The following is a 57,671-nucleotide window of genomic DNA, read 5'->3' on the forward strand; positions in this document are numbered from 1 at the left end:
CTAAAAAGTAATAAAAATTGAGTAGAAAATTGAGCAAAATTTAAGAAAAATGATGAAAATTGAAAAACATAGAAATTGTGCAATAGCCTTAATTTATATGCTAATTTAGCCAAACCACCAGCTGTATGTACTTTGAGTTCAGTTTTTTCTTCTTTTGTTAAATCATCTATATTTTGAATTTTATACAATGCTTTATCAGGATCTGCCCGTAAAATGTTTCTTACAGTTGCTTTAGAAATCCCAATTTTTTCAGCTATTTCTTCTTCTGTTTTAAGATATTCTTCCCTTAATACAACTGCAAAAGATGCCCTGGCTAGAGAAGCAAGCCATGTTAATGCTCTATAATCAGCTAATTTAGATAAACCACCTAATAGATCAATCCCTTTAAAAAATACTCTAGCTACAAGAGGTTCTAACTCAACTTGATGTTTTGGTATTTCCTGCAATGTCATAACCATAACCCACCTCCCATCTTATTTTTAATTTAAAATAGGTGATAAAACTTTTACCAAACCCGTATCCGTAATTTCCATAAAGTGAGTTTTTGTATCATGCCCACATATCCTACATCCATCAATCCTAAATAGTCTTACTATTTCACCAATCTCTTTTTTATAAAGCTTTGCTTTGTATGAACTATCTATAATATCTTTAGCCAAAACAATAGTACCATCAACGATATGCCCAACAGCATAACCACCAGCCGCCTCAGCTGTAAGGTCTTCATGTCCACTTCTTTTTTGTGAAATCAGCAAAGCAGTTTGATAAGATTTTTTTAAAAAATTATAAACCCTTCGAACTACACCACGTGCCAACATCTCCTTATTCTCAAACAAACCGGTAACCGAATCAATTACAGTAAATTTTACCTTATAATTTTTTATAACATACCCTAATGTTGCAAGAAAATCAGGTAAATTATCCCTTAATCTTGGATTTGATGCCGCATCAATTATTATAATATTATCTTCAAATTTAGAAAAGTCATAACCCATTGCTGATGCTCTAAATTTTAATGAATTTACGAGAAAATTAGCTGGAGTTTCCACTGTAACAAATACTACCTTTTCGCCACTAACAGCTTGCTTAATAGTAAATTGCTCTGCGATTAAAGACTTCCCTGTATCTGAAACTCCAGTAATATTAAACACAGAATATGCTGGAATACCATTTAAACATTCTTTTACAATTTTACCATCTTCAATTTTTACTGTAAAAAATAAACTATCTAAATTTTCAACACCAGTAGGAACACCAAATATCTTAGGAGCTTCTTTTAAAGCAGTGCTCCCTAAAAAAATCGCTTCCTTAACTATCTCTGAACCATGATAACTTTCATTTGTATGATTAACTTCAACATCTTTTACATCCCCTCTCATCCGTTCCCCCCAACTTTTTAAATATTTATTATTAATTATTTCTAAATATTAAAATATGTTGAAATTTAGCGCAAACAAGAGTAATTTTTTATTGATTTTGGCATAAAAAAAAGATTTAATATCATGTTATATTTTAGGAGGGTTTAGTATGAATATACTTACCATAATCCTTGCTGCTGGAAAAGGTACCAGAATGAAATCAAAAAAAGAGAAAGTCTTACATAAAGTAGCTGGAAAACCTATGATTGATTATGTGATAGATACTGCCAAAAATGTATCCAATAAAATAATTGTTGTTGTAAACAACGAACAACAAGAACTAATAAGCCATTTACAAAACAAAAATATAGATTTTGCCTTTCAAGAAAATCAGCTTGGCACAGGGGATGCTGTCAAAGCAGCAGTTAAAGCTATATCTGAGTATAATGGAAAAGTATTGATACTTTGCGGAGACATGCCACTAGTAGAAGATGAATCATTAAAGGAATTTATAGAAAAGAGTAAAGATAATAAAGTATCCTTAATCTCCACATTCATGGATGATCCTACAGGATATGGAAGAATAATTAGAGATGGTAAAAAAGATTTTTTAAAAATTGTAGAAGAAAAGGATGCCAATGAGTTAGAAAAAAAGATCAACGAAATAAACACAGGGATTTACTTAGTTGATTTTCAATATTTAAAAGATGCTTTAGAAAAATTAAATAATAACAATGCGCAAGGGGAATATTATCTTACAGATATCGTCAAGCCAGGTAGTTTTGTTTTCTCTGTTGAAGATAGTGAACAATTTATAGGGATAAATGATAGAATAGCCCTATCTCATGCATCAAAGATAATTTATCGTAAAAGGGCTCTAAACTTTATGAAAAATGGTGTAACAATAATTGATCCAGAAACCTGCTATATTGATGAAAGTGTAAAAATTGAAAAAGATGTTACAATTTATCCAAATGTGTACCTTGAAGGTAACACTACAATAGAAGAAGGGTGCACAATCTATCCAGGTGTTAGAATAATAGATAGCATAATTAAGCAAAACTGCACAATAAAGGATAATACCCTGATTGAAGAATCAAATGTTGGGGAAAACTCCACAATAGGCCCAATGGCTCATCTTAGACCTGGCTCTATTTTAGAGGGGGATAACAAAATAGGCAATTTCGTAGAAACCAAAAAAATTACCTTTGGCAAAGGGTCAAAAGCAAGCCATCTAACCTATCTTGGAGATGCAGAAATAGGTAAAAATGTAAATGTGGGCTGTGGAACAATCACATGCAACTATGATGGATTTTCTAAACATAAAACAGTAATAGGTGATGATGTATTTGTAGGTAGTGATGTACAGTTTGTAGCTCCAGTGAAGATAGGTAAAGGCGCTCTCATTGCAGCTGGTTCAACCATTACTAAAGATGTACCCGAAGATGCATTAGCTATTACAAGAGCTGAGCAAAAAAATATTGAAGGGTGGGTTCCTAAGTGGAAAGCCAAAAAATCTAAAAAGCAGGAGAAGTAAATATGTGTGGTATTGTAGGTTTTATTGGAGATAGACAGGCAAAAGACGTATTAATCGAGGGGTTAGCAAGATTAGAATATAGAGGTTATGATTCTGCAGGTATTGCTGTTTTAAACAAAGGTGAAATTGAAATTTATAGGTCAAAAGGGAAATTATCTGTTTTAAAAGAGCTAATCAGCGATAAAAAAATAGATAGCAAAATTGGTATAGGGCACACAAGATGGGCAACACACGGTAAGCCATCAGATGAAAACGCTCACCCACACAAATCAAAACGAATCTCCCTTGTCCATAATGGTATTATCGAAAATTACTTACAGTTAAAGAATGAGCTTATCGTACAAGGTTATGAATTTTCTTCCGAAACTGACACTGAGGTAATTGCTCATCTAATTGATAGCCTATATAAAGACAACCTTTTTGAAGCTGTCAAAAATGCTATAAAAAAGCTAAAAGGCTCCTATGCAATAGCCGTAATTTCTGAAAATGAGCCAGATAAAATAGTCGTGGCAAGATATGATAGCCCACTTGTCATAGGGGTTGGCGAAAATGAGATGTTTGCAGCAAGCGATATCTCAGCAGTTTTGAGTTATACAAGAAAGTTTATCTTTTTGGAAGAAGGGGATGTGGCAATACTGACAAAAGACTCTGTCTATATTGAGAATAACGGTAAAGAGGTAAAAAGGGAAATAAAGGTTATAGACTGGAATCCTGTAATGGCAGAAAAGGCTGGATACAAGCACTTTATGCTAAAGGAGATTTATGAGCAGCCAAGAGCAATCATAGATACAATAAGAGGGAAATACTCATTAGAAGAAGGTGAAATCTATTTTGGTGAAGTGGATTATGAAACTATAAAAGATATACAGAAGATAACTATTGTGGCCTGTGGTACTAGCTGGCATGCAGGTCTTGTGGGTAAATTTTACATCGAAAATTTTGCAAAGATTCCAGTAGAAGTGGATATAGCATCAGAATTTAGATATAGAAACCCCATCATTACAAATAAAACCCTTTTAATCCCCATATCTCAATCAGGGGAGACTGCAGATACAATAGCAGCTTTAAGAATGAGTAAAAAGATGGGGGCAAAGGTTGTATCCATTTGCAATGTGGTGGGTTCCACAATTGCAAGGGAATCTGATGGAGTAATTTATACCCATGCTGGCCCAGAGATAGGTGTAGCCTCAACGAAAGCTTTTACCACTCAGCTTGCTTCACTATTTCTTTTTGCACTATTCCTTGGCCAAAAGAAAGGGGTATTAGGAAATAGTGAAATAAAAACAATTTTAAATGAATTGATACAGCTACCAGAAAAGATTGAAGAAGTATTAAAGCATGACAAACAGATAGAGGATATAGCAAAAGAGTTTGTAAGATATAAAAACTTTTTATATCTTGGAAGACATTACAATTATCCGATAGCCCTTGAAGGGGCTTTGAAATTAAAAGAGATATCGTATATTCATGCTGAGGGTTACCCTGCAGGAGAGATGAAGCATGGCCCAATAGCTTTGATAGACAAAGAGATGCCAGTATTTGTATTGGGGACAAAATCTAGGGTATATGATAAGATACTTGCAAATGTTGAAGAGGTAAAGGCAAGGGATGGGATTGTAATATCTACCGTTACTAAAGGGGATAAAGATATCATATCCAAATCTGATTATAGTTTCGTATTGCCAGATACATTAGAAGAGCTTACCCCATTTTTAAACTCAATAATAATTCAGCTTTTTGCATACCATGCGGCTAATCTGCTTGGGCTTGATGTGGATCAGCCTAGAAATCTTGCTAAAAGTGTGACGGTGGAATGAACATAAAGAAATCTTTAAACAATTTTTTAAGTGATCATGAAGACTTATATCTTATACTGATATCCACCCTTGTAGGATTATTGGCTGGATATGGTAACTTAATATTCAGGTATATGATCGGTTTTATACAAAAATTTTTCTACGGTTCTGACTCTGAATATTTCTTGCAGGTGTTAGAAAACACTCCTTTATACAAAATTATTTTAATACCAGCTGTTGGTGGGTTATTAGTGGGTATTATTGCTATGATCTTTAAATCAGCAAAAGGGCACGGTGTCCCTGATGTGATAAAGGTTATAGCATTAAATAGATCCATTTCACCATTTGTAGCTGTAATCAAAACAGTTTCTTCTGCAATAACTCTTGGAACGGGTGGCTCAGCAGGTAGGGAAGGCCCTATTGTTCAAATAGGTGCAGCTTTAGGTTCAGGAGTAGGTAAACTCTTTAAATTTTCATCATCAAGGATGAAAAGCGTAATAGCTGCAGGTGCTGCAGGTGGTCTTGCTGCCACATTTAACGCTCCCATTGGTGGAGCAATGTTTGCAGCTGAAGTTTTACTTGGTGAGTTTGGCATAAAAACTTTCTCTCCCATTATAATATCTACTGTTGTAGCAACTACTATCTCAAGGGCGTATTTAGGAAACCATATTACTTTCTTAGCACCACCTTATCAGGTTGTAAGCCCAATAGAGTTTATTTTCTATATCATTTTAGGATTATGGTGTGCTGTTATTGGTGTAATTTTTATTAAGACCTTTTATTTTTTTGAAGAAAAATTTGAAAACTTAAAATTACCTTCTTTTGTCAAACCTGCCTTGGGTGGCTTACTTCTTGGAATTATGGGAATTTTTATAAAAGAGGTTATGGGTGTAGGTTATGATACAATAGATGATATTTTATATAGCAAAGCTCCTTTTATTCTCATATTTATACTCATATTTCTAAAAATGGTAGCTACATCTTTAACATTAGGATCTGGTGGCTCTGGAGGGCTCTTTGTCCCTTCACTGTTTATTGGAGCTGCAGCAGGTGGAGTTGCTGGGACTGTTTTTCATACACTTTTTCCAACTATTACTGCAAACAGTGGAGCTTATGGGCTTGTAGCTATGAGTGCTATGCTCGCAGCCACAATGAGAGCTCCATTAACTGCAATACTGATAATCTTTGAAATAACAGGGAATTACCAAATTATTTTGCCTTTAATGTTATCTACAATTATTGCTCATATTGCTGCTTCAGCTATCGAAAAAGAATCCATTTTTACTTGGATACTTACAAAGCAAGGAGTAAGAATCAGAAAAGGTGCAGAAGAGCAAATTCTAGACTCCATAAAAGTAAAAGAAGTTATGCTAACTGACATTGTTACATTTAGAGAAAATACACCATTTAAAGAAATCTTAGAAGGGGTTAAGACAGCAAAGCATATTTACTATCCAGTATTAAATTCTGAAGGTTACCTAACAGGGATGTTATCTCTTGATGATATAAAAAGTGTGCTTTTTGAAGAAGGTCTGGAAGATATAGTTGTTGCAGGTGAAATCTGCACGAAAAAAAATCTCATTTATGTATATCCTGAAGACACATTATCCACTGCGCTAAAAAAATTAGGTATTAAAGATTTGGGTGCAATCCCTGTTGTTGAAGATGAAAATGGAAAATTAAAATTGATTGGACTTCTAAGAAGAAGTGATATAATCCTTGCTTATAACAAAGCACTCACACAATTTATGGAGAACAAATGACATCACTTTTAGAAAACCTAAACGAAAGTCAAAAAGAAGCTGTAGAATACATTGATTCACCCCTTTTAGTGCTCTCAGGTGCAGGTACAGGTAAAACAAGGGTAATCACCTATAAAATAGCATATCTCATTCAGAAAAAAATTGCACAACCTGAGAGGATTTTTGCTGTAACCTTTACCAATAAAGCTGCTGATGAAATGAAAAAAAGAATTTACGAGTTAATCGGTGATAAATCCTTTGATTTATGGTTAGGGACATTTCATTCTAACGCGTTGAGAATTTTAAGAAGGGATGGTCATATTATTGGACTTCCTTCAAATTTTACAATTATTGACCAAGATGACAGGTTATCAGTTATCAGAAATATCATTAAAAAACTTAATATTGATGATAAAAAATATCCTCCAAAAATGTATCTTAATCTAATAAGCAATTTTAAAAACAGTATAAATTTTGTAAAAATGATAGATCCTGATGAATTTACTCATAGATTTACAGATGTTTTCAATCTTTATCAGGAGGAGCTAAAGAGAAGTAACTCAATAGATTTTGATGATATGCTTTCCCTTACCCTTAGGATTTTCCTTCAGGAAAAAGATATTTTAGCCTTTTATTCACACTTATTCGAGTATGTATTAGTGGATGAATTTCAGGATACAAACAATATTCAGTTTGAGTTTTTAAAAGCTTTAAGAGTAATGAATGATAAGATTTGCGTTGTAGGTGATGATGACCAATCAATATATGGCTGGCGTGGTGCAGAAATTGGTAATATTGTTTATTTTGACAAACACTTTGATAATACAAAAATTATTAGATTAGAAAATAATTATAGAAGTGCACCAGAAATCCTTTATATTGCAAATAATCTTATATCTAATAATCGATTTAGAAAAGGTAAAACATTAAAAGCTGAACTCAAAACAGAGGGTAAAATACATTTAAAAAGTTGCTACGATGAGAAAGATGAAGCTGTATTTGTAGCTCAAAAAATTGAAGAACTGACAAAATTATACAACATCCCTTATGACGAAATAGCTGTTTTATACAGAACAAATGCTCAATCAAGAAATTTTGAAGTTGAACTTAACCATAGAAATATACCTTATCAAGTAATTGGTAGTATTTCCTTTTATCAAAGGAAAGAAATTAAAGATATTTTAAGCTACCTAAAGTTTTTCAATAACCCTTTTGATACCAGTTCTATGATAAGAGCCTTAAAAAATCCACCAAAAGGGGTTGGAGATAAAACAATTGCCAAAATTATAGAAGTTATGAACAATGAAAATTTATCAGGGTATGATGCTATAAAGACATTAGTAGATACATCTACTTCTACTATAGCTTCAAAATTAAAACCTTTTATAGAACTAATAGATTCACTTAATAACTTTGACAAAATTTCAGAAATGATAAAACATATCTTAGAACAAACTGATTACATTAATTTTATAAAGAAAAGTGAAGATATTTACACCGCTGAAAATAGAATTTTCAATTTGGAGGAATTAATCAACTCTGCTGTTAGTTTCGAAGAATCAAACGAGAAGGTTATTTTATCTGATTTTTTAGCAACTACATCATTACAAACTACTACTGATGAAATGACAAATGGTTGTATTAAGCTTATGACAATTCATTCTGCAAAAGGGTTGGAGTTTGAAGCAGTTTTTTTAGTGGGTTTAGAGGATGGACTTTTCCCACTTTTTAGTAGTATGGATGAAGATGAAAAGTTAGAAGAGGAAAGAAGGCTCTGCTATGTGGGTATCACAAGAGCAAAGCGGATACTTTATTTAACTTACGCAAAGAATAGACTAATATATGGAAAGCGGCAAGATTGTTACCCATCTATTTTTATAGATGAAATGAGGGTTAAACAACTTTTTGAAAAAAGTGAAAAAAAAGACGGAAAAAAAGTTTTTCATCCCAAATATGGCAAAGGTGTAATTATTTCTATAAAAGGTAACGGTGATGATGCAAAAGCTGATGTAATTTTTGAAAAATCTGGTATAAAGAAAATGGGATTAAAATTTTTAAAATTTATATAAAGGGAAGAGGTGTAAAATGTCAGGAATCATTTCCAAAAAAGATGTACAACATATCGCTAAATTGGCAAGGTTAACTTTTAACGATGAAGAGATAGAAAAATTTACCGGCGAACTAAACAAAATTTTAGATTATATCCACAAATTAAACGAGTTAAACACAGATGATGTTGAGCCCACATCACATGTACTGGATATTACAAATGTATTTAGAGATGACGAAGTAAAAAAATCTTTAACAAATGAAGAAGCGCTAAAAAATGCTCCAGAAAAAGAGTATGGCCATTTCAAAGTTCCAAGAGTAATTGAAGGTTAGGAGGATAAAATTATGGACTTGCTTAATAAAACAATCAATGAGCTAAAAAACCTACTTGAGACAAAGCAAATATCTGCCTATGAGCTTAACAAATTTTATTTAGATAGGATAAAAAACATAGATCCTAAAATAGACTCATATCTTTATATAAACGAATCAGTTTTATATGACGCAAAAGTTATCGATGAAAAAAGAGCAAACGGTGAAAAACTGCCTGAGTTTGCTGGTATCCCTATCGCAATAAAAGATAATATGGTAACAAAAGGGATGCCTACAACCTGTGCTTCCAAAATACTCGAAAATTTTGATTCCCCATATAATGCCACTGTTGTGGAATTATTAAAAGAAAAAGGGTTTTTAATAATTGGAAAACTAAACATGGATGAATTTGCTATGGGTTCATCCTGTGAAAACTCCTATTACAAAAAAACCAAAAACCCATGGGATTTGGAAAGAGTTCCTGGTGGCTCATCTGGTGGATCAGCTGCTGCTGTAGCAGCAAGATTAGCTCCAGCCACTTTGGGTAGTGATACTGGTGGCTCAATAAGACAACCAGCTTCACTTTGTAATGTATGCGGTTTAAAACCAACTTACGGCAGAGTTTCAAGATATGGATTAGTGGCTTTTGCATCAAGTCTTGATCAGATTGGGCCTTTAACACACAATGTTGAAGATGCCGCTTTATTATTAAGTATTATAGGAAAACATGATGAAAAAGATTCAACCTCTGCTAACTTTGAGTCAAAAGATTATACTGTAAATTTAGATAAAGATATAAAAGGTTTAAAAATAGGTGTTCCAAAAGAATTTTTTGGCGAAGGGATACAACCTGAGGTAAAAGAAAAGGTTTTATCAGCCATCGAACAGCTAAAGGGATTAGGTTGTGAAATAAAGGAGATCTCTCTTCCTCATACCGAATATGCTGTGGCTGTTTACTATATTTTAGCTACAGCTGAAGCATCCAGTAACCTTGCAAGATACGATGGTGTTAGATACGGATTTAGAGCTGAATCTAACGGGTTAATAGATATGTATGAAAAAACAAGATCAATTGGGTTTGGCGACGAAGTAAAAAGAAGGATAATGCTTGGGACTTATGTTCTCAGTGCTGGATATTATGATGCTTACTATTTAAAAGCACAAAAAGTAAGAACATTAATCAAAAACGACTATTTAAACGCTTTTAAAGAAGTAGATGTAATCATAACCCCTACTTCTCCTACAACAGCTTTTAAAATAGGAGAAAAATCATCAGACCCTCTGCAAATGTATTTAAGTGATATTTACACCATCTCTTTAAACTTATTTGGTGGCTGTGGTATTTCAATCCCATGCGGTTTTGACAACAACAACTTACCAATAGGATTACAAATTATGGGCAATTATTTTGCAGAAGAGAAAATTTTAAATGTTGCATACAAATTTCAACAAATTACTGACTATCATAAAAAGTTGCCAAAAATAGCACTTTAGTAAACATAAAATGGGTTGCCAAAATCTGGCACCCTTTTTTTAAAAAAATTTCTAAAGTTTTAAAAATTATTGTCGATTAATTTAAAGTAACCTAAAATGAACTGCGGGTGATTATATGTCGATAGAGTTTAGCAACTTATCAAATATTATTAGAACATACAACAGACAGTTAAAAATAGGAAAAGTAAGTGATTCTTTAGGTAGTAAATCACCTGCAAAATCTTTAGACAAAGTCACACTATCACCTGAAGCTATGAAGTTGTTATTTATTACAGATTTACTTGCTGAAATTAACTCAGATCAAATTACTAAAGCAGATATTGAAAAACTTTTAGAAGGAATAGATTTTTCTCAACTGTCTGAAGAAGAACTAAAAAATTTAAAGCAGAAAATTTTAGAAAACATATAACAAAAAGTTATTGATTATTGCTCACAAATATCATATTTTCCACCTACAATGGAAGTAATAAAAGATTTATCTAACTGGAAAACTTTATCACCTACTGTTATAACCATTGGCAATTTTGATGGGGTACATATAGGCCATCAAACTATAATAAAAAAAGTTTTGACCTTAGCAAAGGAATTTAATCTAAAATCAGGGGTTGTAACCTTTTCTCCCCACCCTATAAAATTTTTTAACAAAAACATAAAACTTATTATGACAGAAAGAAAAAAGATAGAAATTTTTGAAAAAATGGGTGTTGATTATTATTTTAATCTTGCTTTTAATGAAAGTATTGCAAATATGGATCCAGAGATTTTCATTAGAGAATTTTTAGTAAAATCATTAAAAGCAAATTTTATTGTAGTAGGTTATGATTATCGGTTTGGTAGAAAAAGAAAAGGTGATTACGAATTATTGAAAATGCTTGAAACGAAATACGGATTTACAGCTTTTAAAATCCCACCAGTAAAAGTTGATGATATTATCGTTTCTTCTTCAAATATCCGAAAATTACTGCAAAAAGGGGATATTGAGCTTGCTAATAAAATGCTTGGCAGAGCTTTTTCCATTGAAGGGAAAGTAGTAAAAGGGGATGGATACGGCAGGCTTCTTGGATATCCCACTGCTAATCTAGCAGTGGAAAATGAACTAATCCCTGCAAATGGGATCTATGCTACAAAATGTATTTTAAATGGCAAAATATATAACAGCGTGACAAACATCGGTATTAGACCTACTTTAGTAAATAAAAATGAAATAAGAGTGGAAACTCATATCTTTGATTTCAAAAAAGACATATATAACGAATTTATAGAACTGGAATTTTATAACTACTTAAGAGAAGAAAAAAAATTTGATAATATCAATGACCTCATAGAACAAATAAAAAAAGATTGTGAAAAAGCAAAGGAAGTATTATGCCATTAAAAATAGCTTCTATTAGTCTGGGATGCCCAAAAAATCAGGTAGATCTTGAAGTTTTGCTTGGCAAAATGATTGAAGACAATTTTGAATTAACCAATGATCCTGATAATGCAGATATAATCATTATAAATACCTGCGGTTTTATTGAACCTGCTGTAATGGAGGCGGTGGAAACAATTTTAGAGTTTGAGCCTTACAAAGAAAAAGGGAAAAAGATTATAGTAACAGGGTGCATGGTTGAGCGATATAAAAATGAGTTTGAAAATGAGTTCCCCTTTGTTGATTATTATGCTGGTGTTGGGGAACTAAAATCTGTTTTAGATTATTTAAACAGTGAAATCAAACCGCAAAAAAAAGAAAAAGATTTATACTTTTCAAAAAATAGAGTTATACTAAACCCCAAAAGCTTTGCTTACCTAAAGATTGCTGATGGCTGCAGAAATAGATGTTCTTACTGCACAATACCATCTATAAGAGGGCCACAAAAATCAAGAAAAATTGAAGACATTATTGATGAAGCAAAGAGATTAATTGATCAAGGCTTCAAAGAGCTGATTCTTATTTCTCAAGATACTACTAAATACGGAGTAGATATTTATGGCTCATTCATGATCAAATCACTTTTGGAAAAACTTTCATCATTGGAAGGTGATTTTTATATCAGAACACTTTATTTAAATCCGGATGGTGTAGATGAAGAACTTATAGATCTAATTTTAAACAATCCTAAAATTATCAATTATTTTGAAATCCCGATACAACATATCAATGATAGAATTTTAAAACTTATGAACAGAAAATCTAATTCATCCCATATAAAACAAATTTTTTCTCTAATTAGAGAAAAAAGTGATGATGCTTTTATTAGAACAACATTCATAGTGGGTTTTCCCACTGAAACAGAAGAAGAGTTCAATGAAATTATCGAGTTTTTAAATGAATTCAAGCCAGATTTTGCTGGATTTTTCCCATTTTACCAAGAAGATGGTGTAAAAGCTTCAAAAATGGACGGTCAAATCCCTAAAAGAGAAAAAAATAAAAGAGTAAAAACTCTTGAAAAAATACAAAAAAAGATTACTTCTGAACGGCTTAAATCCCTTAAAAAAGAAAAAATCCTTTGCTTTGCAGAAAAATTCAACGATGATTTTGATTTTATTGTCGAGGGTAGAGCTTTATTCCAAGCCCCTGAAATTGACGGCAAAGTTTACATAATAGATGGTGTGGCAGATTCAGGTGTAGGGCCTTACATTTGTAAAATAAAAAGGGTTGTATATCCAGATTTATACTGTAAAATAGAATCTCCATATAAAGCTGAGGTAATATATGAAAAAATTTATAATTAGCCTGATTACTCTTTTCGTTATCTTTGCTTGCGCAAGTAAAAACGATATTGAAAGAGATGCTGCCACCTATTTCAAAGAAGGGCTCACTTACTTTCAAAATAAAAAATATGAAAAAGCTGCAATACTGTTTGAAGAAGCTTTGAAAAAAGCTGACACACCAGAATTGGCAGCTAAAGCTCAACTTTTTTTAGCAGATTCATACTATTTTGATAAACAATATGAAGAAGCGATATCTGCTTACAAATCATACTTAGAGCTTTATGAAGATAAACCAGATGCAAAAAGAGCCCTTTTAAGATTAGGATTATCATATTATGCTATGCTCAAACCGATCGATAGAGATCAGTCTTATACCAGAGAAGCTTATAAAATATTTTTAGAGCTAAACACAAAATACCCTGATTTTGCAAAAGAATATAATATACAAGATAAAATATCACACTTAAAAAATATGCTGGCAGAAAAAGATTTATATGTTGCAAAATTTTATATTAGAATAGGAGAAAAAAAAGCTGCGTTAATAAGATTAAAAAAAATAATAAATGAATACAAAGACACAAAAGTTTACCCCGATGCCGCTCTTTTGTATGCAAAGGTTTTGATAGACAATAACAAGCTTGAGATGGCTGTTTCTATATTAAACCAGTTATTAAATGAAACAAAAGACCCAAAATTACTACCACAAATTAACAAGATTTTAAAAGATTTAAAAAAGCAATTGGGGTAAAAATGGAAAATAATAACTATTTTTACTTGTACGAAAAAGGGAAAGAAGAGTTTTTTGCTGGCGATTATGAAAAAGCCAGACAATATTTAGAAGAGTTTATTAAATACAAAGATAATTTTGCTGATGTTTATAATTTTTTAGGTTTTATTTACTACATATCAAATGACTTAAATCGTGCAATTTCATATTATGAAAAAGCTGTCTCCTTAAACCCTCACTATACTGAAGCATTAATGAATATTACTGTAATCTATCACAGTATAGGAGAATACGAAAAAGCTGAAAAATACTTTGAAATGCTCAGAGAAAAGAAGCAAATCAAAGGGATTGCTGATAAACACTGTATAGGAAAACTTGCTAATTTACACGCAGATTTAGCAAAAAAATATTTAACACTATTTATGTATGAAGAAGCCTTAGAAGAATACGAAAAAGCTTTAAAATTAGCTCCCGATTTTCCCGATATCAGACTTGCTTATGCAAATGCCTTAAGAGATGCAAACAAGTTAGAAGAAGCAATTTTTCAATATGATCAAGTTCTTTTAAAAAAACCTGATTATATAGATGCATTAATAAATCAGGCGATCACATTTTATAAATTAGGTTATTTTGGTTTTGCACTTGATGCACTAAAAAAAGCAAAAGATATAAATCCAGAAAATAAAAACCTGAAGGCTTTCTTATATCTATTAGAAAACTCAAAGGAGGTTGAATAAGTGCTTGATCTTAAATTTGTAATTTCTAACCTCGAACTTGTAAAAGATAAAACTATAAAAAGGGGTTATACGGACATCGATTTTGAAGAGCTAAAAAACCTCGATAAAGAAAGAAGGGAAACTATTCAAAAAGTAGAAGAGTTAAAAAAAGAGAGAAATGAAAAATCAAGGGAAATAGGTAAATTAAAAAAAGAAAAAAAAGACACTTCTCATATAGAAAATCGTGTTAAAGAGATTAAAGAAGAAATAGAGGTTTTAGACAACAAAGTTAAAGAAATTCAAGAAAAGATAAATTTCATCCTTTTAAGGATACCAAATCTTATAGACGATTCTGTTCCCATTGGTGAAGATGAATCGGGAAATGTTTTATATAAAGAGTGGGGAAACAAGAGGGAGTTTGATTTTACTCCAAAACCTCATTGGGATATCGCTGAACAGCTTGATATTGTAGATTTTGAAAGAGGTGTGAAGTTAGCTAAATCAAGATTTTCACTTTATAAAGGGGTTGGAGCAAAGCTTGAGAGAGCTTTAATAAACTTTATGTTAGATGTTCAAGGTAAAAATGGTTATGTGGAAGTGCTCCCACCATTTTTGGTGAATGAAAAAACAATGACAGGCACAGGCCAGCTTCCAAAATTTGAAGAAGAACTTTTTAAATGCGAAAGGGATAACCTATACCTTATACCTACAGCAGAAGTTCCCGTAACAAATATTTATGCTGACGAAATTTTAAATGAAGATGATCTACCAATTTACATGACAGCTTACACACCTTGTTTTAGAAGGGAAGCTGGAAGTCACGGGAAAGATGTAAGGGGTTTAATTAGACAGCATCAGTTTAACAAGGTTGAACTTGTAAAAATTGTAAAACCAGAAGATTCCGACAACGAATTAGAAAAATTACTTTTAGATGCTGAAAAAATCTTACAGCTGTTAGAAATCCCTTATAGGGTTATGACACTTTGTAGTGGTGATATAGGCTTTTCTGCAGCCAAAACTTATGATATAGAAGTATGGCTTCCAGGTCTTGGCACATACAAAGAGATTTCTTCATGTAGCAATTTCAAGGATTTTCAATCAAGAAGGGCAAATATAAAATTTCGTAGGAAAGACACCAAAAAGACCGAATACCCACACACTCTAAACGGCTCTGGGCTTGCAGTAGGCAGGACATTCCTTGCTATATTAGAAAACTACCAGCAAGAAGATGGATCTGTCGTTGTGCCTGAAGTTTTAAGAGAGTATATGGGTGGAATTGAAATAATAAAGCCTGAAAAATAGTGTGAATACATTATATGTTTTAGCAACACCCTTATCACAACAGTTTGATCAACTCCCCCAATACCAAATTGAGATTTTGAAAAATACCGATTTATTCATTGGGGAAGAAAAAAGATTTATCCATAGGCTACTTGCCTTTTTAGATAAAAGAGATGCAAAATATATACAAATCAATGAGCATTCAAAAGTAGATGACTTACTTTTTGCTATCGATTTAATATTAGAGCATAAAAATGCAGTGCTATTTTCAGATGTAGGAACACCAGCAGTAGCAGATCCCGGATTTAATCTAATAGATCTTGCTTATAAAAAAGGGATTAAAGTTTTATCTCTTCCTGGGCCTTCATCTATAACTACAGCACTTTCTGTATCAGGTTTTTATGCAGAAAGATTTTATTTTGCTGGTTTCCCACCAAAAAAAGAACCTTATAGAAGAAGATTTTTAAAAAAGATTGCTGATAAAAAAGAAACAGTCGTATTAATGGAAAGACCATACACTCTTGAAAAAATTTTGAAGGAATTGCAATTTATTAACAGAAGGGTTTCCATATCATTTAATCTTGGTTTAAAAGATGAAATAACAATAAGAGGAAAAGTAAACGAACTATTAGAAAAAACAAAAGATTTTAATAAAATACCCTTCGTAATAGTTATTGAAGGTGGATTTAATGAGAGAAAATTTAAATGACTTTTTGAAAAAATTTATCCAACACATATTGCCAGACAATCTGATAAAAGAAAAAGTGGAAATTGATAATGGTTTTTTAATAATTCAAGATAAAAAGTATGATATCAAAAATAAAAATATTCATATCGTTGGCTCTGGCAAAGCTTCGGTTTTTATGGGTAAAGGGTTGATCGAAAAATTAGGTGACAAAATTGCTGGTGGTATAATTATCTCAAATTTCCCTTACCAGCTTGATAAAATTGAAGTTGTTGTGGGTTCACACCCATATCCAGATGAGAAATCGGTTAATTGTACTTTAAGGTTAATCAACTATATAAAAAATTTAGACAAAGATGATTTTATTATCTACCTATTAAGTGGCGGCACATCTGCTTTACTAGAATTACCCGATGAAGAACTATCTATAACAGAATTAAACGATATAACCAAGAAATTGATGAATTTAGGCTTATCTATATATGAGCTAAACAGTATCCGAAAGAGGCTTTCCAAAGTAAAAGGTGGAAAGCTCTTAAAATTTGTAAAATCAGATATTGTCGCGCTTGTGCTATCTGATGTGGTAAACGACAAATTAGAGTTTATAGGCTCTGCTCCACTTTATCCATCAATTGATGATATCTCTAAAATTTTGGAAAAATACAATTTAAAAGATTTATTTAATGAAAAGATTTATAATCTTCTTCTCCATGATGAAAAGTTAGATCTTCTTCCACCAGCTCATCATATAATAGGCAATAATAAAGAAGCTTTAATTTTTGCAAAGAACTTTTTTGAATCAAAAGGTTTAAATACAATAATTTTAACCTCTTACTATCAAAAAGATGCTGAAACCTTAGGAGCCCTATTTGCTGGAATCTACAAAAATATATTAGCTGATGGTTTCCCTGCAAAAAGGCCTGTTGCAATATTAGCTGGTGGAGAATCCACTGTAAATGTTAAAGGTCAGGGGAAAGGTGGAAGAAACCAACATTTAGTATTATCCTTTTTAAACTCTGTTGAATATTTTGATAAAAACAGCTTGTTTTTTAGTTTTGGTACTGATGGTATAGATGGCCCCACAGATGCCGCAGGTGCTTTTATTGATTACGAAGTTTACAAAGAAGCAGTAAAACAAGATTTAGATACAGAACAATTTTTAATTAACTCTAACTCATATAACTTTTTTAACAAAATAGATGGCTTAATAAAAACAGGTGCTACAGGAACAAATGTCTGTGATATTACCTGCCTTATTGTTTTATAAGAGGTTTTTATGGATAAATATTTTGTAATGCTTCTTTTAGCCATTGCTGGAACCTTTGTTTCGCTACAGGCTTCAATAAATGCAAAACTTGCAAAATATGTAGGGTTTTTAGAAAGTGCTTTTATCTCTTTTTTAGTAGGAACCTTTACTTTGTTAATCTTCTTATTTTTTAAAGGGTTTTCGGGCTTAAAACAGATAGGGGAAGTCCCACTACAATTTTTAACAGGTGGTATTCTTGGAGCATTTTTTGTTTTCGTAATAACTTATGCTGTTCCCAAAATAGGGGTAAGTGCTGCGCTAAGTATCACAATTGCTGTACAACTCATTCTTGGTTTATTACTTGATAAATTTAACCCTTTTGCTATAAATAGTTTTGAAGTTTCTATATACAATATTTTAGGTGTTATTTTAACAATTATTGGTGTAATAATGCTTACATACAACAGGTAAAGCCTATGACAAACATTGGGTATATTATATTATCTATTTTAATTTTAGTAGAATGTGCAGAAATTTTTTTAGAAAAGATTAATATTAATTATGCAAAGAAGGTTTTAAAATCTAAAGAATTGCCTTCTTTTTTAAATCAAGATGTTTTACAAAAAACAATTCAATATCAATCTTCAAATGTTAATCTTGATATTTATAAGTCTATAGTAGATATTCTTTTTTTAATCTTTATATTTACATATGGGATTATTCAAAAATATGCACTTTATATCTTTTCGATAACCTCAAATGAATTCATAAGAGCAATATTTTTTCTAATTGGAATACAATTGGTAATGGGAATTATAAACTTACCTTTTTCTTTGTATAAACAGTTTGTAATTGAAGAAAAATTCGGTTTTAACAGAATGAATTTATCACTATTCTTTAGGGACTTAATTATTTCTTCGATTATAAGTTTTATTATTTTTACTATCTTATTATTTGCCATTATTACATTCATTGATTATTTCAAAACCATTTGGTGGATAATCGGAGCTTTCTTCGTTTTACTTTTTGTAATTCTAATCAATTATTTATATCCTACACTTATTGCTCCTCTTTTCAACAAATTCGAACCAATTAATGACCCTGATCTACTTGAAAAAATAAACGAGCTATCCACAAAAAGCGGATTTGATTTGAACAAAATTTATAAAATGGATGCATCTAAAAGAAGCTCACACGGAAATGCCTACTTTACAGGTTTTGGAAAGAAAAAAAGGGTTGTGCTGTTTGATACTATACTTGAAAAATTGAGTTATGATGAGATTGCATCTGTACTTGCTCATGAGCTTGGTCATTTTAAGTATAAACATATTTTGAAAAATATTATTATCTCGTTTTTAATTATTTTTATTTCATTCTACTTAACATTTATATTGCTTCAAAAAGATTTTATATATCAAATATTTGGTTTTCCAAAATTTTTAGCATCTGGATTTTTTGTAATCTCCTTGCTAATGTCCCCTGCAAAATTTATTATTTCTCCGATATTTTCAGCAATCTCAAGAAAGTTTGAGTTTGAAGCTGACGAATACGCAATTAAAACCTTTGAAAATCGATCTTCATTTAAAAATGCTTTAATAAAACTATACAAAGACAATTTATCTAATCCATTCCCCCATCCACTCTATGTAAAATTATACTACTCACATCCACCATTAATTGACAGACTACAAAGGATAGATAGTTATGGGAGTTAAAAAACATCAAGGAACCATTGTAAAAATAGAAAATAACAAAATGTATATACAGTTTATAAAAGATGCTGGATGCAGTAGTTGTGAACATAGAGAAACATGCGGAATGACTGAAGAACATAACCTTTTTGATTTCGAATTAAAAAAAGGATTTAATGTTGGAGATAATGTTATTGTAACAATCGAAGATAAAACACTTTATAAATCAGCTTTTTTAATCTACATTATCCCAATAATTCTCATACTTTTAACAGCGATTATTTCTAATACAATTTTTACAAAACTTAAAATGAATGAAATTTTAACACCTATTATTACACTGCTTGTTACTGCAATATATTTTATTGTTTTGCGAATTAAATATAAAAATAAAAAAATAGATATGAAAGTAGAAAAACTATGAACGAGATTTTAATATTATATTTTAAGTCTATAACTACACTCTTTTTAGTAATTGACCCTGTTGGCATTATCCCTGTTTACATGGCTTTAACAAAAGGGATGACAGTCAAAGATAGAAAAAATCTATTAAATAAATCGATTATTGTTGCCTTTATACTTTTAGGTGTTTTTACAATAGCTGGTAGCGGTATTCTCTGGCTTTTTGGGATAGATGTTCACGATTTTAGAGTTGCTGGTGGCTTACTATTTCTGTTAATTTCAATTCAAATAATTTTTGGTAATAATGATGCCGAATATAGTGAAAAAATATCTGGGATAGTCCCCTTTGCTACACCTATCATGGTTGGCCCTGGTGTGGTAACTGCTACTATAGTCTTAACAGGTACAGTGGGTGTAATCCCTACTCTTGTTTCAGGAATAATAGCCTTTCTTTTAACTTACATTATCCTTTATTTTGGAAGACAAATATTAGAACTATTAGGTCAAAATGTGACAGATGTTATTACAAAAGTTATCGGTCTAATTTTAGCGGCAATCTCCATACACTATATTAGAGAAGGGATTTTAGGGATTATAAAGCATTCTGCAGGCTAATTGCATTTACATTTATCAATAGTATATATTATTGGCAACATCAACCTAAAAGTAGTTCCTTCATCTACCTTGGATTCAACTTCTATCGTTCCACCATACTGTTCTACAATATTTTTTACGATAAATAGCCCAACACCTGTTCCATCATCTTTCGTAGTAAAGCTTAAAGAAAATATTTTATCCATTAATTCCTCAGGTATACCACATCCATTGTCAGACAATTCAATAATAATATTATCATTTAAGCAATATATACTTATATTAATTATACCGCCATTACCTTCATTAAATTTTTCAAAAATTGCATCCCTTGCATTAACAAGTAGATTTAGAAAAATCTGATCAATGTGGGTCTTACTTATCAAACCAACGCATGCACACTTGCAATCAACATTTATTTTAATATTCTTACCTATTATCCTTCTATAAAAATCTTTATTTTCATATATGTAATCACAAAAATTTATTTTTATTATATTCTCTTTTTTTCCAATATCTTTTAAACTTAACACAAATTCATTCATTACATTTGCATACTTGTAAATCTGCTCTATCATAACCTTTACATCATCACTAAAATCTTTACTTTTCAAATAATCACAAAGTGAAAACATTCCTGTTAATATATTTTTCATATCATGTGCAATATTACCTACAAACCTTCCTAATGTAATATTTTTCTCATTCTGAATAAGATTCTTTTCCAGTATTTTCATCTCTGTGATATCCTGCTTAATTGCACATATTTCTATAATTTCACCCATAGAATCAAAAATAGGGAAAATCACACTTCTATCAATATATAAAGAACCATCTTTTTTTCTATTTACAAACTCTCCAACCCACTTTTCCCCTGCCAAGACTGTATCCCATAAGTTTTTATAATACTCTTTATCATGTTCTCCACTTTTCCATATTCTTGGGTTTTTACCACTTACATCATTAAAAGAGAAACCTGTCATCTTTTCGAAGCCTCTATTAACAAAATTAATATTACCATTTTTATCAGTAATTATTATACCTACAGGTGCTTGATTTATTATGGCATTTAATGTGAAAAATTTCTCTACAAATTGATTAATACCAGTTCTATCATCAAGCTCAAATATAAGCTTATCTTGATAAATATTTACCTTAACTCTATAAAAATGCCTATCAATACTAACATTTAATAACTTATTTTTTCTTTCATTATACTTCTTAAGGATTTCATCAAAAATTTTTTCTTTATTTTTTAAACTGCTAAATGCTTTATTCTCATATATTTTTTCAAATTTTGAATCGATAATAAAAATATGTTCATTAAAATCATCAAATAAATCAAAATTCACTATCCTTCTCCAACCTAACTTTTACAGAGTTAGCATGAGCATCTAACCCCTCGCTTTTAGCCATCTTAATAATCATATCACCAAATTTTTTTACATACTCTTTTGAACAATTAATAATACTACTTTTTTTCATAAAATCATACACACCAAGTGGTGAAAAAAATCTAGCAGTTCCACCAGTGGGTAAAGTATGATTTGGTCCAGCAAAATAATCACCAATTGCCTCAGGTGTAAAGTGCCCCATAAATATGGCACCGGCATGTTTAATTTTGTAAAGTAGTTCAAAAGGGTTTTGAACAGACAATTCTAAATGTTCTGGAGCCACCATATTTGCAAATTTGACAGCTTCCTCAACATCTTTTACTAACAAAATACCACCAAACTTTTCCAAAGATTTTTGAGCGATTTCAGACCTTTTTAAATTATTTAATTGTACGGTTAACTCCTCTTTTATTTTATTTGCCAAATCTTTATCCCATGTAATTGTAATAGCACTTGCTAATTCATCATGTTCAGCCTGAGAGAGCATATCTGCAGCAACAAATTTTGGATTTGCGCTCTCATCGGCAATAATCAAAATCTCACTTGGCCCTGCAATCATATCTATATCAACAAAACCAAATACAAGTTTTTTTGCCAAAGCCACATAAATATTTCCTGGACCTACAATTTTATCCACCTTTTCCACAGTATCAGTTCCAAAAGCGACAGCTGCAATTGCCTGTGCACCACCTAAAAGATATACCCGATCTACACCTGCAAGATATGCCACCCCTAAAACAAGCTTATTAATTTCACCATTTGAAGCAGGCGTTGTCATGACTACTCTATTTACACCCGCAACCTTTGCTGGGATCACATTCATCAAAACAGTAGAGGGGTAGCTAGCTTTACCGCCAGGTACATAAACCGAAACACTATCAATAGGGCTTATTTTTTGCCCCAAAACAGCTCCATCGCTTTCTATCAAATAGGTTTTCTCTAATTGAGTTTTGTGGAAATTTTCTATATTTTCTTTAGCTTTATTAAATGCTAATTTTAGATCTTCAGGGATTTCATCATAAAACTTTTTCAACTCTTCTTTTTCAAAATAAAATTTATTATCTAAGTCATATTTATCAAATCTAAGTGTTAGATCTTTTAATGTTTTGTCCCCAAATTTTCTCACATCTGAGATAATCTTATTTACAGTATCAAGATAATCAGCTTCTAATATTTCCCCTCTTTTTAAAATCTGATTTATCTTTTCTGAGTTAGGATAAAATATCATTATTAACCCCTATAATTTTCATTTTCCCTTTATTTTTAGCCATATAAAGTCTATCATCGGCTAATTTTAAGATCGCCTCAGCACTCAAATCATCCATTTCATCATCAGGTACTAATACAAAACCTCCAGAAATCCCAATTTCAATATCTAAATTTAATTTCTGAACTACACTTTTTAAAATATTACAAAGCTTACTGCTAACACCTTTAATCATATCAAAGGTAGCCTCAGGTAGTATAATATAAAACTCATCACCACCAAACCTTCCCATTATATCTGCTTTTCTAGATGAACTATACAACTCATTTGCAAATCTTTTCAAAAATTCATCACCAAACAAATGCCCTTTTACATCATTGATTTTTTTAAAATTATCTATATCTATAAGTCCCAATGCAAAACTTTTATTATATCTTTTGTGCATATTTATGAATTTTTCTAAAAAATCATATAACGCAAGCTTATTGTAGGTACCGGTTAAAAAATCAACTAACATCTGTTTTGATAGTCTCTCAGCATCATACAATTTTCTCAATGCCACAGATATCTTAAAGCATAAATCTTTTATGAAATCTGTACTTTTAGTTTCAATAAACTTTTCGGGATCTTTAGAATAAAAATTTAATGAACCAACTATTCTGCCATCCTCAATTATAGGTGATATTAGATAAGAATTCATCTCCTTAAATACATCAAACTCAGAAATAAAATTCGTTTTACCCACTCCAGAATAAGCCCTCTTTTCAAGAAAAAAATATTTAAAGGCTTTATTATCTATAAAATATACTCTATCATCAATTTCATCACTAATTCTATCAAAATTAAATGTTTCCCTGTCAACAAAAAGCGCCACTCTATCAATTTCAAAAATATCTTCTAAATATTTTAAAGGCTTCTCTGCAAAATCTTTTAAGCTTTCTGCTAATAAAAAAGCATATTCAACGACTTTAAATCCCTGATTCTTTATCTCATTCTCTTTAATTAGCTCCAAAATCCCTTCTAACTCTTTTTTTAATTCATGGTTTTCTTTTAGTATATTGTTTAATTTACTCACTCTTTTAAACCTCCCCAGTTTTTACCAATAGAGTAATTAACCTTTAGAGGAACTTTTAAATCTACAATTGTCTCCATAATATCCTTAATTTTGATAGCTAACGATTCTGAATACTCCTCTTTTATTTCAAAGAGCAATTCATCATGTATCTGTAATAGCATTTTAGCATTATTATCCAATTTATGCAAATATTCATATATTTTTATCATTGCAAGTTTTATTATATCTGCAGCAGACCCTTGTATCGGAGCATTGATTGCTACTCTTTCAGCTCTTTGTCTTAGCATCTTATTTGCACTATTTATATCACTAATAAATCGTTTTCTACCCAATATCGTCTCTGTAAACCCCTTTTCTCTTGCATCTAAAATAACTTTATCAATATATTTTTTTACGCCTGGATATAATTCAAAATATTTTTCAATAAATATTTTTGCTTCACTTTGTGAAATACCTGTATCCCTAGCCAATCCATATGGACTAAGCCCATAAATAATCCCAAAATTTACTGCTTTTGCTAATCTTCTATGTTTTGAATCTACTTCTTTAATGGAAAATATCTCCATTGCTGTTTTTGTATGTATATCTTCATCATTTTTAAATGCATCTATTAAATTTTTATCTTCTGATAAACTTGCTAATATTCTCAATTCAATCTGCGAATAATCAAAACTTACTAAATTATACCCTTCTTCTGCCTCAAAACACTCCCTTATCCTTTTTCCATAAAGAGAACCAACTGGAATATTTTGTAGATTTGGATTTGTTGAGCTAATTCTACCAGTAGCAGTTCCCGTTTGTTTGAAGTGGGTATGAATTCTGCTATTCTCATCTACATAATTCAATAAATTTATCGTATATGTATTATTTAATTTATTAAGTTCCCTATATTTTAAAATCATATCTATAAGATCTGCATGACCTGGATTGTAAAATTTAATTTCTATTAAAGCCTCCTCTGAGGTAGAGAATCCTGTTTTAGTTTTTTTAGACGGTTTTAACCCCATTTTTTCAAAAAGGATCTCTGATAATTGCTTGGGAGAATTTAAATTAAAATCATACCCACAATAATCTTTAATATTTTTTTCATATTCATTTAGCTTGTTTATCAACTCACTATTTATTTGATAGACTTTTTCTTTATTTATTTTTATCCCATTCTTTTCCATTTCATATAATACTTCTGTAACAGGCAACTCTACATTTTCGTACAAATCAATTAATCCATACTCTTTTAATTTTTCCAACTCTTGTTTTGCTACGGAAGAAACTCTAATTACAAAATCTTCGAAACTTTCTTCTTTATGCTTTTTGATACCGCCTGAGTCTGGTTCATTCATCCATGATATTATTTTTACATCGTAAATCTCTTTTGAAAATTTGATATCTTTTACTTTTTTTATCTCCTTTATGTCATAAAAAAACTTATAATCATTCAATTCAATGTCATCATAAAATATTTCTCGGTTTTTTAATGCAATCAATTTATCTTCAATAAAACAAACAACATCTACTAAATCATCTTCTTTAACTTTTTCCACTTTTTTATTATCGGTATCTTTAAATAGCCTGTTAATAATTGTTTTTAGCTCAAAATATTCTAAATATTCTCTTAATTTATTATCATCTTTGATTGCTTCATAAACCTTTAAATCTTTTATATAATTCAATTTTACTAATTCTTTGCTAAAATAAGCATTTTTCTTCCCTTCAATGAGCTTTTCCTTTAATTTTCCACTTATCTTATCAATATTTGCAAAGATATTATCAAAGCTTCCAAAATCATTGATTAACTTTGCAGCTGTCTTCTGCCCAATACCTTTAATCCCTGGAATATTATCTGATTGATCTCCGCTTAAAGCAAGCAAATCACATATCTGCTCAGGGTATACACCAAAAACTTTTTTTACTTTATCTCTATCAATCAATTCATCATCCTGATAATCGTAAATAAATACTTTATCATTTACTAATTGATGTAAATCCTTGTCTTTTGTTATTAAATAAATAGTGTCTTTATCATGATTACATATTAATGTATAAATCAAGTCATCAGCTTCTGTAGCTTCTTGATATACTACATACACACCTATATAAGGAAGTATCCTTTTCAGATTTTCTACTTGGGGTATAAGTGCTTCAGGCGTTTTTTCTCTATGTGCCTTGTAATCCTTATGAACTCTATGTCTTTCAGTTTCACCTTTACTATCAAATACAACATATATTTTTTCAGGTTTATGTTTTTCCTTCAGTGTTAGTATTAAATTTATAAACGAATGTAAAATAGAAGTCGGCTCCCCTTTTGAGTTTGTCAAAAGGGGAGTTTTGTAAAATATTCTATAACAGACAGAATGCCCATCAATAACAAAAATCATTTTACCAATGTAAGCCAGTCTTTGTAACTTTCAACATTACCTTTTACAATTTCAAAGAATCTATTTTGTATCTTTTCTGTAATAGCACCTCTTTTTCCAACTCCGATGGTTCTTCCATCAAGCTCTCTAATAGGTGTAACTTCAGCTGCTGTCCCTGTAAAAAACGCCTCATCTGCTATATACATTTCATCCCTAGTAAATCTTCTTTCTATAACTTCATATCCTAAATCTTTTGCTATTTTTATTACTGAATCCCTAGTGATCCCTCTGAGGATTGATGTAACTGGTGGAGTTGAAATTATATTATCTTTAACAATAAATATATTTTCACCACTACCTTCAGCAACATAACCATCAGGATCTAAAAACAGCGCTTCATCATAACCGTTCATCAAAGCTTCTCTTTTAGCTAAAACAGATGTGATATAATTCCCGCATGCTTTTGCCCTTGTAGCGATAGTATTAACATGAAACCTATTAAAACTTGATGTCTTTACTCTAATACCATTTCTAAGCCCTTCTTCCCCCAAATACGCTCCCCAGCTCCATGCAGCTATTACCACATCTATAGGAAACTCATCATCAACAGCAAGTCCCAAACTTTTATACCCATAGTAAATAATAGGCCTAATGTAGCAGCTTTTTAGCCCATTTGCTTTTATTGTCTCTATTATGGCATTACTTATTTCTTCTTCGTTATATTTCACATTCATCATAAAAATTTTTGCAGATTCCAATAATCTCTTAACATGCTCTTTTAATCTAAATACAGCTGGCCCCTCTTTTGTTTCATAGCACCTTATCCCTTCAAATACTCCTACACCATAATGAAGGGTATGTGTTAGTACATGTGTTGTTGCATCCTCCCACTTGATCAGCTCTCCATTTTTCCAAATGTACTTACCACCTTCAAACATAACTCCTCCTAATATTATATATTTTCTTGTTTTAAAGGTCTCTCCATTATATCTTTAAACGATTGTAATGGATTCTTATCGTTATAAATTATATTATAAACTTCTTCACTAATAGGCATTTCCACATCTAAATCCTTTGCTAACTCAAAAGCTGCTTTCACAGTATAAACCCCTTCTGCTACCATTTTCATACCCTTTAAAATTTCATTTATCTTTTTCCCTTTTCCTATCTCAATACCTACACTTCTGTTTCTACTAAGCTCCCCTGTACAAGTAAGTACCAAATCCCCCACACCTGCTAACCCCATAAAGGTTTCAAGTTTACCACCCAATTTAAGCCCAAGTCTTGTTATTTCTCTTAAACCTCTAGTAATTATTCCAGCTCTTGCATTATTTCCAAAACCTAAACCATCAGATATACCCGTGGCTATAGCAATTACATTTTTTAAAGCTCCACCAACCTCAAGTCCTATCACATCATCTGTAGTATAACATCTAAAATAATTATTTGAAAATATCTTTTGCCAATAACCTGCTATTTTTAAATTATTTGATCCTATACTTACTGCCGTAGGCATCCTATTAGCGACTTCTTTTGCAAATGAAGGGCCAGAGATTACTGACACTTCAATATTTAAATATTCACGAAAAATATTATTAACAAACTTCTTGCTCTTTATTTCAATCCCCTTTGTAGCAACAATTATATCTTTACCAATTAATTTATCTTTAAAATATTCTATACACTCTCTAGTAAATTGTGTAGGAACTACCCAAACTATTTTCTCATGGTCATCGCTTAAATCTTCAAATGATTTACATTTGATATTCTTATTAAGCTTAATACCTTTCAAATAAATAATATTTTCATTATTTTCATTTATACTATCTACAATTTCTTTTTCCTTTGCATATAAAACTATATTATGTCCATTATCTGCAAGCAAATTTGCAAGTGCTGTACCCCAACTACCTGCACCAATTACTGCAATATACTCTTGCAAAATCTTACCTCCTATTTTAATATAACTTAAATTATTTTAGGAGGATTTATGTCTAAAATCAACATTTATGATATCGATAAAATAAAAAATATTAATGAAAAAAGGGTGTGGGATTTATTAGTTACTTTTTATGAGCAAAACGAAGAATATTGTACTTGTAGAGATTGTATTTTAGATGTTGCAGCAATAACTTTAAACAGTATCCCACCACATTATCAAGTTTCTGATGACTTAACACATGCTATTGATAAAATTAGCGACGATGAAATATTAAAGGTTATAGAAGAAGCTGCCAAAAGGGTATCTAAATTTCCTCATCATTTATAAAATAAAAAAAAAGGCCCGAAGGCCTTTTTTTAATTTTCATTATACACTATATCATCATACAGATTCTGGATTTTATTTCTGTGAGTAGCTTCCTCAACAGCCATCCTTCTAAAAAACTCTTCTACCTCTTTACCTGCAAATTTATCAGCCAATTTTTCATAGAATATTCTGGAATTATCTTCATGTTTCATAGCTATCCTAAGTACATCTTGAACATTCATATCTTCTGTAATCACTTGAGGTAAAACCATTTTAGCAATACCTAAGTCTGATGAATAATATTTTGTTTCCATCCCAATATGATCAATTTTCCCTGTTTTTATTGCCTCTTCAATCATTTTTTTATGATTAACTTCTTCCTCTGCTAACTCTTTAATAATAGCTTTAGCTCCTAAGTCCTTTAACATGTCATGAAGCTGCATATAAAAATCGTATGCCATTTGCTCTTTATGCAAAGCATCTTCTAATGCTTCTTTTAAAGTGATTTCGCTCATAACCCCACCTTAAACTATCATATTTTTTACAATATTAATAAATGTACTTGGAAATACAGTCAACAGTAATACTACCACTGTTGCTATAAATGTTGCTATAAAACCTGCAGGTCTTAAATTAGCCTCAACTTCATACTCAGCTTCTCTAAAGTACATATATACTGTAACTCTCATATAATAATAACATGCTATTGCACTGTTTATTACACCAATAATTGCTAACCAATATATTTTAGCTTTAATAGCTGCCATAAAAATATAAAACTTACCTATAAATCCTGCTAGAGGAGGGATACCAGCTAATGAGAACATAAATATTAACATAGCAAGTGAATATAATGGATGCTTTTTAGCTAATCCTGCAAAACTTTCTAATCTTTCATCATCAATAATCCCTTTATTCTTTAAAACACTAAGTAAAGTAAAAGCACCAATATTCATAAATGCATATATCATTACATACATAGCTATTGCCTTATATCCTAAATCGTTTGCTGCCACTAAACCAATAAGCATATAACCAGCATGGGAAATAGCTGAATATGCAAGCATCCTTTTAACATTGTTTTGAGCAATTGCAACTAAATTAGCATAAGTCATAGTTAGAACTGCTAATATTGAAAAGAACAATTGCCATTGAGCTGTTGCCGGAATACCTGCAACCATTAAAAATCTGACCATTCCACCAAATGCTGCTGCTTTTGGAGCAACTGTCATAAAACCAACAACAGGGGTAGGTGCACCATTATATACATCAGGCGCCCACATATGAAACGGTACAGCTGATATTTTGAATGCAAAACCTGCAAACATTAAAACTAATCCAAAAATGATACTGTAGTGAGACAATCCATTGGTTTTTATATATTCAGCAATGATGTGATATTTTGTACTTCCTGTGTAACCAAATACATAACTTAGACCATACAAAAATATGGCTGACGAAAATGCCCCCATTATAAAATATTTAATACCTGCTTCATTTGATAAAAGATCCTTCTTATTATATCCAGCTAAAATATACATTGCAATTGCCATAGTTTCCAAACCTAAATAAAACACTGATAGATCTGTTGCACTTACCATAAACATCATACCAATAATACTAAAAAACATCACAATATAGTATTCACCTTTATTTATCCCTCTCTCTTTCAAATAATCGACTGACCCAAGAGTGCTCAGTATATATGCAAAACCAAATGTAAGAAAAAACGCGTAAGAATAAACATCCCATACAACCATTCTATTGAATCCAAAGATTTTAAATCCATTAAAGGGTGGAATGGATGCTATTAATGCTAAAATTATAAAAGCAATCCCAAAATAACCCACACCTGCTTTTTTATCTTCCGCTGCAAGCACATCTATTACAATAAGTAATAATCCAAAGATCGTCATCAATATCTCAGGTAAAATAGAAACAATACTTTGAGCCATCCCATTCCTCCTATTTAAGCGCTATATTCATTGCATTAACATGTTCTAACAAGCTTTTTACACTTTCATGCATATATGAAGTAAATGTTTCTGGATATATTCCTGTCCAAAAAACTAAAATTATCAGTGGGAATAGATAAATAAACTCTCTGACATTCACATCTTCTATACTAGCCCATTTAGTATTAGGTGATTGGAAAAATACCCTCTGATACATCCAAAGCATGTATACAGCTGCAAAAATTACACCTGACGCAGCAACAATTGCATAATTTGACAATGTTTCAAATGCACCCACAAGCACTAAAAACTCGCCTATAAATCCACCCATACTTGGTAGTCCAATTGAACCAAATGTAAATATAGCAAAAATTGTCGCATAAACTGGAACATATTTTGCAATACCACCATAATCTGCTATTAACCTTGTATGTGTTCTCTCATAAATAAGACCGATTAACAAGAATAATGCACCAGTTATAATACCATGATTAAACATCTGTAAGATTCCGCCTTCTATCCCTGCTTGATTAAGAGCATAAATACCCAAAGTGACAAATCCCATGTGGCTAACAGATGAATAGGCTACTAACTTTTTTACATCTTCTTGCACCATAGCAACTAAAGCACCATAAATGATTGCCACCACAGATAACACAGCAATTAGTGGTACAAATTTAACTGAAGCTACAGGTGTTATTGGTAAGCAAAATCTTAAGAAACCGTAAGTACCCATTTTCAAAAGCACACCAGCAAGTATAACTGAACCAGCTGTTGGTGCTTCAACGTGCGCATCAGGTAACCATGTATGAAATGGAAACATAGGAACTTTTATAGCAAATCCCAAGAAGAAAGCTAAAAATACAATTGTCTGAAAGGATGGTGAAAACTGACCACTTGCAGCTGTAATTTTTAAAATATCAAAAGTATATTCACCAGTTAACTGACCATGTTTGAAATAAAGGGCAATAATCGCTAACATCATTAAGACAGAACCAGCCAATGTGTAAAGAAAGAATTTTATTGCAGCATAAACCCTTCTTTGACCGCCCCAGACACCAATAATTAGATACATTGGAATTAACATAGCTTCCCAGAAAATGTAAAAAAGGAAGAAATCTAAAGCAACAAATACGCCAACTATTGCTGCTTCTAATATGAGCATTGCAAGATAAAATTCTCTTTGCCTTTTATTTATGTATTTAAATGAAGCTAATATTGAGATCATAGTTAGCAATGTAGTGAGAAATACCATTAAAATAGAAATTCCATCTACACCTACATAATAGCTAATTCCCCATGCTTTTACCCAATCATATTTTTCAACAAACTGCATAGCTGCAGTTGATTTATCGAAATTCCACATCAATGGCATTGTTAATAAGAACTCTATAACACTAGCCACAAATGCTGCCCACATTGTAGCTTTGCCACTTCTCCATAGAGCAAATATAACCAATGCAGCTACAACTGGGAAGAATATCAAGATTGTTAATATATTACCCATCATCTTCAGCCCCCTACACCATATAGAAAATTGTTAATAGTATTACTACGCCAAGCACAAATGTGAATATGTATGTCTGTATTCTACCCGTTTGGATTATTCTAAAGAATCGTCCTAAAAATTGTGCCACCCAACCAAAGGCATTCACAATGAAATCTATGAAATTAACATCAAACCCTTTCCATAAGAATTTTGATATCATCACTATAGGCTGCACAAATAATGCATCATAGAGTTCATCAAAGTACCATTTATTGTAAAAGAACTTATGTATTGGCTTAAATGCTTTAATAGTTTTAGCAGGTAGCTCTGGATTTTTAACATAATATAGATATGATACATATATACCTGCAGCAGCAACTAGCACTGACAAAATCATTAACCCGTAGCTAGTACCTTTAGCTAAATGTGGTATATGTAAATGCTCTGATACTAATACTGGCTCTAAAAACTTGTGGATAAATCCATGCTCTGGTGGAAATCCGAAAAATCCTGCCAAAACAGACATGATAGCAAGCAAAACCAATGGAAAAGTCATTTGCCATGGTGATTCATGAGCATGGTCATATAAATGTTTGTCTCTTGGTTTACCTACAAATACATACCACCATAATCTAAACATATAAAATGCAGTCATAAATGCGACGACTGTTCCTACAAGCCATGCAAATTTATGTCCACTTGCAAAAGTCATTGCTAATATTTCATCTTTACTAAAAAATCCAGCAAATGGTGGAATACCTGCAATAGCTATACACCCAATTAAGAATGTGTACCCCGTAATCTTCATTTTATTAAGTAAACCACCCATTTTCCTAATATCTAATTCATCCTGCATAGCATGCATTACACTACCAGAACATAAGAATAATAGAGCTTTAAAGAATGCATGTGTGAATAAATGGAATATACCAGCAATGTATGCACCAACACCTGTTGCCATAATCATATATCCAAGCTGACTAACAGTTGAGTATGCCAAAACTCGTTTAAAGTCAAACTGAGTTAAACCTATAGTAGCACCTAAGAGAGCTGTGGCCGCCCCAACAAAAACAACTATTTCACTTGTTGTGTGAGCCTGAGAAAATAATGGATTACATCTAGCTACCATATATACACCAGCAGTAACCATTGTAGCAGCGTGAATAAGAGCTGAAACTGGTGTAGGACCTTCCATAGCATCAGGCAACCAAACATGCAGTGGAAATTGAGCTGATTTACCTATAGCACCACAAAAAAGCCCAAATGTCATTAAATCCAATAAACTCAAGTTCAAGCCAAAGATATTAAAAGTACTATCTTTAATACTCTTAATAATTTCATAATTAAAAGCATCATTATAGTTTAGGCTTTTAAAAGTCATAATTACTAAAAGGATACCTATATAAAATCCAAAGTCTCCAATTCTATTTACTACAAATGCTTTTTTAGAAGCATCAGCTGCACTTTTCTTATGAAACCAAAAACCAATTAATGCATAAGATGAAAGACCAACAAGCTCCCAACCAACAAACAGCATTAAAAAGTTATTCCCAAGCACAAGAATAAGCATTGAAAGAGTAAACATTGAAAGATATGTAAAAAATCTCCAATAACCGGAATCATGCTCCATATATCCAATCGAATAAATATGAACCATTGTACTAACAAAGGTTACTACTATTAACATAATAGCTGAAAGTGGATCAATTAAAATCCCAAATGGTATCGTAATTTTACCAGCTATAACCCACTCATAAACTGTAGCATCTAATTTATACCCATTAGCTACTCTAAAAAAAGTCACTATAGACAAAAGCAATGATATCAAAACTCCAGCTATTGCTACATAATGAGCTTTCTTTTTTATGTATAACCTTCCAAAAATACCATTAATCAAAAATGCTGCTAAAGGTCCTAAAAGTATCCCTAACTCAATCATGTCCCTACTCCTATCCTCTTAGTGAATTAATTTCATCAGCATTAATTGTTGATTTATTCCTAAATAGAGTGATGATTAATGCAAGCCCCACTGCAGCTTCAGCAGCAGCCACGCACATAACAAAAACTATAAATATCTGTCCAGTCATAGTATGCAAATATTTTGAATAAGCAGCAAGATTTATATTAACAGCATTAAGCATCAATTCCAATGACATAAACATTACAATCAGATTTCTTCTAATTAAAACACCTGTCATACCAATACCAAATAGAATAGCACTTAGTACCAAATAATGTTGTAATGTAAGACCCATCATCCACCTCCCCTACTCTTTCTTCGCCAATACTATTGCACCAATCATAGCTACAAGCAGCAGGATAGATGCAATTTCAAATGGAACAAGATATTCTGTAAAAAGAACTTTCCCAAACAACTTTACATTTCCATGCTGAGCCATTAGTTGATCAGTTATGTCACCTTTCTGTCCTAATATGTTTGATGTTTTAACAGCAAACAATACCTGTATTACTATAATAATTGAAACTACTGTTCCTAAAGCATATCTAAATGGTATTTTTATAAATCCATGTGATTTTGGATTTAATAATATCACAACGAATAGGTAAAGAACTAAAATAGCTCCAGCATAAACCAACACCTGAATTGCAGCTATAAATTCTGCATCAAGCTGAACAAAAATTCCAGCAACACTAAAAAAAGTAAGTAGCATCCACAATGCAGAATGTACAGGGTTAATCCTGGTTATCATGAAAAGAGCTGATACAATAGCCAAAAATGCCAAAATGTAAAATGCTACCTGTTCCATTTTATTCTCCTTTATCCTTTAAATATTCTTTATATTTATCAACAAGAAATCTCATATTAACCCTGTACCCATCTCTTGTAGGTCTAACAACATCATAGCTTCTACCCATGTGAATCGCATCAACTGGACATGCTTCTTCACAAAATCCACAGTAAATACATCTATCTAACTCTATTTCATATTTTCTTATCAATCTTTCACCGTTTGGCCCTGCATCTGTTTCTATGTAGATACATTCGGATGGGCAAACCCTTTCACACAAGTAGCATCCAACACATTTAGGATTTCCGTTTTCATCAGTTTTCATGTAATGAACACCACGAAATCTTTCAAAAATAGGGGTGGCCTCAAATGGGTATTTATATGTAACAGGTTTTTTAAACATATGTTTTAAGGTAACACCCATCCCTTGTAATATCTCTGTAAAAAATATGTAGTCAAAAATATTTTTATTCTTAGCCATCTTTCACCCCTATCTCACTATGTATACAATTATTGATGTTACTAGTATATTTGCTAAAGCAATCGGTATAAGAACTTTCCAACCAAGAGACATTAGTTGATCGAATCTAAGCCTTGGCAATGTTGCTCTAAGCCACAGATATAAAAACATAAAGAATAATACTTTTATAACAAACCATACAAAGCCTGGTAAAATTGGGCCATTCCATCCACCTAAAAATACAATTGTGGCTATTGAAGATACCACATACATATTTGCATATTCTGCCAAAAAGAATAATGCAAATTTCATACTTGAATATTCAACATGAAAACCTGCAACAAGCTCTGTTTCTGCTTCGGGTAAGTCAAAAGGTGCTCTATTCGTCTCAGCAATAGCTGAAATTAAATAAACAACAAATGCTACAAACTGTGGTACTATAAACCAAAGCCCTTTTTGAGCAATGGTAATATCTCTAAGTGATAAAGACCCAGCAAGCAAAATTGGTCCGATTAGTGATAACCCCATTGCGGTCTCGTAGCTGATTACTTGTGCAGAAGATCTCAAGCTACCTAATAGGGCATATTTTGAGTTTGAAGCCCAACCTGACATAATTATACCGTATGTACCAACTGAGGATAATGCCAGTATATATAATAAACCGATATTGATATCTGTTATATATGGCTGCACTTCTTTTCCAAAAATAACAAACTTATCTGCAAAAGGGATTACTGCAAAAGCACTAAGCGCTGGTATTAAACTTAGTAGTGGAGCTATTATAAAAACTGGTTTATCAACCATATCAGGAACTAAATCTTCTTTCATTAAAAGCTTCAATCCATCAGCAATTGGCTGAAGTAAACCTTTCCAACCAACATGTGTAGGTCCTAGCCTTACCTGCATATGACCAATTACTTTTCTTTCAGCCCATGTTATGTAAGCAACACTTATAAGCACAACAGTTATAACAATCAGAATCTTAATTACTGTTAAAATTATCCCCACTAACATACCCTACCTCATCTATATTTTTATAAATGTTTTATTAATTCTACTTTTAAATAATCCCCTTCAAAAAACAGTGGAGCCGTTTCTTTAAAATCTTTTGGTATTGCAACTGTTCCTGCAGGTATTTTCTTATCAATTGTCACTCTATATTTAAAAGACTCTTTCCCTATTTTTACGGTAACAAAATCATTTTCATTAACATTAAGTTTCTTAGCATCTTCAGGGTTAATTTCAAGAAGAGGCTCTCCATATACCTTACTTAAATCATAAGATCTTCTTGTAAAGGAACCATTATGCAATCTCAAATACGCTGGATATAACTCATACTCACCTTCACCTTTTATCTCAAAACTTCCCTGTACCCTTTCTTTAATTCTATATGGGTATTTAACTATCCCCCCGTTCCAGTCTACCCCTTTGTAAATAGGATTTTCATCTTCAATCATCTTCCTAATTGAAAATAAGTCATCATTTACTTTAACATCAAATCTACTCATTAGATCTACAATTATTTTTCTATCTGTAAATACACCCTTATCGACAGCTTTATTTAGTGATTGAACTCTACCTTCAAAGTTTGTAAATGAACCATCTTTTTCTGCAAATGTAGCAACAGGGATATACACATTTGATAATTCAGCAGTTTCACTAAAGAATGGATCTGTAACAAATACAAGTTCTAAATCATTTAAAATATTTAATAAGTCATAATATTCTGACCTAACAGCAATATTTTCACCAAATATTAAAAGAGCTTTTATTTTATCTGACTCTACCCCTTCTCTTAAATCTACCCCTTTATCAGCATCCACATAGCCAGGTTTTAAACCATTTAAACAACCCATATCAACAATGCCTTGAGAATTATTTTTAGATTTTGCTGGCACTATCTTTGCATTTGGTAGTTTAGAGGATAGCTCCTTTATAATTTCAACATCTTTTAAGTTGTATGGGTTAAAAACTAAAACTGGCTTTTCACTCTCTTTTAATCTTTTAGCTACTTCAGCATAATTATTTTCTTCACCATCAAGTGCCTTAATCAGCTTTTCAACCTCATTATATAAATCTGATGGTTTATACACAAAAAATTCTGTTGCCACCCTTTTTAGTGGTGTAACATTTGGGTAAAAAACATATAAATTAGAATCCTCTCTTCTACCAGCTACTCTAATCGAATAACCCAATACTGGATTTGATTCTGTAATATCAATATTAAATACTAACAGGCAATCACTGCCTTCCACATCTTGATATGTAGCATCTGGTAAAACTAAATCAGTTTCTAAAGAATATACATTATTTGTTTTAAGAACATCTCTAGCTAACTTTTGAGCTAAAAATGCCTCTTCATTAGTTAACCTTGGTGAAACAATAACTCCTATACTTTCACTACCATATTTCTCAACTACTGATTTTAATTTATCAGCTACATGGTTGATAGCACCTTCATAATCAACATCCTTATATTCATCTGCTTCTTTAACTTTAGGATTTAACTGCCTTTCAGTTGAGTTAATAAGCTCATAACCAAACCTACCTTTAGCACATAGCAACCCTTTATTAACACCTTTTTCTACATCTTCTCTAATTCTGTAGACTTCATTATCCTCATGATCCACTATAACTGTACACCCGCATGAACAATAACCACAAATAGTTTCTGTATGTTCAAGATTCCATGGCCTGTTTTTAAATAGATAAACCCTGTTATTCAGTGAACCAACTGGACAAACACTCATACACTGTCCACAGTATTCACAATTCCATGGCTGATCAAAAGCTGTTCCAATATATGTTTCAACCCCTCTATTTATAAAAGAGATTGCTTCTACATTTACGATTTCATCACAAATTCTTACACATTTACCACAAAGAACACATCTGTCTATATCCCTTTCGATAAATGGGTTAGTGTGATCTACAGGGTTATTATTTGGTTTTTCATCAAATCTAACCTTTGCTACACCAAACTCATAGGTCAAATCCTGTAAAAGACATTCACCACCTTTATCGCAAACTGGACAATCCAAAGGATGATTTATAAGGAGCAACTCAATCAATGTTTTTCTTATATTCTGTAATTTCTCACTGTTTGTAATAACTTCCATATTATCAGAAACTGGAGTGGTACAAGCAGTCATTAGTTTAGGACTGCCCTTTACTTCAACAAGACATACACGACATGCACCAAAAGGGTTTAAATTTTTGTGATGGCACATGATGGGTATGTGCACACCTGCTTTTTCAGCTGCTTCTAAAATTGTTGTTCCTGGCTCTACCTGTACTTCAACTCCGTCTATTTTAACGGTCAACATATCCCAACCTCACTATTAGTCTATAGCGTTAAATGGACAATTTACTATACATTCACGACATTTTACACATTTACTTTTATCTATATAAGCAACTTTACCTTTCTCCCAAGTTATTGCTCCCACTGGGCAAACCTTAAAGCAGATACCACACTTTTTACATCTATCTTCATCTACAACAAATTCGATTAACTCTGGACATTCCCTAGCTGGACATTTTTTATCTTTAATATGTGTTTCATATTCTTCTCTAAAGTATTTAATTGTAGTTAATACTGGATTTGGCGCAGTTTGGCCCAAACCACAAAGTGAAGCAGTTTTTATATCCATCGCTAAAGATTCCAACAATTCTATATCACCCTCTCTACCTTCACCTGCACAAATCCTCTCTAAAATATCAAGCATGGTTTTAGTACCAATCCTACATGGGATACATTTTCCACAGGACTCACGCTGAGTGAAAGTTAAAAAGAATTTTGCAACATTAACCATGCAGTTTGTCTCATCCATTACAACTACACCACCAGAACCCATCATAGCACCTGCAGCTATCAACGAGTCATAATCTATCGGTGTATCAAGCAAACTTTCTGGCAAACAACCACCAGATGGTCCACCAAGCTGAACTGCTTTAATCTTTCTTCTTTTAGGGATACCACCACCAACATCAAATACTAACTGTCTAACTGTAACACCCATTGGTACTTCTATAAGACCTGTACTTTTAACCTTACCACTTAATGCGAAGATTTTAGTACCTTTAGATTTCTCAGTACCTATGGATGCATACCAATCAGCACCTTTCTTTATTATCAATGGTAAATTTGCAAAAGTCTCCACATTATTCACATTAGATGGTTTACCCCAAAGCCCCTTAACAGCTGGAAATGGAGGCCTTGGTCTTGGCATACCTCTTTGTCCTTCGATGGAAGCAATTAGTGCAGTCTCTTCACCACAAACAAATGCACCAGCACCTTCTTTTAGATGAAGGTGAAACTCAAAATCTGTTCTTAATATATTTTTACCCAAGAAACCTCTTTCTTCAGCATCTTTTAAAGCTTTTTTAACCCTTTTAATTGCAAGAGGATACTCAGCACGGCAGTAAATATAACCTTCTTTACAACCTATTGCATAAGCTGCAATCAACATCCCTTCAATTACAGCGTGTGGGTTACCCTCAATAATACTTCTATCCATAAAAGCACCAGGATCACCCTCATCTGCATTACAAATGAGATATTTCAAATCCCCTTTTGATGCTCTACAAAATGTCCACTTCAAGCCAGTAGGGAAACCACCGCCACCTCTACCTCTTAATCCTGATTTTTTAACTTCTTCTATAACTTCCTCTGGTGTCATTTCCTTTAAAACTTTTTTGATTGCCTCATAACCACCATGAGCTATATAATCATCTATATCTTCTGGATCTACTTTTCCACAATCTTCTAAAACATATCTTTTCTGAAATTTATAAAAGTCATAATAATCTTTTTTAGCTGCCCACTTCTTAACTACTTCACCTTTAATAATATGCTCTTCAACTATAGTAGGAACTATTTCTGAGGTTACATGTTCATAAGTAACAACTTCTTGACCTGGAATGTATATATCAACCAAGACATCCCTTGCACACAACCCTCTACATCCAGTTGCTTTTACTTTACAATTTCTCTCTTTAACTTCTCCAATAAGACCATGTTTTTTAAACTCTTCTTCAAATGCTGACATAACCTCAGCACCACCTGAGGCCACACCAGCTGTACCCATACAAACATGAACTTCTATTCTATCAAGATTTTGAGTACTCATATCCTACCCCTAATCATCTTTTTTAGCATATTCCCTAAAAATCTCTCTGGCCTTTTCAGGGGTTAAACTACCGTAAGTTTTATCATTTATCATAATAACTGGTGCCATACCACAAGCACCAATGCAAGAAACCTCTTCAAGGGTAAATTTTAAATCGCTTGATGTTTCACCATCTCTAATACCGAATTCCTCTGTCACCACTTCAGATATACGCCCAGAACCCTTAACATGGCATGCAGTACCTCTACAAACCCTAATAACATACTTACCTCTTGGTGTTGTATAAAACTGAGCATAAAAAGTAATAACTCCATAAATAGTATGCGGGGACATGTTAAGATTTTCTGCAATCCTATCTACCATCTCTTTAGACAAATACCCATAGTGATCTTGTACTTTCTGCAACACAGGGATAGTGGCTCCCTTTTTCCCTTTATATTCAGCACATATTTTATCAATTGCACTTAAATCTAATTCCTCTTTTACTTCTTCTTGTTCTTTTTTTTCTATGATGTTTTCAGCCATAGGCTTCCCCTATCTATCAATTTCGCCTAAAACTATATCTATACTACCAATAATACCAACTAAATCTGCAATCATGTGCCCCTTAGACATAGCAGGTAACGCACCAAGATTTACAAAAGATGCTGCCCTTATTTTTAATCTATATGGTTTCTCTTTACCATCACTCACAATGTAAAATCCAACTTCCCCTTTAGGCGCCTCTACACATGCATAAGTCTCACCTTCAGGAGTCCTAAACCCTTTTGATATAAGGTAAAACCTTCTTATAAGAGCCTCCATTCTTTCATAAACTTCTTGATGTGAAGGCATCCCCACTCTTGGGTCATCAGTCATTACTGGACCTTCTGGAATCTGCTCAAGTGCCTGTTCTAATATCTTTCTTGATTCTCTCATCTCTTTTACACGAACCTGATATCTTGAATAGATATCACAACCATCAAAGCAAGCCACTTCAAAATCGAATCTATCATAAATTGAGTAAGGCTCAGCCTTTCTTAAATCAAATGGGATGCCTGAGCCTCTCATTATTGGACCACTTACACCATAATCTTGAGCATCTTCAGGTGATAAATAACCAACACCTTTGGTACGCTTTAGCCAAATTCTATTTTTTGTTAAGAGTCTTTCGTATGTATCAACCCTTTCATCAAATATTTCAACGAACTCTCTTAACCTATCAAAAAACTCAGGTGGCACATCTTCTCTAATACCCCCAATCCTAATCCAAGAGCTAGTCATCCTTTGACCAGTAGCTATTTCAAACATATCCAAAATCATTTCTCTTTCTCTAAACGCATAAAGGAAGACTGTCATAGCGCCAAGATCTAAAGCGTGTGTTGCAATCCAAACCAAGTGACTAGCAAGCCTTGCTAACTCTGCAAATATAACCCTTAAATACTCAGCTCTTTCTGGGATTTTCACATCAAAAAACTTCTCAACTGCAAGACAGTATGCAAGGTTGTTTGATAAAGGTGATAGATAATCTAATCTGTCTGTTAAAGGGATAAACTGATGATAAGTTCTATTTTCTGCAAGCTTTTCAACACCTCTATGCAAAAAACCTATATCAGGTCTCACATCGACAATAGTTTCCCCATCTAAATCTACAACAAGCCTCAAAACACCATGTGTACTAGGGTGCTGAGGCCCCATGTTTACCGTAATAACTTCGCCTAAATAATCTTTTGATTCATTGATCTTTACATTCTCCATAGCCAACCCCTACTTTGTAAACCTTATACCTAAATTCTGCTCATCAAACTTATTAAACCACTTACGCTCTTTTAAAGGGAAATCTTTTCTGAGTGGATGCCCTTCAAAAAAGTCTGGCAATAATATCCTTCTTAAGTCAGGATGACCTTCAAAAACAACACCTACAAGGTCATACTGCTCCCTTTCCATGAAGTTAGCACCCTTCCATATATCAGTAACAGTCTCTATCTTTTCATCAGGAATCATAACCTTAACAAAAACTCTAATATTATTTTCAATTGAGTAAATATTATATACGACATCAAACTTCATATCACGATTAGGCCAATGAGTAGCCACTATATCAACAATATATTTAAAAGAAAACTTCTCTTTTAACTCCCTCAAAACATCTTTAAAAATCGATTTGTCAACTGTTAAAAAATTACATTTAAACTCTACTTTCCCTGAAACTTTACCTGGATACTTTTCTGAAAAATATTTTACAATATCATCAAAAACCATACCACACCTCATTTTCTCAATATCTTATCATGTTTAATCTTTTCTTGTAGAGCAACAATAGCATCCAGTAAAGCCTCAGGTCTTGGAGGACAACCAGGTATATAAAAATCCACTGGAACTATTTCATCAACCCCCTGAACAGTGGAATATGTATTAAAAATACCACCACTTGTTGCACAACTACCCATCGCAATAACCCATTTTGGCTCTGGCATTTGATCATAAACTTTTCTAACCACTGGAGCCATCTTTCTGGTAACTGTACCTGCCACTATCATTAAATCAGCCTGCCTTGGAGTAGCCCTAAAAATTACCCCAAGCCTATCAAGGTCATATTTAGATGCTCCAGCAGCCATCATCTCAATAGCACAACAAGCAAGACCAAAAGTTACAGGCCAAATAGATGACCTTCTTGCCCAATTAATTACACTATCAATAGTTGTTGTAATAATATTGTCCGAAAACTTATGCTCGATTAAGCCCATTCTAACGCTCCTTTTCTCCAAGCATAGAAATAACCAAATACTAAAATAATTATAAAAATTATCATCTCGATTAACCCAAACAAGCCTATCATATCAAAAGCAACAGCCCATGGGAAAAGAAAAACTGTTTCAACATCAAAAATAACAAAAAGCATTGCTACAATATAAAACTTAACACTATACCTTTTTCTTGCATCAGAAAATTCAGGCATACCACATTCATAAACGCTCAGCTTAACCTTTTCAGGCTTATTAGGTCTTACTAAAACACCAACTGTAATTGTTATTACTCCTATCAATGCTGAAATTATTAACATTATTGCTATTGGTAAATAAGGACTCATAACCCACCTCTGTATTTTGTATACAGTATGCACTTTATCTATCACATGATTATAAAAGTGTCAACAATAAACATTGTTTTAATTCAATAGAAAATAATATTGAAATTTTCTATACCTACTATTAGTCTTTAAATTGCTCCAGTAAACTTATCATATCCTTTGGCAAATCGATCTCAAATACTTTATGATCATCAGTAAAAGGGCATTTAAAACTCAAAAAATAAGCATGCAACGCCTGTCTCTCAAACTTTATCTTACTACTTAACTTACTCCCATAAACACTATCCCCAACAATAGGATAACCCAAGTATGAGCAATGAACTCTTATCTGATGAGTCCTACCAGTGAAAATTTTTACATCTGCTAAGAAAATTTTGTTGTATCTTTTTAAAACAGTTATTTTAGTTTTGGCATATCTTCCATTTTCAACAACTGCCATCTTCTTTCTATCTACAGGGTGTCTTCCGATATTATTTTCTACTATAAATTCATCTTGTTTAGGGTTTCCATAGCAGATAGCGTAATACTTTTTTTCTATGAGCCTATCTTTAAATAAATTTGATAATTTCTCCCTTACATCTCTATTTTTCGCTATCAAAATTAGTCCCGATGTATCTTTATCCAGCCTATGAACAATACCAGGCCTAACATCGTTATCATCATTTATATTATAATGATAAAGCAAGGCATTCACTAAAGTGTTGTCAGTATTACCTGGAGCAGGATGGACACAAAGACCTGCAGGTTTATTTATAACTACATAAAACTCATTTTCAAACACTACTTCTATTGGAATATTAGCAGGCTTTAAATCCAGCTTTTCCTCAGGTGGAATTTTGACTAAAATTTCATCTCCTAAATCAATCTTATATGAAGGCTTTACAACATTATTATTAATTAATACCAAACCCTCCTTAATAAGTTTGGAGCAATAATTTCTCGACTTTTCTAAAACAGAAGATAAGTAGACATCTATCCTAACATCTGAAATATCACTAATAAGTTCGATCTCTTTTATCATAACCATATATTCTATATATTGTTCTTTTACTGTAAAGAAATTTTTCAAAGACAAAGAAATTATTGACAAAGTAGATAACAACTGTTATTAGCTTCAAACACCTTGCTATGTGACATTTAGGGCACATGGCTAATAAACCATAAGGAGGAAAAATGAGACCATACGAAACACTTTTTATCGTAAAACCTGATCTTTCTGTAGAAGATGCCACTAAGGTGTTTGAATCATTCAAAGAACTTATCAAAAAAAATGGTGGCAATATTCTGCATGAAGAAGCTTGGGGGAAAAAGACCCTTGCTTACAAAATCCAAAAATTTAGTGAAGGTTATTACTTCCTTCTCAATTTTGAAGCTGAACCTAATTTTCCTAAAGAACTCGAAAGAAGATTTAGAATTAATGAAAATGTAATTCGTTTTATAGTGGTAAAAATTGATGGGAAAAAGTTTAAATTAAGAAATAAGCCAGCTCAAGAAGAAAAAGAAGAAACAAAAACAGAAGAAACAACTCAAGAAACCGCTGAGGAATAAAATGGGTTTTTTAAATAAAGTTATTTTACTGGGCAATGTCACCAGAAACCCTGAGGTTAGATATATTCCTGGAAGTGGGACACCTGTGGCTACCTTTGGGCTAGCTATAAATAGAAGGTATAAACAGGGGGATGATTTAAGAGAAGAAACATGCTTTATAGACATTGTAGCTTTTTCGAAATTAGCTGAGTTTGCTGGAGAATATATTGCAAAAGGGATTTCTGTGCTTGTAGAGGGCAGATTAAGTTATAGAACTTGGGAACAAGATGGACAAAGAAGAAGTAAACACGAAGTTGTTGCAGAAAATATACAGCTAGTGTGGAAAAAAGAAAAATTAGCTGATGCAACAGATGTAATTGATGAGTTAAACGACGACAACTTTGATGAAGATGACATCCCTTTTTAGACTTAAAATTAAAGGAGGAAAATAAATGGCTGTAGTTAGAAAAAAATTTCAAAGACAAAAAGTTTGTAAATTTTGTACAGAAAATTTAGATATTGACTATAAAGATGCTAACTTATTAAAGCAGTTTATAACTGAGCGTGGAAAAATTATGCCTAGAAGACTAACAGGTACCTGTGCAAAACATCAAAGAAGATTAGCTGATGCTATCAAAACTGCAAGGATAATGGCATTAATTCCATTTACATTGAATAAGTAACTATTTAAGGGGGCTCCCCCCTTCTCTTTTACGACTATGATTAATACGGTCTCTATATTTCATTTAGTTCTAAGTTTTACTTTATTTACATTTAACATTTACAACCCCTACTTTGGACTATTTCTGGGCTTGATATCTCCATTATTTTTACTATTTTATTTCGACCTTTCTAGCAAACTTAAAATAGAATTAATCGTTGCCTTAATTATTTATGGTTTAATGTTTAAAACTTTTTTAGTTTATTACCTTTTAGCAGTTCTTATCCCTGTTATCTTTATTATATACTTGAAAGATAAATCTGAATTTACTGCTGGTTTACCATCATTGCTAATATCCTCATTGGTGCTATTATTTTTTCAAGATATTAGAGAAGCTTTCATATCAAATATGAGTCAAAATCTTTTATCCTATTTAGAGATGATTAAATCCAGTGCCACTGTGGACAAATTATTATATCTTGATAAAATTAAAAACAATATAGATAAAATAGCAACAACATTTATATATATAATGCCTGGATTAAGTTTTGCTTATATCACTTTTATCACTTATTTAAATAAGCGTTTTTATCAAAAAATAAAAAAAGAACCTGTTAAACCTTTAATTGTACCTTTTAAAATAATACCAGTTTTTGTCATTGGTGGTTTTTTAATTTTAGCAAATTCATATACTGCGAAAATTATTTCATATAACACTTTTATAATTTTCTTTATGTTTTTCTTTTTACAAGGGATTGAAATCATTGAATACTGGTTGAAAAAACTAAAATTTCCAATACTTTTAAAATATATAGTCTATTTTTTTGTTATTTTAGAACCACCTATTACTTTAATTGTAAGTTTTATCGGGTTGTTTGATATTTGGATAGATTTTAGAAAAATTAATAAAAAGGGAGGGGAAAATGGATGAAAGAAGCTATTTTGAAACATTATTTCTCTCTCTTGTAGCCACTTTTGAAACAAATACATTAATAGCTCTTGGTAAATTAAGTAACCCTATCTCTGGAAAAATAGAAAAAGATCTTAACGCTGCTAAAATGAATATCGATATTTTAAGGATGCTTCGAGAGAAAACTAAAAACAATTTAACAGAAAATGAAGCAAAGCATCTAACTTCTGTAATAACAAATTTAGAACTAAATTATGTAGAAGAGTCAAAATCTAATGAAAAAAGCTAACGCACCTAAGATTGCAATAGCTGTTGCCTTTTTCCTTGCCTGCACCAAAGTAATATTCGGTATATTAGTAAACTCTATGGCAATTGTTTCTTCTGCAGCTGATTCCATTTTAGATGTAATCTCATCATCTATAAACTATATAGCTATTAAAAAAGCTGATGAACCACCTGATGAAAAACACCCTTATGGACATGCAAAATTTGAATCTCTGGCTACTTATATTCAATCTTTAATAATTTTAGCTTCAGGTGGTTTTATTTTTTATAAAAGTATCTTGAAAATTGTACACAAACAGGCAATCACAGATCTAAATACTGGTATATACATTATGATAATTTCTCTATTATCAACTACTCTATTAGTAATTTACTTAACTATTGCAGCCAAAAAAACTAAATCATCAATCATTGAAGCTGATGCTCTACATTATAAAGTGGATATATTAAGCAATTTGGGGATTTTGATTGCATTAATCATTATAAAATATACAAATTTTCAAATTATTGATCCTATACTTTCTATTTTAGTTGCATTTTATATCATTTATTCTGCTATAAATCTAAACATAAAAGTAAGTATGGATTTATTGGATGCTGAAATACCAGCAGAAGTAAAAGAGGACATTTTAAATATACTTAAAGAATTTGATAAATACCATCTGGACACTCATCGGATTAGAACAAGACAAGCTGGCAACAACAAATTCTTAGATATGCATATAACTTTATGTAGAAATTTAAAATTAGAAGAAGCTCATAAAATAACTCAACTAATAGAGAATAGGCTGAAAGAAAAAATTGATAATCTCGATGTAACAATCCATATGGATCCATGTGATGAAAAAAATTGCCCAGGGATTGAAGCTTGCAATAATCATAAAATAAGAATAGATTAGCAAAAATTTAAATAAAGGAGGATGAAGGTGAGAGAGTTTATGGAAAATGTAATTGCTGAAAGACTTGGCGGAAAAATGTTTGGTAAAGATACTAAAATTTACAAATTTGAAAAGATAAAAAGAGCTAAAAGAGCAGCTATGGAAGCAAACCCTGGCAAAGAATTAATCGATCTTGGTGTAGGTGAACCAGATGATATGGCAGATATGAGTATTGTCAAAGTATTACAGGAAGAAGCTACTAAAAAAGAGAACAGATTTTATGCTGACAATGGAATTCAAGAGTTTAAAGATGCGGCTGCAGAGTATATGAAAAAAAGATTTGGTGTTGATATAGATCCTGTAAAAGAGGTAAATCATGCTATTGGTTCAAAACCTGCACTTGCTATGATACCATTTTGCCTTATAAATCCTGGTGACATTGCTCTCATGACTGTACCAGGATATCCCGTAACTGGAACAATCACAAAATATTTAGGTGGAGATGTTTACAACCTCCCTCTCACCAAAGAAAATAACTTTTTGCCTGACTTGGACAGTATCCCTGAAGATATCAAAAAAAGAGCAAAAATTTTATATTTAAATTATCCAAATAATCCCACTGGTGCTTTAGCTCCAAAGGAGTTTTTTGAAAAAGTTGTAAAGTTTGCAAAAGAAAATAATATAGCTGTAATACATGATGCAGCTTACATTGAGCTAACCTACGGAGAAAGACAACCTTCATTTTTAGAAGTAGAAGGAGCTAAAGATGTAGGAATAGAAATTCATTCTTTATCAAAATCTTATAATATGACTGGATGGAGAATGGCTTTTGTATGTGGAAATGAACTCCTTGTGCAGGCTTTTGCAACTGTAAAAGATAACAACGATTCTGGTCAATTTATACCAATACAAAAAGCTGCAGCTTACGCATTGAGACATCCAGAATTGATTGATAATGTAAGAGAAAAATATCAAAGAAGACTAAATGCCCTTGCAAAGGTTTTAAAAGATTTAGGTTTTTATGTAAATGAACCAAAAGGAACATTTTACTTATACTTTGAAATTCCAAAAGGGACAAAAAGTGGAAGAACATTTAGCAGTGCAGAGGAGTTTTGCGATTATTTAATTAGAGAAAAGTTAATATCATCTGTACCTTGGGATGATGCTGGCCATTATTTAAGATTTACAGTAACTTTTGAAGCAAAAGATTTAGATGATGAAAAAAGGATAATTGACGAAGTAGCAAAAAGACTTTCCGAAGAAGAATATATTTTTTAATATTGCATAATGGGGGTTCTCCCCCCATTTTTAATCAAAATAGGAGCAAAAGATATGAATGTTGTTTTTATGGGAACACCCGAAATTGCTGTGCCTACTTTAAAAGCATTATTAGACAATAATATCAATGTTAGTTTGGTTGTATGCCAGCCAGATAAACCAAAAGGTAGAGGCAAAAAACTTGCTCCACCCCCAGTAAAAGAATTTGCGTTAGAGAACAAACTCGAAGTGTATCAGCCTGAAAAAATAAAAAATAACCCTGAAGCTTATGAAAAAATCAAATCCTATAACCCAGATTTTCTTGTTGTTGTAGCTTATGGGAAGATATTACCAAAAGAGATATTGGAAATTCCTAAAAAAGCACCTATAAATGTTCACTTTTCACTTCTACCAAAGTATAGAGGGGCTGCACCTGTTAACTGGGCAATAATAAATGGTGAAGAAATAACTGGTGTAACAACAATGTTTATGGACACAGGACTTGATACAGGTGATATACTTTTAAAAGAAGAAACTAAAATTGATAAAAAAACCGCTTTAGAATTGTTAAATGAGCTTTCTGTTGTTGGTGCTAATCTTTTGATTAAAACCATTAAACAATTTGACTCTATAACACCTACAAAACAAAATGATGAAGAGGCAACCTATGCACCTATACTAAAAAAAGAAGATGGACTTTTAGATTTTAATGAAGATGCTGTTATAATTGAGAGAAAAATTAGAGGTTTACAACCCTGGCCAACTGCATACACTTATTTAAACAATAAAATGTTAAAAATATTTAATGCTGATGTTGTAGAAAATAATAGTAATTTAGAACCTGGCACTATCTTTGATGTAACAAAGAAGAGTTTTAAAATAAAATGTAAAAACAACGCATTACTCATTAAAGAATTGCAATTTGAAGGGAAAAAGAGGATGGAAGCATCTGCATTTTTAGCAGGCTATAAGCTTGAAAATGGTATTAAATTAACTAATACCCATTGAACTAAACAACAAAATTTATATCTTTATTATTGGATTACAAACTATATATTTGAGGAGGTCTAAAATATGAACTTAAATACGATTAAAACAGCTCTACTTTTAGGGTTGTTAACCTTGCTATTTATATTCATCGGAGGGCTATTAGGCGGTAGAACAGGGATGATGATAGCTTTCATTTTTGCATTAGGGATGAATTTCTTTTCTTACTGGTTCAGTGATAAAATTGTACTATCTCTTTATAGAGCAAAACAGATAACAGAAACTGAAGCCCCAAGACTGTATGCCATAGTAAGAAGATTGACACAAAAAGCTGGACTACCTATGCCAAAAATTTACATCATTCAGTCCCCTACCCCAAATGCTTTTGCTACAGGTAGAAATCCAAATCATGCTGCTGTAGCTGTAACAACAGGTATATTAGAATTGCTTGATGAAGATGAATTAGAAGGGGTTTTAGGGCACGAACTTGCCCACATCTATGGTAGAGATATTCTTATTTCCACAATAGCAGCAAGCATTGCTGGAGCTGTAATGATGCTTGCAGATTGGGCGAGATGGGCATTCATCTTCGGTGGTGCTAGATCAGATGATGAAGAAAATCCCGGTGGTGCTTTTGCAGCAATTATAGCAATGATTATAGCTCCAATTGCAGCATTTTTGATACAGATGGCAGTATCAAGATCTAGAGAATATCTTGCTGATGAAAGAGGTGCAAAACTGACAGGCAAACCTCTTGCTCTTGCTAACGCTCTTAGGAAAATAGCTTATGGTGTGCAAGCTGCACCTATGGATGCTAATCCAGCTACTGCCCATATGTTTATCATGAACCCACTTTCTGGTAGAAATATATTAAATCTTTTTTCTACCCATCCACCTGTTGAAGAGCGAATAAAGAGATTAGAACAAATGGCCTATGCCAGATAAAAATAGGAGGAGGCTTTTTAACCTCCTCCTTTCTTTTTTTAAAGGTGAATTAAAAGAGGATTTTTTTTATGATTCACCCTATAGAAAATTTTATAGAAAAATCTATTTTGAAACTTTTAAGCACTTAGGTTTTATTCAGTGGGTTTTAACAAATTATTTAAAAAAAGAAACACCTATAGAATCAATAGCAGCTCTTATTTTAGGTGCTTCTCAGATACTGTTTTTGGACGATATCCCTGATTATGCAGCTGTAAACGAATCTGTCGCACTTGTAAAAGGGGGGCAAAAATCTTTAGTCAATGCCATTTTAAGAAAAATTTCATCTGAAAAAGATACATTACTTAAGAAATATTCGATTTATTTAGATTTCCCAGAATATTTCATTGATAGATGGAAAAAAAACTTTGATACTAAAAAAGATTTTGAAAACTTTTTATATTCGATACAAAAAAAGCCTGATTACTACCTTCTTGATATAAAAACCTTAAAAACTACTAAATACTTCGAAGATTTTGATAAGAAACGATATTATCCAATGGATATTAATTCCCAAAAAATCCCACAACTTTTTGATGCAAATAACCCTCAAAAAATTCTTGACTGTTGTGCTGCACCTGGTGGAAAAACTATTATACTTTCTAAAAAGTATCCAAATGCTAAAATAACTGCTATAGATATATCAAAAGAAAGGATCCAACTTTTAGAAAAAAATATCAATAATTTTAATTTGAACAATGTAAATACCTGCTTAACCGATTTTTTAGAATATGAAACTGTAGAAAAATACGATCTCATTTTATTAGACGCACCTTGCACAGCCCTTGGGACTATAAGAAAACATCCAGAAGTTGTATGGCTTAAAAACGATAAAGATATCAACAAAATGTCCAAAATTCAAAAACGATTTTTAGAAAAGGGGGTAAGTTTATTAAAAAATGGTGGGATTTTGATATATAGCGTATGCTCTTTAGAAAAAGAGGAAGGTCAAGAAAATATTAATTACATTTTAAAAAAACATGAAAATATAAAACTTTTGAAACCCATCTATTATCAAGAATCAATTATTGATAACTTCTTTTACACCCCATTTCATTTATCTGATGGAGATGGTTTTTTTGCTGCTGTCTTAAAAAAGGATTAAATCTTAATTTAGTCTTCCAACATTTCAAGGATTTCATCTACAGTTTTATAACCTGGAGCAATATCTATTAACTCACCCATTTTATTATATGTCGCAGTAATAGGAACTAATCTAACATTTAAATGATCAATCAAATCCTTTGAAGCCAAATATAGTGGAAACTCAACATTGAGTGCTTTATAAGATTGCAATGCATCCTCTAATCTTTTATCAATTGAGACCAATATAATTTTAGTTTTGTATTTATCAAAAATAGCAATATTTTTCGATAAATTTTTAATCTCTTTTTTACAAAAAGGGCAATATGAAGCCCAAAACAATACAATAACTTTTGTGTTTTGTCTTTTAATTAAATCTTTATAATCAGCTACAGATAATACTGTCAAAGAATAAGAATTAATCACAAATAATAAAAAAATAAAAAGGAAAATAAATTTTTTCATTAACCACCACCAACAAATTGAATCAATTCTAAAACATCACCTTCATTTAAATATGTGGAATCATACTCACTTTTATCTAACACTTCCCCATTATATTCTACAACAATCCTATCAGCATTTAGATTTAATTCATTGATTAGTGCTGCAATACTCTTGCTACCATCAACCTCTTTAATTTGCCCGTTTATTTTAATCTTCATTTGACACCTCTACTGTTTTAATAAACCGAGTAAATACCTAACAACAAGATTTGCCTGCATATTGGCTGCAACTGCAACTCTTGTAGCCATTAGCCCTTCACCTGGTCTTGCTTCATTAACAAAATCGCCAACAATATATACATTCTTACCAATCCTTTCAATCCTTAATAGTGATGTATCATGAACTCCTGCTACACCGCTTGCCCCTATAACAACTTTTTCGGGGAAAATTTGCATACACCTTTTAATAAGCATAGCTTTTGTTTCTGCCTTATCAAAAGCCTCAACTATTACATCTACATCATCAAATAAGTCTTTGATATTATTCTCATCTATCAAAACATCAACCATATCATAAGTAATATAAGGATTAATCCTTAACAAAGTGCTATGCAACGCCTCTGTTTTTTTCATACCTAACTGATCGATAAAATAATACTGCCTATTTAAATTTGATGGCTCAACTACATCAAAATCTATCAATCTTAGAAATCCAACACCCATCCTTGCTAATGAAACAGCAATATTTGAACCAAGACCACCAAGCCCTGCTATTGCCACTCTCCCTTTTTTTAATTTTTCATGAACACCTGGTGTATGTCTTGCCATCATCAAAGCTTCTAACTCATCCTTTGATGGTTTTTCACCTCTTTTTATTAATACAACCCTATCACTATCTTGTAATACCAAGTCATAGTTTACAATATGCCCATTATAAATAAGGACATCAGCATCAGGCTTAATAAGATTTTTAACCTGATAAAGTGTTACCCCCTCTTTAAATTCGTAAACTCTTTCATTGACAAAAACTTTTATCATAGCTTATCCCCTTTTGAAGAAAAGTTACACATTTTTTATTATAAAGCTCAATTATGTTATCAGACTTTTTTCTATTCTTATAAGTTATGTACCACTTATTATTATCAAATTTCTTGATACTGTTTGACCTGGTCATATAAACAATCTCACAATCTGAGTTTTCATTATTAATACAGATATTATCTATCTTAAAATCCCTATATTTCAAGTAGTAATTTTTCCCATCATAGATATAAATACTGCCTTTTTCAAAAATTTTCTTATTATATTTGGCTACAATTAGCAAAAACTTATACTTAAAATCATTGTAAAACCCTTTAAAATATATCTGTGATGGTTCTCTCAAATCAATAAACCCCTTAGACCTTATCATATTGGGAAATATCACGATATCTCGAGGGCTATAATTTATAAAAGGGATTAAAAATATCAACAAAACAAACCATATTTTTCTATAAACAAAAAATAAAAAAATTAATAAAACCAATATTAACAAAACAAATATATCTATTTTGTTTAATACAAAAAAGTTATAACTTATCTGATATAAAAAATTTCCCACACTATGTATAGCTTCTTCAACCAAAGTTATTGGTGCAATTATTTTTTCTACGCCTATAGGTAGGAAAAATCCAAGAATTAATAAAAAATAAATAAAAGGTAGCATGATAAATGTATTAACAACACCAAGATAGTTAAAATTACCGTAAGAGTATAAAATTGTTGGCATTGTAAAAGCTGTTGCTGCTAAAGGTATCAGTATAAACAAAAATCTTTTGTATCTTTCCGCCACTAAAATTATCCCCAATACTGCAGAAAAGGATAGTATAAATGATAAATCGTATAATATATTTGGGGATAACAGTATAAAAAAAGCACATAAAAATATAGTTAACTTCAAAATATTTGTTTTAATATCTAAAAATAGTGCCGTCAAAATAATAATTGCAAATAAAGAAGCCCTAATTACTGTAACCTTAAACCCTGTTAAGATAATAAAAATCAACAAAAAAAACGATACCATCAGATATCTAAACTTCACTGGTAAAAAAGAAAATAAAAAATAAATCAAAGAAGCTATAAGCCCCACATGCAATCCCGAAATTGCCAATAAATGATATGTCCCAGTAATAATAAAAATATCTTTTATTTCATTGCTCAAGTAATCTCTATTTCCAAAAAGTGCTGCTTGTAAAATTGTAGTCTTTCCTGCTGATTGGATAAAAAGTTTTCTACAAATCTCATTTCTTTTCTCTAAAATCTTTGTAATTATAGGAATTTTAATTACTTTAAAATCTTTATTTATGTCGCCAAAAATTATTTCACCACCTTTTAGTTCAACTTTCGGGATTTTTCTTTTTGCATCATCAAAATAAATTTTATTACTGCTATCAACAAAGTGAATTTTTGGACTAAACAAATTAAAAAATATAATAAGTCCCAAGAAAATAATATAAATCTTGCCTTTGACAAAAAATCTTAACCCATAACTAATTAATAATAAATAAAATAATAGATAAATAAAACTTTTTTTAAAAACAAAAAATTTATATAACAAGCCACAACTTATCGAAAATAATAGAAATAACTCTGTTTTAAATTTTATGCTTGATATGTTTCTCATCTAAAATTATAACCTTTATCACCATCTTTAAAAATAATTATACATGATTTGGAGTTAATATGAATAAAATTTTTCCACCACTATTTACATTTGTAGGGAGCTCGGGAAGTGGAAAAACCACTTTTATTGAAAATCTTATACCTATTCTTGTAAAAAAAGGGTTAAAAGTTGGTGCCATAAAACATGATGCTCACAAATTCGAAATTGATAAGCCAGGTAAAGATTCCTATCGTTTAAAACATGCTGGTGCAAAGCAGGTTTTAATCTCATCCAAAGAAAAGATTGCTACTGTAGTAGATACAGATAGAGATTTAACCATCAAAGAATTAGTCCTAAAATATTTTGGAGACTGTGATATTATACTAACAGAAGGTTATAAAAAAAGTAATATCCCAAAATTTGAAATATATAGATTAGGTAATGAAAAAGACCCTCTCTGTTTTAATGATAAATCTTTAATAGGGGTTATTACAGATAGTAAAGTAAATATTGATGTTAAAAAATTTCTATTAAATGATTATGAAGCGGTTGCAGAATACATATTACATATTAGTAATTTAAAAGAGATAGACATTGATATTAATTGTAGTGATGAAGTTTTAAAAAGTATCTTAACTAATACAGTTAGAAATTTAAAATTTTTTGAAAATATTAATAAAATCAAAATTTCTGTGGAGATTGAATAATGAAAAAAGATTTTGTCCATCTCCACCTACATACTCAGTATTCTCTCCTTGATGGTGCTATACATATTTCTGATTTAATGCAAAAACTAAAAGAAAACGGTAGTAAAGCAGTAGCTATTACTGATCATGGGACAATGTACGGTATCGTGGATTTTTATAATCAAGCTTTTAATCACGGCATAAAACCGATAATCGGTTGTGAAGTGTATGTTGCCCCTGATTCGAGATTTAATAAGAATTATGATAAAAAAGAGGATAAAAATTATCACTTAGTCCTATTAGCCCAGACAAATACAGGCTTAAAAAATCTCCAATACTTAGTTTCAAAAGCACATCTTGAAGGTTTTTATTATAAACCAAGGATTGATAAAGAGCTACTTGCTGAGCACTCCAAAGGATTAATTGCATTATCAGCCTGTCTTGCTGGTGAGCCAGCAAGAAAAATTTTAACAGAAAATTATGAATCAGCGAAAAAAGCAGCATTGGAATATGCTGAAATAATGGGTAAAGATAACTACTTTTTAGAAATCCAAGATAATGGGATCGAAGAGCAAAAATTAGTAAACAAAAAGCTAATTGAGATATCCAAAGAGACGGGGATACCACTTGTAGCAACCAACGATTGCCACTTTTTAAACAGAGAGGATTACAGCTCTCACCAAGTTTTGATGTGTATTCAATATCAGCAAACTTTAAATGACCCAAATAGACGAGATTCTCACTCATCAGAGCTTTATGTAAAATCACCCGAAGAAATGTGGAAATCCTTTAATGAAGTTGAAGAAGCTTTAATAAACACTGTTAAAATTGCCGAAAGATGTAATGTCTCAATGACATTTGGTGAGCTGCATCTTCCTGTATATGATGTCCCAGAAGGATACACTTTAAAAACCTATTTAGAACATATCGCAAAAGAAGGGCTTCATAAAAGACTTGCAAAAGTGCCATTAGAATTACACTCAAAATATTACGAAAGATTAGAATACGAACTTAAAATAATACACGAAAAAGGGTATGACGGTTATTATCTAATAGTTTGGGACTTTATAAACTTTGCTAAGAAAAATAAAATACCAGTTGGCCCTGGTAGAGGTTCTGGTGCTGGTTCTCTTGTAGCCTATGCCGTAGGGATTACAGATATTGACCCTATAAAATATAATCTACTTTTTGAAAGATTTCTAAACCCAGAGCGTAAAAGCATGCCTGACTTTGATATTGACTTCTGTATGAACAGAAGGGAAGAAGTAATTGATTATGTGAGAAATAAGTATGGGCATGATAGAGTAGCTCAAATCATCACTTTTGGTAAATTGCTTGCAAGAGGTGTTATAAGGGATGTTGGAAGGGCACTGGAAATTCCACTGAAAACTGTGGACAAAATAGCTAAAATGATCCCTGAAAAGCCAGGCCTCACTTTGAAAAAAGCGCTGGAAATGGATCCAGAATTAAAGCCAAACATAGAAAGTATAGAAAAGGGAAAAGAGCTTTTAGATCATGCACTAAAATTAGAAGGTTTACTGAGAAACGCAGGGATGCACGCAGCAGGTGTGGTAATCGCTGATAAACCATTAGTAGAATATGTACCTCTTTGTAAGGGGCAAAATGATGAGGTAGTAACTCAATTTGAAAAGGATACACTTGAAAAAGTTGGGCTAGTTAAATTTGACTTTTTAGGTTTAAAAAACCTTACAGTAATTGATTATGCATCTAAACTAATAAGAGAAACAAAAGATCCTGATTTTGATATATCCTCAATCCCATTAGATGACAAAAAAACCTTTGAACTTTTATCAAGTGGAGAGACAACAGGTGTATTCCAGCTTGAAAGTAGCGGGATGAAAAACCTTCTC

The 57,671-nt window shown here is 31.7% G+C and carries 58 protein-coding genes and 1 pseudogene (1 of these 59 running past the window's edge); 31 read left to right on the forward strand and 28 right to left on the reverse strand.

All coding sequences use genetic code 11. The features are described 5' to 3' along the window. Positions 1–458, reverse strand: a pseudogene (locus OWM07_RS03495) (hypothetical protein); the annotation flags it as partial. A gap of 21 nt (positions 459–479) precedes the next feature. Continuing rightward, positions 480–1,379 (reverse strand): KaiC domain-containing protein, encoded by a 900-nt coding sequence (locus OWM07_RS03500; RefSeq protein WP_423302280.1) that lies wholly within the window; start codon positions 1,377–1,379, stop codon positions 480–482. A gap of 148 nt (positions 1,380–1,527) precedes the next feature. On the opposite strand from OWM07_RS03500, the gene glmU reads away from it, so the two are divergent. From glmU to OWM07_RS03590, 18 genes are all read left to right on the forward strand, one after another. After that, positions 1,528–2,895 (forward strand): bifunctional UDP-N-acetylglucosamine diphosphorylase/glucosamine-1-phosphate N-acetyltransferase GlmU, encoded by a 1,368-nt coding sequence (glmU, locus tag OWM07_RS03505; protein ID WP_423302281.1) that lies wholly within the window; start codon positions 1,528–1,530, stop codon positions 2,893–2,895. A gap of 2 nt (positions 2,896–2,897) precedes the next feature. Then, positions 2,898–4,712 carry a glutamine--fructose-6-phosphate transaminase (isomerizing) gene (gene glmS, locus OWM07_RS03510; RefSeq protein WP_423302282.1) on the forward strand — a complete coding sequence of 605 codons (1,815 nt, stop codon included), beginning with the start codon at positions 2,898–2,900 and terminating at the stop codon, positions 4,710–4,712. Continuing rightward, complete coding sequence (locus OWM07_RS03515; protein ID WP_423302283.1) at positions 4,709–6,454, forward strand: chloride channel protein; 1,746 nt, start codon at positions 4,709–4,711, stop codon at positions 6,452–6,454. Before glmS ends, OWM07_RS03515 begins: the two co-directional genes overlap by 4 nt. Beyond that, positions 6,451–8,502, forward strand: a complete 2,052-nt coding sequence (locus tag OWM07_RS03520; RefSeq protein WP_423302284.1) for an ATP-dependent helicase — start codon at positions 6,451–6,453, stop codon at positions 8,500–8,502. Before OWM07_RS03515 ends, OWM07_RS03520 begins: the two co-directional genes overlap by 4 nt. A gap of 16 nt (positions 8,503–8,518) precedes the next feature. Next, positions 8,519–8,815 (forward strand): Asp-tRNA(Asn)/Glu-tRNA(Gln) amidotransferase subunit GatC, encoded by a 297-nt coding sequence (gatC, locus tag OWM07_RS03525; RefSeq protein WP_423302285.1) that lies wholly within the window; start codon positions 8,519–8,521, stop codon positions 8,813–8,815. 12 nt (positions 8,816–8,827) lie between these two features. Then, entirely contained in the window at positions 8,828–10,288 is a 1,461-nt protein-coding gene (gene gatA, locus OWM07_RS03530) for an Asp-tRNA(Asn)/Glu-tRNA(Gln) amidotransferase subunit GatA (protein WP_423302286.1), read from the forward strand. A gap of 115 nt (positions 10,289–10,403) precedes the next feature. Next, positions 10,404–10,697, forward strand: a complete 294-nt coding sequence (locus tag OWM07_RS03535; RefSeq protein WP_423302288.1) for a hypothetical protein — start codon at positions 10,404–10,406, stop codon at positions 10,695–10,697. A gap of 48 nt (positions 10,698–10,745) precedes the next feature. Continuing rightward, positions 10,746–11,663 carry a bifunctional riboflavin kinase/FAD synthetase gene (locus tag OWM07_RS03540; RefSeq protein WP_423302289.1) on the forward strand — a complete coding sequence of 306 codons (918 nt, stop codon included), beginning with the start codon at positions 10,746–10,748 and terminating at the stop codon, positions 11,661–11,663. Further along, on the forward strand, positions 11,654–13,003 hold the full coding sequence (rimO, locus tag OWM07_RS03545) for a 30S ribosomal protein S12 methylthiotransferase RimO (protein WP_423302290.1): 1,350 nt from the start codon (positions 11,654–11,656) through the stop codon (positions 13,001–13,003). The genes OWM07_RS03540 and rimO overlap by 10 nt, the downstream gene beginning before the upstream one ends. Further along, positions 12,984–13,730 carry an outer membrane protein assembly factor BamD gene (locus OWM07_RS03550; protein WP_423302291.1) on the forward strand — a complete coding sequence of 249 codons (747 nt, stop codon included), beginning with the start codon at positions 12,984–12,986 and terminating at the stop codon, positions 13,728–13,730. The genes rimO and OWM07_RS03550 overlap by 20 nt, the downstream gene beginning before the upstream one ends. A gap of 2 nt (positions 13,731–13,732) precedes the next feature. Next, positions 13,733–14,446, forward strand: coding sequence for a tetratricopeptide repeat protein (locus OWM07_RS03555; RefSeq protein WP_423302292.1), 714 nt, complete (start codon positions 13,733–13,735; stop codon positions 14,444–14,446). Further along, positions 14,447–15,727 carry a serine--tRNA ligase gene (gene serS, locus OWM07_RS03560; RefSeq protein WP_423302293.1) on the forward strand — a complete coding sequence of 427 codons (1,281 nt, stop codon included), beginning with the start codon at positions 14,447–14,449 and terminating at the stop codon, positions 15,725–15,727. Between the two features lies 1 nt (position 15,728). Continuing rightward, positions 15,729–16,415, forward strand: a complete 687-nt coding sequence (gene rsmI, locus OWM07_RS03565) for a 16S rRNA (cytidine(1402)-2'-O)-methyltransferase (protein WP_423302294.1) — start codon at positions 15,729–15,731, stop codon at positions 16,413–16,415. Further along, a complete protein-coding gene (locus OWM07_RS03570; protein WP_423302295.1) occupies positions 16,396–17,658 on the forward strand; it encodes a glycerate kinase type-2 family protein in 1,263 nt (420 codons plus the stop codon). Before rsmI ends, OWM07_RS03570 begins: the two co-directional genes overlap by 20 nt. Positions 17,659–17,667: 9 nt before the next feature. After that, a complete protein-coding gene (locus OWM07_RS03575) occupies positions 17,668–18,108 on the forward strand; it encodes a DMT family transporter (RefSeq protein ID WP_423302296.1) in 441 nt (146 codons plus the stop codon). 5 nt (positions 18,109–18,113) lie between these two features. After that, positions 18,114–19,352: a M48 family metallopeptidase gene (locus OWM07_RS03580; RefSeq protein WP_423302297.1), complete on the forward strand. Its 1,239-nt coding sequence runs from the start codon at positions 18,114–18,116 to the stop codon at positions 19,350–19,352. Next, positions 19,342–19,752, forward strand: a complete 411-nt coding sequence (locus OWM07_RS03585) for a SoxR reducing system RseC family protein (protein ID WP_423302298.1) — start codon at positions 19,342–19,344, stop codon at positions 19,750–19,752. Before OWM07_RS03580 ends, OWM07_RS03585 begins: the two co-directional genes overlap by 11 nt. Beyond that, the gene (locus tag OWM07_RS03590) at positions 19,749–20,345 is read left to right on the forward strand and encodes a MarC family protein (protein ID WP_423302299.1); all 597 of its coding nucleotides are present in this window, start codon (positions 19,749–19,751) and stop codon (positions 20,343–20,345) included. The genes OWM07_RS03585 and OWM07_RS03590 overlap by 4 nt, the downstream gene beginning before the upstream one ends. On the opposite strand, the gene OWM07_RS03595 is transcribed toward OWM07_RS03590, so the two are convergent. Genes OWM07_RS03595 through OWM07_RS03620 form a run of 6 tightly spaced genes read right to left on the reverse strand, consistent with a single transcriptional unit; the run spans position 20,342 to position 28,296 of the window. After that, the gene (locus tag OWM07_RS03595) at positions 20,342–21,676 is read right to left on the reverse strand and encodes a two-component system sensor histidine kinase NtrB (protein ID WP_423302300.1); all 1,335 of its coding nucleotides are present in this window, start codon (positions 21,674–21,676) and stop codon (positions 20,342–20,344) included. The genes OWM07_RS03590 and OWM07_RS03595 overlap by 4 nt on opposite strands. Then, positions 21,666–22,946, reverse strand: coding sequence for a histidinol dehydrogenase (gene hisD, locus OWM07_RS03600; RefSeq protein ID WP_423302301.1), 1,281 nt, complete (start codon positions 22,944–22,946; stop codon positions 21,666–21,668). The genes OWM07_RS03595 and hisD overlap by 11 nt, the downstream gene beginning before the upstream one ends. After that, the gene (locus OWM07_RS03605) at positions 22,930–24,000 is read right to left on the reverse strand and encodes a diguanylate cyclase (protein ID WP_423302302.1); all 1,071 of its coding nucleotides are present in this window, start codon (positions 23,998–24,000) and stop codon (positions 22,930–22,932) included. Before OWM07_RS03605 ends, hisD begins: the two co-directional genes overlap by 17 nt. Beyond that, the gene (locus OWM07_RS03610; RefSeq protein ID WP_423302303.1) at positions 23,997–26,375 is read right to left on the reverse strand and encodes a DNA polymerase; all 2,379 of its coding nucleotides are present in this window, start codon (positions 26,373–26,375) and stop codon (positions 23,997–23,999) included. The genes OWM07_RS03605 and OWM07_RS03610 overlap by 4 nt, the downstream gene beginning before the upstream one ends. Further along, positions 26,372–27,292 (reverse strand): branched-chain amino acid transaminase, encoded by a 921-nt coding sequence (locus tag OWM07_RS03615; protein ID WP_423302304.1) that lies wholly within the window; start codon positions 27,290–27,292, stop codon positions 26,372–26,374. Before OWM07_RS03615 ends, OWM07_RS03610 begins: the two co-directional genes overlap by 4 nt. Before the next feature lie 14 nt (positions 27,293–27,306). After that, complete coding sequence (locus tag OWM07_RS03620; RefSeq protein WP_423302305.1) at positions 27,307–28,296, reverse strand: NAD(P)H-dependent glycerol-3-phosphate dehydrogenase; 990 nt, start codon at positions 28,294–28,296, stop codon at positions 27,307–27,309. A 48-nt stretch (positions 28,297–28,344) separates the two neighbouring features. Here OWM07_RS03620 and OWM07_RS03625 point away from each other — a divergent pair, with 48 nt between their 5' ends. Next, positions 28,345–28,623, forward strand: coding sequence for a late competence development ComFB family protein (locus OWM07_RS03625; protein WP_423302306.1), 279 nt, complete (start codon positions 28,345–28,347; stop codon positions 28,621–28,623). Positions 28,624–28,652: 29 nt separating this feature from the next. Here the strand turns inward: OWM07_RS03625 and OWM07_RS03630 are convergent, their stop codons facing one another. The 16 genes from OWM07_RS03630 to OWM07_RS03705 form a co-directional block, all read right to left on the reverse strand. Then, a complete protein-coding gene (locus tag OWM07_RS03630) occupies positions 28,653–29,117 on the reverse strand; it encodes a ferritin family protein (protein WP_423302307.1) in 465 nt (154 codons plus the stop codon). 9 nt (positions 29,118–29,126) lie between these two features. Continuing rightward, a complete protein-coding gene (locus tag OWM07_RS03635) occupies positions 29,127–30,557 on the reverse strand; it encodes an NADH-quinone oxidoreductase subunit N (protein ID WP_423302308.1) in 1,431 nt (476 codons plus the stop codon). 10 nt (positions 30,558–30,567) lie between these two features. Then, entirely contained in the window at positions 30,568–32,067 is a 1,500-nt protein-coding gene (locus OWM07_RS03640; RefSeq protein ID WP_423302309.1) for an NADH-quinone oxidoreductase subunit M, read from the reverse strand. A 10-nt stretch (positions 32,068–32,077) separates the two neighbouring features. Next, positions 32,078–33,985 (reverse strand): NADH-quinone oxidoreductase subunit L, encoded by a 1,908-nt coding sequence (nuoL, locus tag OWM07_RS03645; protein ID WP_423302310.1) that lies wholly within the window; start codon positions 33,983–33,985, stop codon positions 32,078–32,080. A 10-nt stretch (positions 33,986–33,995) separates the two neighbouring features. Then, positions 33,996–34,301 (reverse strand): NADH-quinone oxidoreductase subunit NuoK, encoded by a 306-nt coding sequence (gene nuoK / locus OWM07_RS03650; protein ID WP_423302493.1) that lies wholly within the window; start codon positions 34,299–34,301, stop codon positions 33,996–33,998. 12 nt (positions 34,302–34,313) lie between these two features. Further along, the gene (locus OWM07_RS03655; RefSeq protein ID WP_423302311.1) at positions 34,314–34,814 is read right to left on the reverse strand and encodes an NADH-quinone oxidoreductase subunit J; all 501 of its coding nucleotides are present in this window, start codon (positions 34,812–34,814) and stop codon (positions 34,314–34,316) included. A gap of 1 nt (position 34,815) precedes the next feature. Continuing rightward, entirely contained in the window at positions 34,816–35,277 is a 462-nt protein-coding gene (gene nuoI, locus OWM07_RS03660) for an NADH-quinone oxidoreductase subunit NuoI (protein WP_423302312.1), read from the reverse strand. A 9-nt stretch (positions 35,278–35,286) separates the two neighbouring features. After that, positions 35,287–36,270: an NADH-quinone oxidoreductase subunit NuoH gene (gene nuoH / locus OWM07_RS03665; RefSeq protein WP_423302314.1), complete on the reverse strand. Its 984-nt coding sequence runs from the start codon at positions 36,268–36,270 to the stop codon at positions 35,287–35,289. A gap of 20 nt (positions 36,271–36,290) precedes the next feature. Next, positions 36,291–38,582, reverse strand: coding sequence for a molybdopterin-dependent oxidoreductase (locus OWM07_RS03670; protein WP_423302316.1), 2,292 nt, complete (start codon positions 38,580–38,582; stop codon positions 36,291–36,293). A gap of 15 nt (positions 38,583–38,597) precedes the next feature. After that, positions 38,598–40,388 (reverse strand): NADH-quinone oxidoreductase subunit NuoF, encoded by a 1,791-nt coding sequence (gene nuoF, locus OWM07_RS03675; protein WP_423302317.1) that lies wholly within the window; start codon positions 40,386–40,388, stop codon positions 38,598–38,600. Between the two features lie 9 nt (positions 40,389–40,397). Further along, the gene (nuoE, locus tag OWM07_RS03680) at positions 40,398–40,913 is read right to left on the reverse strand and encodes an NADH-quinone oxidoreductase subunit NuoE (RefSeq protein WP_423302318.1); all 516 of its coding nucleotides are present in this window, start codon (positions 40,911–40,913) and stop codon (positions 40,398–40,400) included. A 9-nt stretch (positions 40,914–40,922) separates the two neighbouring features. Next, complete coding sequence (gene nuoD, locus OWM07_RS03685; RefSeq protein WP_423302319.1) at positions 40,923–42,125, reverse strand: NADH dehydrogenase (quinone) subunit D; 1,203 nt, start codon at positions 42,123–42,125, stop codon at positions 40,923–40,925. Positions 42,126–42,134: 9 nt separating this feature from the next. Next, positions 42,135–42,629, reverse strand: a complete 495-nt coding sequence (locus OWM07_RS03690) for an NADH-quinone oxidoreductase subunit C (protein WP_423302320.1) — start codon at positions 42,627–42,629, stop codon at positions 42,135–42,137. 8 nt (positions 42,630–42,637) lie between these two features. After that, complete coding sequence (locus OWM07_RS03695; RefSeq protein ID WP_423302321.1) at positions 42,638–43,114, reverse strand: NuoB/complex I 20 kDa subunit family protein; 477 nt, start codon at positions 43,112–43,114, stop codon at positions 42,638–42,640. Next, on the reverse strand, positions 43,105–43,458 hold the full coding sequence (locus tag OWM07_RS03700; protein WP_423302323.1) for an NADH-quinone oxidoreductase subunit A: 354 nt from the start codon (positions 43,456–43,458) through the stop codon (positions 43,105–43,107). The genes OWM07_RS03695 and OWM07_RS03700 overlap by 10 nt, the downstream gene beginning before the upstream one ends. A 121-nt stretch (positions 43,459–43,579) precedes the next feature. Continuing rightward, positions 43,580–44,485 (reverse strand): RluA family pseudouridine synthase, encoded by a 906-nt coding sequence (locus OWM07_RS03705; RefSeq protein ID WP_423302494.1) that lies wholly within the window; start codon positions 44,483–44,485, stop codon positions 43,580–43,582. A gap of 146 nt (positions 44,486–44,631) precedes the next feature. On the opposite strand from OWM07_RS03705, the gene rpsF reads away from it, so the two are divergent. From rpsF to OWM07_RS03755, 10 genes are all read left to right on the forward strand, one after another. Next, on the forward strand, positions 44,632–45,006 hold the full coding sequence (gene rpsF, locus OWM07_RS03710; RefSeq protein ID WP_423302325.1) for a 30S ribosomal protein S6: 375 nt from the start codon (positions 44,632–44,634) through the stop codon (positions 45,004–45,006). Between the two features lies 1 nt (position 45,007). Beyond that, positions 45,008–45,412: a single-stranded DNA-binding protein gene (gene ssb / locus OWM07_RS03715; RefSeq protein WP_423302327.1), complete on the forward strand. Its 405-nt coding sequence runs from the start codon at positions 45,008–45,010 to the stop codon at positions 45,410–45,412. A 25-nt stretch (positions 45,413–45,437) separates the two neighbouring features. Next, positions 45,438–45,668, forward strand: coding sequence for a 30S ribosomal protein S18 (gene rpsR, locus OWM07_RS03720; RefSeq protein WP_423302328.1), 231 nt, complete (start codon positions 45,438–45,440; stop codon positions 45,666–45,668). A 36-nt stretch (positions 45,669–45,704) separates the two neighbouring features. Next, complete coding sequence (locus OWM07_RS03725) at positions 45,705–46,577, forward strand: DUF2232 domain-containing protein (protein WP_423302329.1); 873 nt, start codon at positions 45,705–45,707, stop codon at positions 46,575–46,577. After that, the gene (locus tag OWM07_RS03730; protein ID WP_423302330.1) at positions 46,570–46,845 is read left to right on the forward strand and encodes a DUF1844 domain-containing protein; all 276 of its coding nucleotides are present in this window, start codon (positions 46,570–46,572) and stop codon (positions 46,843–46,845) included. The genes OWM07_RS03725 and OWM07_RS03730 overlap by 8 nt, the downstream gene beginning before the upstream one ends. Continuing rightward, positions 46,832–47,740 (forward strand): cation diffusion facilitator family transporter, encoded by a 909-nt coding sequence (locus OWM07_RS03735; RefSeq protein ID WP_423302331.1) that lies wholly within the window; start codon positions 46,832–46,834, stop codon positions 47,738–47,740. Before OWM07_RS03730 ends, OWM07_RS03735 begins: the two co-directional genes overlap by 14 nt. A gap of 27 nt (positions 47,741–47,767) precedes the next feature. Continuing rightward, on the forward strand, positions 47,768–48,997 hold the full coding sequence (locus tag OWM07_RS03740) for an LL-diaminopimelate aminotransferase (protein WP_423302332.1): 1,230 nt from the start codon (positions 47,768–47,770) through the stop codon (positions 48,995–48,997). Between the two features lie 54 nt (positions 48,998–49,051). Further along, positions 49,052–49,984, forward strand: coding sequence for a methionyl-tRNA formyltransferase (fmt, locus tag OWM07_RS03745; RefSeq protein WP_423302333.1), 933 nt, complete (start codon positions 49,052–49,054; stop codon positions 49,982–49,984). 66 nt (positions 49,985–50,050) lie between these two features. Beyond that, complete coding sequence (gene htpX, locus OWM07_RS03750; RefSeq protein WP_423302334.1) at positions 50,051–50,908, forward strand: zinc metalloprotease HtpX; 858 nt, start codon at positions 50,051–50,053, stop codon at positions 50,906–50,908. After that, positions 50,898–52,049: an RsmB/NOP family class I SAM-dependent RNA methyltransferase gene (locus tag OWM07_RS03755; protein ID WP_423302335.1), complete on the forward strand. Its 1,152-nt coding sequence runs from the start codon at positions 50,898–50,900 to the stop codon at positions 52,047–52,049. The genes htpX and OWM07_RS03755 overlap by 11 nt, the downstream gene beginning before the upstream one ends. A gap of 8 nt (positions 52,050–52,057) precedes the next feature. Here OWM07_RS03755 and OWM07_RS03760 read toward each other — a convergent pair whose 3' ends face one another. From OWM07_RS03760 to OWM07_RS03775, 4 genes are read right to left on the reverse strand one after another with little or no spacing between them, the layout of a single operon-like run. After that, entirely contained in the window at positions 52,058–52,492 is a 435-nt protein-coding gene (locus OWM07_RS03760; RefSeq protein WP_423302336.1) for a TlpA family protein disulfide reductase, read from the reverse strand. Continuing rightward, positions 52,492–52,692, reverse strand: a complete 201-nt coding sequence (gene thiS, locus OWM07_RS03765) for a sulfur carrier protein ThiS (protein ID WP_423302337.1) — start codon at positions 52,690–52,692, stop codon at positions 52,492–52,494. Before thiS ends, OWM07_RS03760 begins: the two co-directional genes overlap by 1 nt. A 9-nt stretch (positions 52,693–52,701) precedes the next feature. Further along, positions 52,702–53,511, reverse strand: coding sequence for a sulfur carrier protein ThiS adenylyltransferase ThiF (gene thiF, locus OWM07_RS03770; RefSeq protein WP_423302338.1), 810 nt, complete (start codon positions 53,509–53,511; stop codon positions 52,702–52,704). Beyond that, positions 53,489–54,931 carry a ComEC/Rec2 family competence protein gene (locus OWM07_RS03775; RefSeq protein WP_423302339.1) on the reverse strand — a complete coding sequence of 481 codons (1,443 nt, stop codon included), beginning with the start codon at positions 54,929–54,931 and terminating at the stop codon, positions 53,489–53,491. The genes thiF and OWM07_RS03775 overlap by 23 nt, the downstream gene beginning before the upstream one ends. Positions 54,932–55,194: 263 nt before the next feature. Between OWM07_RS03775 and mobB the strand changes: the two genes are divergently transcribed. After that, positions 55,195–55,821 (forward strand): molybdopterin-guanine dinucleotide biosynthesis protein B, encoded by a 627-nt coding sequence (gene mobB / locus OWM07_RS03780; protein WP_423302340.1) that lies wholly within the window; start codon positions 55,195–55,197, stop codon positions 55,819–55,821. Next, a protein-coding gene (locus OWM07_RS03785) for a DNA polymerase III subunit alpha (protein ID WP_423302341.1) crosses the window boundary here: on the forward strand, positions 55,821–57,671 show its 5' portion. 1,632 nt of this gene lie beyond the right edge of the window; 1,851 of the gene's 3,483 nt are visible here — the first part of the coding sequence; the start codon lies at positions 55,821–55,823; its stop codon lies off the right edge, out of view. Before mobB ends, OWM07_RS03785 begins: the two co-directional genes overlap by 1 nt.

It is taken from the genome of Deferribacter thermophilus, from assembly GCF_049472675.1.
Lineage (GTDB): Bacteria > Chrysiogenota > Deferribacteres > Deferribacterales > Deferribacteraceae > Deferribacter > Deferribacter thermophilus.

Excerpts from the sequence above, each read along its gene's own strand:
- OWM07_RS03500 (WP_423302280.1), bottom strand. The coding sequence starts at position 1,379 with ATGAGAGGGGATGTAAAAGATGTTGAAGTTAATCATACAAATGAAAGT.
- glmU (WP_423302281.1), top strand. The coding sequence starts at position 1,528 with ATGAATATACTTACCATAATCCTTGCTGCTGGAAAAGGTACCAGAATG.
- glmS (WP_423302282.1), top strand. The coding sequence starts at position 2,898 with ATGTGTGGTATTGTAGGTTTTATTGGAGATAGACAGGCAAAAGACGTA.
- OWM07_RS03515 (WP_423302283.1), top strand. The coding sequence starts at position 4,709 with ATGAACATAAAGAAATCTTTAAACAATTTTTTAAGTGATCATGAAGAC.
- OWM07_RS03520 (WP_423302284.1), top strand. The coding sequence starts at position 6,451 with ATGACATCACTTTTAGAAAACCTAAACGAAAGTCAAAAAGAAGCTGTA.
- gatC (WP_423302285.1), top strand. The coding sequence starts at position 8,519 with ATGTCAGGAATCATTTCCAAAAAAGATGTACAACATATCGCTAAATTG.
- gatA (WP_423302286.1), top strand. The coding sequence starts at position 8,828 with ATGGACTTGCTTAATAAAACAATCAATGAGCTAAAAAACCTACTTGAG.
- OWM07_RS03535 (WP_423302288.1), top strand. The coding sequence starts at position 10,404 with ATGTCGATAGAGTTTAGCAACTTATCAAATATTATTAGAACATACAAC.
- OWM07_RS03540 (WP_423302289.1), top strand. The coding sequence starts at position 10,746 with ATGGAAGTAATAAAAGATTTATCTAACTGGAAAACTTTATCACCTACT.
- rimO (WP_423302290.1), top strand. The coding sequence starts at position 11,654 with ATGCCATTAAAAATAGCTTCTATTAGTCTGGGATGCCCAAAAAATCAG.
- OWM07_RS03550 (WP_423302291.1), top strand. The coding sequence starts at position 12,984 with ATGAAAAAATTTATAATTAGCCTGATTACTCTTTTCGTTATCTTTGCT.
- OWM07_RS03555 (WP_423302292.1), top strand. The coding sequence starts at position 13,733 with ATGGAAAATAATAACTATTTTTACTTGTACGAAAAAGGGAAAGAAGAG.
- OWM07_RS03570 (WP_423302295.1), top strand. The coding sequence starts at position 16,396 with ATGAGAGAAAATTTAAATGACTTTTTGAAAAAATTTATCCAACACATA.
- OWM07_RS03575 (WP_423302296.1), top strand. The coding sequence starts at position 17,668 with ATGGATAAATATTTTGTAATGCTTCTTTTAGCCATTGCTGGAACCTTT.
- OWM07_RS03580 (WP_423302297.1), top strand. The coding sequence starts at position 18,114 with ATGACAAACATTGGGTATATTATATTATCTATTTTAATTTTAGTAGAA.
- OWM07_RS03585 (WP_423302298.1), top strand. The coding sequence starts at position 19,342 with ATGGGAGTTAAAAAACATCAAGGAACCATTGTAAAAATAGAAAATAAC.
- OWM07_RS03590 (WP_423302299.1), top strand. The coding sequence starts at position 19,749 with ATGAACGAGATTTTAATATTATATTTTAAGTCTATAACTACACTCTTT.
- hisD (WP_423302301.1), bottom strand. The coding sequence starts at position 22,946 with ATGATATTTTATCCTAACTCAGAAAAGATAAATCAGATTTTAAAAAGA.
- OWM07_RS03610 (WP_423302303.1), bottom strand. The coding sequence starts at position 26,375 with ATGATTTTTGTTATTGATGGGCATTCTGTCTGTTATAGAATATTTTAC.
- OWM07_RS03615 (WP_423302304.1), bottom strand. The coding sequence starts at position 27,292 with ATGTTTGAAGGTGGTAAGTACATTTGGAAAAATGGAGAGCTGATCAAG.
- OWM07_RS03625 (WP_423302306.1), top strand. The coding sequence starts at position 28,345 with ATGTCTAAAATCAACATTTATGATATCGATAAAATAAAAAATATTAAT.
- OWM07_RS03630 (WP_423302307.1), bottom strand. The coding sequence starts at position 29,117 with ATGAGCGAAATCACTTTAAAAGAAGCATTAGAAGATGCTTTGCATAAA.
- OWM07_RS03635 (WP_423302308.1), bottom strand. The coding sequence starts at position 30,557 with ATGGCTCAAAGTATTGTTTCTATTTTACCTGAGATATTGATGACGATC.
- OWM07_RS03640 (WP_423302309.1), bottom strand. The coding sequence starts at position 32,067 with ATGATGGGTAATATATTAACAATCTTGATATTCTTCCCAGTTGTAGCT.
- nuoL (WP_423302310.1), bottom strand. The coding sequence starts at position 33,985 with ATGATTGAGTTAGGGATACTTTTAGGACCTTTAGCAGCATTTTTGATT.
- nuoK (WP_423302493.1), bottom strand. The coding sequence starts at position 34,301 with ATGGGTCTTACATTACAACATTATTTGGTACTAAGTGCTATTCTATTT.
- OWM07_RS03655 (WP_423302311.1), bottom strand. The coding sequence starts at position 34,814 with ATGGAACAGGTAGCATTTTACATTTTGGCATTTTTGGCTATTGTATCA.
- nuoI (WP_423302312.1), bottom strand. The coding sequence starts at position 35,277 with ATGGCTAAGAATAAAAATATTTTTGACTACATATTTTTTACAGAGATA.
- nuoH (WP_423302314.1), bottom strand. The coding sequence starts at position 36,270 with ATGTTAGTGGGGATAATTTTAACAGTAATTAAGATTCTGATTGTTATA.
- OWM07_RS03670 (WP_423302316.1), bottom strand. The coding sequence starts at position 38,582 with ATGTTGACCGTTAAAATAGACGGAGTTGAAGTACAGGTAGAGCCAGGA.
- nuoF (WP_423302317.1), bottom strand. The coding sequence starts at position 40,388 with ATGAGTACTCAAAATCTTGATAGAATAGAAGTTCATGTTTGTATGGGT.
- nuoE (WP_423302318.1), bottom strand. The coding sequence starts at position 40,913 with ATGGCTGAAAACATCATAGAAAAAAAAGAACAAGAAGAAGTAAAAGAG.
- nuoD (WP_423302319.1), bottom strand. The coding sequence starts at position 42,125 with ATGGAGAATGTAAAGATCAATGAATCAAAAGATTATTTAGGCGAAGTT.
- OWM07_RS03690 (WP_423302320.1), bottom strand. The coding sequence starts at position 42,629 with ATGGTTTTTGATGATATTGTAAAATATTTTTCAGAAAAGTATCCAGGT.
- OWM07_RS03695 (WP_423302321.1), bottom strand. The coding sequence starts at position 43,114 with ATGGGCTTAATCGAGCATAAGTTTTCGGACAATATTATTACAACAACT.
- OWM07_RS03700 (WP_423302323.1), bottom strand. The coding sequence starts at position 43,458 with ATGAGTCCTTATTTACCAATAGCAATAATGTTAATAATTTCAGCATTG.
- OWM07_RS03705 (WP_423302494.1), bottom strand. The coding sequence starts at position 44,485 with ATGGTTATGATAAAAGAGATCGAACTTATTAGTGATATTTCAGATGTT.
- rpsF (WP_423302325.1), top strand. The coding sequence starts at position 44,632 with ATGAGACCATACGAAACACTTTTTATCGTAAAACCTGATCTTTCTGTA.
- ssb (WP_423302327.1), top strand. The coding sequence starts at position 45,008 with ATGGGTTTTTTAAATAAAGTTATTTTACTGGGCAATGTCACCAGAAAC.
- rpsR (WP_423302328.1), top strand. The coding sequence starts at position 45,438 with ATGGCTGTAGTTAGAAAAAAATTTCAAAGACAAAAAGTTTGTAAATTT.
- OWM07_RS03725 (WP_423302329.1), top strand. The coding sequence starts at position 45,705 with ATGATTAATACGGTCTCTATATTTCATTTAGTTCTAAGTTTTACTTTA.
- OWM07_RS03730 (WP_423302330.1), top strand. The coding sequence starts at position 46,570 with ATGGATGAAAGAAGCTATTTTGAAACATTATTTCTCTCTCTTGTAGCC.
- OWM07_RS03735 (WP_423302331.1), top strand. The coding sequence starts at position 46,832 with ATGAAAAAAGCTAACGCACCTAAGATTGCAATAGCTGTTGCCTTTTTC.
- fmt (WP_423302333.1), top strand. The coding sequence starts at position 49,052 with ATGAATGTTGTTTTTATGGGAACACCCGAAATTGCTGTGCCTACTTTA.
- htpX (WP_423302334.1), top strand. The coding sequence starts at position 50,051 with ATGAACTTAAATACGATTAAAACAGCTCTACTTTTAGGGTTGTTAACC.
- OWM07_RS03755 (WP_423302335.1), top strand. The coding sequence starts at position 50,898 with ATGCCAGATAAAAATAGGAGGAGGCTTTTTAACCTCCTCCTTTCTTTT.
- OWM07_RS03760 (WP_423302336.1), bottom strand. The coding sequence starts at position 52,492 with ATGAAAAAATTTATTTTCCTTTTTATTTTTTTATTATTTGTGATTAAT.
- thiS (WP_423302337.1), bottom strand. The coding sequence starts at position 52,692 with ATGAAGATTAAAATAAACGGGCAAATTAAAGAGGTTGATGGTAGCAAG.
- thiF (WP_423302338.1), bottom strand. The coding sequence starts at position 53,511 with ATGATAAAAGTTTTTGTCAATGAAAGAGTTTACGAATTTAAAGAGGGG.
- mobB (WP_423302340.1), top strand. The coding sequence starts at position 55,195 with ATGAATAAAATTTTTCCACCACTATTTACATTTGTAGGGAGCTCGGGA.